This window comes from Salinicola halophyticus, from assembly GCF_003206695.1.
Classification (GTDB): Bacteria; Pseudomonadota; Gammaproteobacteria; order Pseudomonadales; family Halomonadaceae; genus Salinicola; species Salinicola halophyticus.
Map to the genome: position 1 here is coordinate 173,015 of NZ_PZJN01000004.1, position 57,671 is coordinate 230,685.

49 protein-coding genes and 2 tRNA genes (2 of these 51 running past the window's edge) are annotated in these 57,671 nt (G+C 61.9%); 16 read left to right on the top strand and 35 right to left on the bottom strand.

Features of this window, described 5'->3' with window-relative positions; translation table 11 throughout:
- The 3 genes in view from DOM58_RS06035 to DOM58_RS06045 are tightly spaced (at most 40 nt apart) and all read right to left on the bottom strand, a layout consistent with a single transcriptional unit that may run on beyond the window.
- Nucleotides 1-901: the 5' portion of an SIS domain-containing protein gene (locus tag DOM58_RS06035; protein ID WP_110692163.1), read on the bottom strand. Its footprint begins 119 nt before the window's first position; only the first 901 of its 1,020 coding nucleotides appear in the window; the start codon lies at nt 899-901; its stop codon lies off the left edge, out of view.
- On the bottom strand, nt 901-2,079 hold the full coding sequence (nagA, locus tag DOM58_RS06040) for an N-acetylglucosamine-6-phosphate deacetylase (RefSeq protein ID WP_110692164.1): 1,179 nt from the start codon (nt 2,077-2,079) through the stop codon (nt 901-903). The genes DOM58_RS06035 and nagA overlap by 1 nt, the downstream gene beginning before the upstream one ends.
- Before the next feature lie 40 nt (nt 2,080-2,119).
- On the bottom strand, nt 2,120-2,854 hold the full coding sequence (locus DOM58_RS06045) for a GntR family transcriptional regulator (protein WP_110692165.1): 735 nt from the start codon (nt 2,852-2,854) through the stop codon (nt 2,120-2,122).
- A 224-nt stretch (nt 2,855-3,078) separates the two neighbouring features.
- Here DOM58_RS06045 and DOM58_RS06050 point away from each other — a divergent pair, with 224 nt between their 5' ends.
- From DOM58_RS06050 to gpgF, 4 genes are all read left to right on the top strand, one after another.
- The gene (locus tag DOM58_RS06050) at nt 3,079-5,019 is read left to right on the top strand and encodes an exoribonuclease II (RefSeq protein ID WP_110692166.1); all 1,941 of its coding nucleotides are present in this window, start codon (nt 3,079-3,081) and stop codon (nt 5,017-5,019) included.
- A gap of 210 nt (nt 5,020-5,229) precedes the next feature.
- Nucleotides 5,230-6,363 carry an N-acetylglucosaminyl phosphatidylglycerol synthase gene (gpgS, locus tag DOM58_RS06055; protein WP_110692167.1) on the top strand — a complete coding sequence of 378 codons (1,134 nt, stop codon included), beginning with the start codon at nt 5,230-5,232 and terminating at the stop codon, nt 6,361-6,363.
- Nucleotides 6,356-7,171, top strand: a complete 816-nt coding sequence (gpgD, locus tag DOM58_RS06060) for an N-acetylglucosaminyl phosphatidylglycerol deacetylase (RefSeq protein WP_110692168.1) — start codon at nt 6,356-6,358, stop codon at nt 7,169-7,171. The genes gpgS and gpgD overlap by 8 nt, the downstream gene beginning before the upstream one ends.
- Entirely contained in the window at nt 7,168-8,166 is a 999-nt protein-coding gene (gene gpgF / locus DOM58_RS06065) for a glucosaminyl phosphatidylglycerol flippase (protein ID WP_110692169.1), read from the top strand. The genes gpgD and gpgF overlap by 4 nt, the downstream gene beginning before the upstream one ends.
- Before the next feature lie 251 nt (nt 8,167-8,417).
- On the opposite strand, the gene sucD is transcribed toward gpgF, so the two are convergent.
- The 9 genes from sucD to sdhC form a co-directional block, all read right to left on the bottom strand.
- On the bottom strand, nt 8,418-9,290 hold the full coding sequence (sucD, locus tag DOM58_RS06070; RefSeq protein WP_075562578.1) for a succinate--CoA ligase subunit alpha: 873 nt from the start codon (nt 9,288-9,290) through the stop codon (nt 8,418-8,420).
- On the bottom strand, nt 9,290-10,456 hold the full coding sequence (sucC, locus tag DOM58_RS06075) for an ADP-forming succinate--CoA ligase subunit beta (RefSeq protein ID WP_075562579.1): 1,167 nt from the start codon (nt 10,454-10,456) through the stop codon (nt 9,290-9,292). The genes sucD and sucC overlap by 1 nt, the downstream gene beginning before the upstream one ends.
- A gap of 116 nt (nt 10,457-10,572) precedes the next feature.
- Nucleotides 10,573-12,024, bottom strand: a complete 1,452-nt coding sequence (gene lpdA / locus DOM58_RS06080; protein WP_075562580.1) for a dihydrolipoyl dehydrogenase — start codon at nt 12,022-12,024, stop codon at nt 10,573-10,575.
- 81 nt (nt 12,025-12,105) lie between these two features.
- Nucleotides 12,106-13,716, bottom strand: a complete 1,611-nt coding sequence (gene odhB, locus DOM58_RS06085; RefSeq protein ID WP_110692170.1) for a 2-oxoglutarate dehydrogenase complex dihydrolipoyllysine-residue succinyltransferase — start codon at nt 13,714-13,716, stop codon at nt 12,106-12,108.
- Nucleotides 13,717-13,767: 51 nt separating this feature from the next.
- Nucleotides 13,768-16,599: a 2-oxoglutarate dehydrogenase E1 component gene (locus DOM58_RS06090; protein ID WP_110692171.1), complete on the bottom strand. Its 2,832-nt coding sequence runs from the start codon at nt 16,597-16,599 to the stop codon at nt 13,768-13,770.
- A 257-nt stretch (nt 16,600-16,856) separates the two neighbouring features.
- Nucleotides 16,857-17,567 carry a succinate dehydrogenase iron-sulfur subunit gene (locus DOM58_RS06095; protein WP_075562583.1) on the bottom strand — a complete coding sequence of 237 codons (711 nt, stop codon included), beginning with the start codon at nt 17,565-17,567 and terminating at the stop codon, nt 16,857-16,859.
- A 14-nt stretch (nt 17,568-17,581) separates the two neighbouring features.
- Nucleotides 17,582-19,354, bottom strand: a complete 1,773-nt coding sequence (gene sdhA, locus DOM58_RS06100; RefSeq protein WP_075562584.1) for a succinate dehydrogenase flavoprotein subunit — start codon at nt 19,352-19,354, stop codon at nt 17,582-17,584.
- Between the two features lie 3 nt (nt 19,355-19,357).
- The gene (gene sdhD, locus DOM58_RS06105) at nt 19,358-19,705 is read right to left on the bottom strand and encodes a succinate dehydrogenase, hydrophobic membrane anchor protein (protein WP_075562585.1); all 348 of its coding nucleotides are present in this window, start codon (nt 19,703-19,705) and stop codon (nt 19,358-19,360) included.
- Nucleotides 19,699-20,076, bottom strand: a complete 378-nt coding sequence (sdhC, locus tag DOM58_RS06110) for a succinate dehydrogenase, cytochrome b556 subunit (RefSeq protein ID WP_075562586.1) — start codon at nt 20,074-20,076, stop codon at nt 19,699-19,701. Before sdhC ends, sdhD begins: the two co-directional genes overlap by 7 nt.
- A 498-nt stretch (nt 20,077-20,574) precedes the next feature.
- Here sdhC and gltA point away from each other — a divergent pair, with 498 nt between their 5' ends.
- A complete protein-coding gene (gltA, locus tag DOM58_RS06115) occupies nt 20,575-21,864 on the top strand; it encodes a citrate synthase (protein ID WP_110692172.1) in 1,290 nt (429 codons plus the stop codon).
- Between the two features lie 407 nt (nt 21,865-22,271).
- Here gltA and DOM58_RS06120 read toward each other — a convergent pair.
- The 3 genes from DOM58_RS06120 to gltX form a co-directional block, all read right to left on the bottom strand.
- A tRNA-Glu gene (locus DOM58_RS06120) sits at nt 22,272-22,347 on the bottom strand.
- Nucleotides 22,348-22,374: 27 nt separating this feature from the next.
- Nucleotides 22,375-22,450, bottom strand: a tRNA-Ala gene (locus DOM58_RS06125).
- A gap of 98 nt (nt 22,451-22,548) precedes the next feature.
- Complete coding sequence (gene gltX / locus DOM58_RS06130) at nt 22,549-24,027, bottom strand: glutamate--tRNA ligase (RefSeq protein ID WP_110692173.1); 1,479 nt, start codon at nt 24,025-24,027, stop codon at nt 22,549-22,551.
- A 370-nt stretch (nt 24,028-24,397) separates the two neighbouring features.
- On the opposite strand from gltX, the gene DOM58_RS06135 reads away from it, so the two are divergent.
- Complete coding sequence (locus tag DOM58_RS06135; RefSeq protein ID WP_245392177.1) at nt 24,398-24,958, top strand: helix-turn-helix domain-containing protein; 561 nt, start codon at nt 24,398-24,400, stop codon at nt 24,956-24,958.
- 154 nt (nt 24,959-25,112) lie between these two features.
- Here DOM58_RS06135 and DOM58_RS06140 read toward each other — a convergent pair whose 3' ends face one another.
- Entirely contained in the window at nt 25,113-26,306 is a 1,194-nt protein-coding gene (locus DOM58_RS06140) for an MFS transporter (protein ID WP_245392178.1), read from the bottom strand.
- A gap of 424 nt (nt 26,307-26,730) precedes the next feature.
- On the opposite strand from DOM58_RS06140, the gene DOM58_RS06145 reads away from it, so the two are divergent.
- From DOM58_RS06145 to putP, 5 genes are all read left to right on the top strand, one after another.
- Nucleotides 26,731-27,744: a Bug family tripartite tricarboxylate transporter substrate binding protein gene (locus tag DOM58_RS06145; protein WP_110692176.1), complete on the top strand. Its 1,014-nt coding sequence runs from the start codon at nt 26,731-26,733 to the stop codon at nt 27,742-27,744.
- Between the two features lie 141 nt (nt 27,745-27,885).
- On the top strand, nt 27,886-28,257 hold the full coding sequence (locus tag DOM58_RS06150; RefSeq protein WP_075562592.1) for a hypothetical protein: 372 nt from the start codon (nt 27,886-27,888) through the stop codon (nt 28,255-28,257).
- 24 nt (nt 28,258-28,281) lie between these two features.
- Nucleotides 28,282-29,058 carry an AraC family transcriptional regulator gene (locus DOM58_RS06155; RefSeq protein ID WP_110692177.1) on the top strand — a complete coding sequence of 259 codons (777 nt, stop codon included), beginning with the start codon at nt 28,282-28,284 and terminating at the stop codon, nt 29,056-29,058.
- A 170-nt stretch (nt 29,059-29,228) separates the two neighbouring features.
- Complete coding sequence (gene putA / locus DOM58_RS06160; RefSeq protein ID WP_110692178.1) at nt 29,229-32,417, top strand: bifunctional proline dehydrogenase/L-glutamate gamma-semialdehyde dehydrogenase PutA; 3,189 nt, start codon at nt 29,229-29,231, stop codon at nt 32,415-32,417.
- Between the two features lie 186 nt (nt 32,418-32,603).
- On the top strand, nt 32,604-34,094 hold the full coding sequence (gene putP / locus DOM58_RS06165) for a sodium/proline symporter PutP (RefSeq protein ID WP_075562595.1): 1,491 nt from the start codon (nt 32,604-32,606) through the stop codon (nt 34,092-34,094).
- A gap of 225 nt (nt 34,095-34,319) precedes the next feature.
- On the opposite strand, the gene DOM58_RS06170 is transcribed toward putP, so the two are convergent.
- A complete protein-coding gene (locus DOM58_RS06170) occupies nt 34,320-34,712 on the bottom strand; it encodes a GtrA family protein (protein ID WP_075562596.1) in 393 nt (130 codons plus the stop codon).
- On the bottom strand, nt 34,709-35,767 hold the full coding sequence (locus DOM58_RS06175) for a glycosyltransferase family 2 protein (protein ID WP_245392179.1): 1,059 nt from the start codon (nt 35,765-35,767) through the stop codon (nt 34,709-34,711). The genes DOM58_RS06170 and DOM58_RS06175 overlap by 4 nt, the downstream gene beginning before the upstream one ends.
- Before the next feature lie 251 nt (nt 35,768-36,018).
- On the opposite strand from DOM58_RS06175, the gene DOM58_RS06180 reads away from it, so the two are divergent.
- Nucleotides 36,019-36,573 (top strand): OmpW/AlkL family protein, encoded by a 555-nt coding sequence (locus DOM58_RS06180; protein ID WP_075562597.1) that lies wholly within the window; start codon nt 36,019-36,021, stop codon nt 36,571-36,573.
- Between the two features lie 105 nt (nt 36,574-36,678).
- Here the strand turns inward: DOM58_RS06180 and DOM58_RS06185 are convergent, their stop codons facing one another.
- Nucleotides 36,679-37,044 carry a YqcC family protein gene (locus tag DOM58_RS06185; protein WP_110692180.1) on the bottom strand — a complete coding sequence of 122 codons (366 nt, stop codon included), beginning with the start codon at nt 37,042-37,044 and terminating at the stop codon, nt 36,679-36,681.
- A 259-nt stretch (nt 37,045-37,303) separates the two neighbouring features.
- Here DOM58_RS06185 and DOM58_RS06190 point away from each other — a divergent pair, with 259 nt between their 5' ends.
- From DOM58_RS06190 to DOM58_RS06205, 4 genes are all read left to right on the top strand, one after another.
- Nucleotides 37,304-38,359, top strand: coding sequence for a DUF3549 family protein (locus tag DOM58_RS06190; RefSeq protein WP_110692181.1), 1,056 nt, complete (start codon nt 37,304-37,306; stop codon nt 38,357-38,359).
- A 4-nt stretch (nt 38,360-38,363) separates the two neighbouring features.
- Nucleotides 38,364-38,801 carry an ATP-dependent zinc protease family protein gene (locus DOM58_RS06195; protein ID WP_075562600.1) on the top strand — a complete coding sequence of 146 codons (438 nt, stop codon included), beginning with the start codon at nt 38,364-38,366 and terminating at the stop codon, nt 38,799-38,801.
- A 49-nt stretch (nt 38,802-38,850) separates the two neighbouring features.
- Nucleotides 38,851-39,759, top strand: coding sequence for a 30S ribosomal protein S6--L-glutamate ligase (gene rimK / locus DOM58_RS06200; RefSeq protein ID WP_075562601.1), 909 nt, complete (start codon nt 38,851-38,853; stop codon nt 39,757-39,759).
- Nucleotides 39,760-39,870: 111 nt separating this feature from the next.
- Complete coding sequence (locus DOM58_RS06205; RefSeq protein ID WP_075562602.1) at nt 39,871-40,311, top strand: ferritin family protein; 441 nt, start codon at nt 39,871-39,873, stop codon at nt 40,309-40,311.
- Between the two features lie 49 nt (nt 40,312-40,360).
- Here DOM58_RS06205 and DOM58_RS06210 read toward each other — a convergent pair whose 3' ends face one another.
- The 16 genes from DOM58_RS06210 to DOM58_RS06285 all read right to left on the bottom strand — a co-directional run.
- Nucleotides 40,361-41,020, bottom strand: a complete 660-nt coding sequence (locus DOM58_RS06210) for a SanA/YdcF family protein (protein WP_110692182.1) — start codon at nt 41,018-41,020, stop codon at nt 40,361-40,363.
- 158 nt (nt 41,021-41,178) lie between these two features.
- Nucleotides 41,179-41,742, bottom strand: coding sequence for a putative Fe-S cluster assembly protein SufT (sufT, locus tag DOM58_RS06215; RefSeq protein WP_110692183.1), 564 nt, complete (start codon nt 41,740-41,742; stop codon nt 41,179-41,181).
- Between the two features lie 52 nt (nt 41,743-41,794).
- On the bottom strand, nt 41,795-43,036 hold the full coding sequence (locus tag DOM58_RS06220) for a cysteine desulfurase (RefSeq protein ID WP_110692184.1): 1,242 nt from the start codon (nt 43,034-43,036) through the stop codon (nt 41,795-41,797).
- Nucleotide 43,037: 1 nt separating this feature from the next.
- Nucleotides 43,038-44,375 carry a Fe-S cluster assembly protein SufD gene (gene sufD, locus DOM58_RS06225; protein ID WP_110692185.1) on the bottom strand — a complete coding sequence of 446 codons (1,338 nt, stop codon included), beginning with the start codon at nt 44,373-44,375 and terminating at the stop codon, nt 43,038-43,040.
- A complete protein-coding gene (gene sufC, locus DOM58_RS06230; protein ID WP_075562607.1) occupies nt 44,372-45,124 on the bottom strand; it encodes a Fe-S cluster assembly ATPase SufC in 753 nt (250 codons plus the stop codon). Before sufC ends, sufD begins: the two co-directional genes overlap by 4 nt.
- A 75-nt stretch (nt 45,125-45,199) precedes the next feature.
- A complete protein-coding gene (gene sufB / locus DOM58_RS06235) occupies nt 45,200-46,642 on the bottom strand; it encodes a Fe-S cluster assembly protein SufB (RefSeq protein WP_110692186.1) in 1,443 nt (480 codons plus the stop codon).
- A 106-nt stretch (nt 46,643-46,748) separates the two neighbouring features.
- Nucleotides 46,749-47,225 (bottom strand): SUF system Fe-S cluster assembly regulator, encoded by a 477-nt coding sequence (locus DOM58_RS06240; RefSeq protein WP_075562609.1) that lies wholly within the window; start codon nt 47,223-47,225, stop codon nt 46,749-46,751.
- Between the two features lie 196 nt (nt 47,226-47,421).
- The gene (locus DOM58_RS06245; RefSeq protein WP_075562610.1) at nt 47,422-48,714 is read right to left on the bottom strand and encodes an adenylosuccinate synthase; all 1,293 of its coding nucleotides are present in this window, start codon (nt 48,712-48,714) and stop codon (nt 47,422-47,424) included.
- Nucleotides 48,715-48,802: 88 nt separating this feature from the next.
- Entirely contained in the window at nt 48,803-49,984 is a 1,182-nt protein-coding gene (locus DOM58_RS06250) for an ATP phosphoribosyltransferase regulatory subunit (RefSeq protein ID WP_110692187.1), read from the bottom strand.
- A gap of 248 nt (nt 49,985-50,232) precedes the next feature.
- Complete coding sequence (gene hflC, locus DOM58_RS06255; RefSeq protein ID WP_110692188.1) at nt 50,233-51,198, bottom strand: protease modulator HflC; 966 nt, start codon at nt 51,196-51,198, stop codon at nt 50,233-50,235.
- The gene (gene hflK / locus DOM58_RS06260; protein WP_110692189.1) at nt 51,198-52,445 is read right to left on the bottom strand and encodes an FtsH protease activity modulator HflK; all 1,248 of its coding nucleotides are present in this window, start codon (nt 52,443-52,445) and stop codon (nt 51,198-51,200) included. The genes hflC and hflK overlap by 1 nt, the downstream gene beginning before the upstream one ends.
- 187 nt (nt 52,446-52,632) lie before the next feature.
- Nucleotides 52,633-53,955 (bottom strand): ribosome rescue GTPase HflX, encoded by a 1,323-nt coding sequence (hflX, locus tag DOM58_RS06265; RefSeq protein WP_075562614.1) that lies wholly within the window; start codon nt 53,953-53,955, stop codon nt 52,633-52,635.
- A gap of 14 nt (nt 53,956-53,969) precedes the next feature.
- Nucleotides 53,970-54,221, bottom strand: coding sequence for an RNA chaperone Hfq (gene hfq, locus DOM58_RS06270; RefSeq protein WP_075562615.1), 252 nt, complete (start codon nt 54,219-54,221; stop codon nt 53,970-53,972).
- A gap of 127 nt (nt 54,222-54,348) precedes the next feature.
- Nucleotides 54,349-55,329, bottom strand: coding sequence for a tRNA (adenosine(37)-N6)-dimethylallyltransferase MiaA (gene miaA, locus DOM58_RS06275; RefSeq protein WP_110692190.1), 981 nt, complete (start codon nt 55,327-55,329; stop codon nt 54,349-54,351).
- A gap of 33 nt (nt 55,330-55,362) precedes the next feature.
- Nucleotides 55,363-57,351 carry a DNA mismatch repair endonuclease MutL gene (gene mutL, locus DOM58_RS06280; RefSeq protein WP_110692191.1) on the bottom strand — a complete coding sequence of 663 codons (1,989 nt, stop codon included), beginning with the start codon at nt 57,349-57,351 and terminating at the stop codon, nt 55,363-55,365.
- Nucleotides 57,352-57,396: 45 nt separating this feature from the next.
- Nucleotides 57,397-57,671 carry the 3' portion of an N-acetylmuramoyl-L-alanine amidase gene (locus DOM58_RS06285; protein WP_110692343.1) on the bottom strand. It continues 1,147 nt past the right edge of the window, so the window shows 275 of its 1,422 coding nt (coding positions 1,148-1,422); its start codon lies beyond the right edge, outside the window; the stop codon is at nt 57,397-57,399.

Sequence of the window (57,671 nt, forward strand, 5' to 3'; positions counted from 1 at the left end):
CGTCGTGGCCGGCATCGATCAATGGCAGCTGGCGTGCGGGAACACGGTCATCGGCGGCCAGCAGCACCTTGGCACCGATGCTCTCCAACCATTCAGCCAGTTCCAGCAGCCCGGCCTGATCCGGTCCCGGCGGCGCCAGTACCAGCACCGGGTAGCCCGGTTCGATCAGCGCCATCGGCCCATGACGAACCTCAGCGGCACTGAATGGTTCGGCCTGGATGGCGCAGGTTTCCTTGAACTTGAGCGCGACTTCCTGGGCGATGGCGAGCCCGACGCCGCGCCCGATCACCAGCAGCCGATCGACGTCGACCAGCGCATCCACCGCCTGTTGCCACTCCTGCTGCGCTGCCGCCTCGAGTTTCGGCGGCAGCGCTTCCAGAGCGGCCAGCAGCGCTTCGTCTTCGGCCCAGGCACCGATCAGATGAGCGCAGGCGGCCAAGGTGGCAAGATAGCTCTTGGTCGCCGCGACGCTCTTCTCGACGCCGGCGTGCAGCGCGATCTCGCGCTCCGAGACGTGCCCCAGCGGTGAATCGGGCGTATTGACCAGCGCCACGCTGCGCGCCCCGCCGGCGGCCAGCGCCTTTTGCGTCGCCACCAGATCGGGGCTGGCGCCGGACTGCGAGATGGCCACCGTCAGCTGACCCCGAACCCGCCACGGCGTATCGGCAACGGTGGTCAATGACGGCGGCACCGAGGCCATCGGCAAGCCGAGATGTTTCATCCCCAGATAGGCGAAATAGGCCGCGGCATGGTCGGAGCTGCCGCGCGCCACCGTCAGTGCCCCGTGCAGGTCGGCCGCTCGCAGTGCCTTGCCGAACTCGGCCATCGCTTCCCGATTGGCTCGCCATTGCGTCCGCAGGCAGGCGGGCGCGCTCCGGGCTTCTTCCAGCATCAGTGACATCAGTGGGTCTCCCGCGGCGCGCCAGCCGCCTGTGGTGTCGTCCGTTGTTGCGCGGCCATCTGTCCCTGCCCAGCCGACGAGACGTGATGAGCCAGTTCGCCGCCCACGTAGACGGCATCGATCTCGAGTCTCTCATTCATCACCACGATGTCGGCCCGGCAGCCGATCTCGAGCCGACCAATGTCGCTCTCGCCGAGAAAATCGGCGGGATACTGCGATAGCCGCCGGCTGGCATCATCGAGATCGAGACCGATCCGGACCAGGTTACGCAGCGCCTGATCCATGGTAAGCGTACTGCCGGCCAGTGTGCCGTCTGCCAGCCGCACACCGCCCAGGCATTTGGTGACATGCTGCTCGCCGAGACGATACTCCCCGTCGGGCATGCCGGCGGCGGCGGTGGAATCGGTCACGCCATAGAGATGAGGAATGCAGCGCAGCGCCGTCAGAATGGCGCCGGGATGAACATGGAGCAGGTCGGGGATGATCTCGGCGTAGTCAGCATGCGCCAGCGCTGCGCCGACCATGCCCGGCTTGCGGTGGTGCAACCCTGTCATGGCGTTGAACAGATGGGTGAAGCCGTGGGCACCGTGTTCGAGCCCGGCCACGCCCTCTTCGTAGCTGCCCAGGGTATGGCCCATCTGCACCCGCACACCGCGCTCGCGCAGTTGGCTGATGAGCTCGGCATGTCCCGACAGCTCCGGTGCCAGCGTCAACAGCCGGATCGGGGCGAGCGCCAGCAGCGCATCGACCTCCTCGGCCACGCCGGGGCGAGCATGCGGCGGCTGGGCGCCCAGCTTGCCAGGGTTGAGATAAGGCCCTTCGAGATGCACGCCCAGCAGCCGCGATGCCTGAGGCAGCGGGACCTTCATCAACCGGGCGATATCCTGTAATGCCTGGCGAATGTCGGCCATGGGCGCCGTCATGGTGGTCACCAGCAGACTGGTGGTACCGAAACGCACGTGGGTTCGGGCCATGGTCGCGGCGGCGTCGCCCCCTTCCATGGCATCCGCCCCGCCGCCGCCATGCACGTGCAGATCGACGAAGCCCGGCAACAGCCGAGGATGATCGTTGGCATCGGGATCGACCGGCTCGCCCTCGATGGCGACGATTCGTCCGTCGCGCCATTCGAGCGTGCCAAGCCGCCAGCCCTCGGCAGTCAGAATATTGCCGTAAAGCATCTCGTCTCCTGCTTGAGCGATGGCAGTCAATTGCGCCTCATCATTGAGTCAGTTCCACCATGAAGTCGTAGTAGTCGGTGCGACAGTAAGTCACTGTGAGCTCCCCGGGGCGGCCGTCCGCGAGATAGCCGAGTCGGGTCATCATCAGCAGCGCCTGGGATTCCGGCACCTGCGCCAGCCGCGCCAGTTCGGCATCGGCATTGACCGCCGAGACATGCTGCAGGGCACGAACGATCGGCGTCCCCAGGCTTTCGAGGTGACGATAGAGCGAATGGGTAACGACTTCGGGATCAGGCAGGACGCGATGGGGCAGGCAGCTCTCCTCGACGGCGACCACCACGTCGTCGGCCAGCCGCAGCCGCTTGAGCCTCGAGACCTGATGGTCCGCGCTCACCCCGAGCCGCAGGCTCTCTTCCACCGTCGGCGTGCCGAGCTGGCGACTCAACCAGCGCGAACTGGGGCGATGGCCGCGCTGGACCAGCAACTCGGTGAAGCTGGTCAGCCGGGTCAGCGACTGATTGAGCCGCGGCGCGATAAAGGTACCGGAGCCGTGAGTGCGCTGAATCAGCCCCAGTGCCACCAGCCGGTCCAGCGCCTTGCGGGCGGTAATACGGGAAACATTGAGCGATTCCGCAAGCACCCGCTCCGAGGGCAGCGCCTCGCCGGTCTCCCAGTCACCCGCTTCGATCGCCTCGACCAGCTGTTGGGCCAACTGGCGATAGAGCGGTGTCGACTGGGCGGCATCGAGCTTGAGACGGGACAGCGTCGGTTGCATGGCAGATCCGTTTTAGGGGCATCGTGATGAATACCACTTCAATACCACCAACATAACCAGTCGCATACCAATCTGCCAGACTTTCAGCCGCCAACTTTGGTCGAATTCGGCGAACCTCTCGCTTGCCCGACGTCGGCGAGCGCCCCCGGCGGGGACGATTGGCGTGGCTCGGGAGGAATCCGTATAGTGTCGCTCTCGTCCACCGACCGATTCGATCCGATCCGATGCTGCAGAACAACTCTCTTCTAGCCCAGCTGAAGCAAAATATCCGGGCCAACACTCCCCGTGTCCAGGGCACCGTCAAGGCCACCGACAAGGGGTTCGGTTTCCTCGAAGCCGAAGATGGCACGTCCTATTTCATTCCGCCTCCCGCCATGAAGCAGGTCGTTCATGGTGATCGCATCGAAGCGGTGATCAAGGAGGATGGCGACAAGAAACAGGCCGATCCGGAAAGCTTGATCGAAGCCTCGCTGGACCGCTTCGTGGCACGCGTGCAGAAACGCGACGGCCGGCTGGCCGTGGTTCCCGATCATCCTTCGATCAATCTTTCACTCAAGGCGCGTCTCAAGCGCTCGCTGGAAGAGTCCGACATCGCCGACGGCGACTGGGTCGTCGCGCGGCTGATCCGCCACCCGCTGCGCCCGGACGATCGCGCGTTCTTTACCCAGATCGACGAGCTGGTGGTCAAGAGTGAGGATCCTTCCGTGCCCTGGCGGGTCACGCTGGCACGCCACGCGCTCGAACAGGAGTGCCCGCCGGCTGCCGACACCTGGCCGCTGCAGGAAGAAGGTCTGGTCCGCGAAGACCTCACCGCCGAGCCGTTCTTCACCATCGATGGCGAGAAGACTCGCGACATGGACGACGCGCTGCGCGTCGAAGCGACCGACGACGGCTGGACAATGACGGTGGCGATCGCCGATCCCACCGCCTACGTGGACGAGTCCCACCCGGCGGACAAGGAAGCCCGCACGCGCGCCTTCACGGTCTACCTGCCGGGCCAGAACATCACCATGCTGCCGGAAGCGTTGGCCGATGACCTGTGTTCGCTGAAACCGGACGTCGAGCGTCCGGTACTGGCCTGCCGGCTGCATGTCGGTCGCGACGGTACCCTGGGCGAGTATCGCTTCTTCGCCGCCACGATTCGCTCCCACGCGAGGCTGGTGTACGACGCGGTTTCCGACTGGATCGACGGCGAGCCGAACGCCGAAGCGCCGGCAGCACCGATCGCCGAGCAGTTGACGGCGCTGGCCGAGCTATCCCGCGCCCGCGCCGCCTGGCGCGAGGCCAACACGTTGGTGTTCAAGGATCGTCCGGATTACGCGTTCGATCTCGACGATGCCGGTAACGTGCTCGGTATCCGGGTCGAGGAGCGCCGCATCGCCCAGCGCATGATCGAAGAAGCGATGATCGTCGCCAACGCCTGCTGCGCCGATCTGCTGGCCAAGGAAGTCGGCCACGGCATCTTCAACGTGCATCACGCCTTCGAGCCGGAGAAAATCGACCAGGCACTGGAGTTTCTGGCCGCCCAGGAGATCCCGGCAGAGCGCGAGCAGCTTTCCGAACTCCCCCGCTATCGCGAATTTCGCCGGGCGCTGGATGCTCGCGAAGACGCCTGGCTGGACGTCCGCCTGCGCCGCTTCCAGGGCTACACCAACATGTCGGCTCGTCCCGGACCGCATTTCGGCCTGGGGTTGCCCGCCTACGCGACCTGGACATCACCGATCCGCAAGTACGGCGATATGGTCAACCATCGCCTGATCAAGCGCTTCCTGAAGTCGGAAGCGGCTCCCGCCGAGGCCAGCCAGCAACTGACCGAACAACTGACCGAGCGCCGCCGACTGAACCGAATGGCCGAACGCGACGTCAAAGATTGGCTTTACGTGCGCTATCTGGGCGCCACCCTCGAGCAGGGTGAGATTTTCGATGCCGACATCATCGACATCCGCCGTGGGGGCATGCGCGTTCGCCTGACGGCCAACGGTGCCACGGCGTTCGTGCCGGCGCCGATGATTCATAGCGACCGCACCCAGGTGGCCATCGACGACAAGGAAGGCCGTATCCAGATCGCCGGCGAGTTGCGCTACCAGCTAGGCGGCAGTACGCGCGTCAAGCTCGTCGAGGCCCGTGAGGCGACCCGCTCGCTGGTGGCAACGCCTGCCGATTGAGCGGTATGCAGGTCCGTCCGCATTGCCGACAGCCGCGCGGACGGACTACCACTATGGTGTGAACGCCCTGCGGCGGTAAGACGATATACTGCAATGTAGTCGGTCATGGATATCGTCGGTCATTGGTATCGCCGGTCATCGATTCAATCAGTCGTCGCCATTCTCCGAATGGGCCGTACCGACAGGGATGTTTTTAAGAGGAGCGGCGCGTTGCATATTGCCGACGTCACGATGTTCTATGCCCCCGCCAGTGGCGGGGTTCGTACCTATCTCGATGCCAAGCACCGGCGCCTTGCCAAGCTGCCCGGCGTCACCTGCAGCCTGCTGATTCCTGGCTCGCAGCTCTTCACCCATAACGGCATTCACGAAATTCCGTCACCGCCGCTGCCGTTCAGCCAGGGCTATCGGTTTCCGCTGCGCCGACGCGGCTGGGAGCGCGAGCTAGTTCGCCTGTCGCCGGATATCATCGAAGCGGGCGATCCCTACGTGACCGGCTGGGCGGCGCTGCGTGCCGGACGCAAGCTCGACGTACCGGTCGTCGGGTTCTATCACTCCGATCTGCCCAGGCTGATCAGCAATCGGCTGGGTAGCGGCACCGACAAACTGGTGGAGCGCTACGTCTATCAGCTCTACCGTCGCTTCGATCAGGTGCTGGCACCCAGCCGCGTGATGGCCGAGCGGCTGACACGGCTCGGAATCGAGCGAGTCGCCATCCAGCCGCTGGGCGTTGATCTGGAGACGTTCCACCCCAGTCGACAGAACGCCGCCATGCGCCAGCGACTGAATCTCGACGACGACACCAAACTGTTGATCTTCGTCGGCCGTGGCTCGCGCGAAAAGAATCTGCACGATCTGCTGGAAACCGCCCGCCTGCTCGGCAAGGGCTATCACCTGCTGCTGGTCGGCCCCAGCATGCCTACCCAGGTTCCCGACAACGTCAGCGTGATCGATCGCTATACGCCGACCGAGGAAGTCGCGAGCTGGCTGGCGTCCAGCGATGCGCTGGTTCACGCCGGCACCCAGGAGACCTTCGGCCTGGTCGCTCTGGAAGCCATGGCCAGCGGTATTCCCGTGGTCGCCGCCCGGGCGGGCGCGCTGGCCGAAAACGTGCCGCTGGGCTGTGGTCTGTTGAGCGAGCCGCACTCGCCGGCGGACATGGCGCGCGCCGTGAAAGAGCTGTTCGCCAATCACGACGCCCCGCAAGCCGGACGTCGCGCGCGCCGTTACGTCGAGCGCAACCACGACTGGGACGTCGTCATCGACGGGCTGCTTTCTCACTACCGCCGGCTGACCAGCGCCACCGAAGGTGCGGGGGAAACCCAGCAGGGCTCTCAGCATGGATAAACGGCATTTCTCGCTGGTGCTCCACGATATCGCCCCCGAAACCTGGCCGGACTATCGCGGCTTCGTCGAAGCGATCGACCGTCTGGGCGAACGACTGGGGCAACGCATCCCGATCACCTGGCTCGTCGTGCCCAATTTTCATGGCCGTGGCGAATGCCGGGAGAGCGATACCCTGCGCCGAGTGCTCGATACCCGCCTGGCGCTCGGCGACGAGCTGACGCTGCATGGCTATTACCACCGTGACGATGCGCCGGCGCCGCGTTCGCTGCGCGATTACTACATGCGCCGGATCTACACCTGGGAGGGCGAGTTCTACGCGCTCGACCGTGACCAGGCGGGCGCCCTGCTCGATGAGGGGTTGGCGCAGTTCGATGCCTGCGGCTGGCCCCATGGCGGCTTCGTGGCGCCCGCTTGGCTGATGAGCCAGGGCACGCGTCAAGCCCTGCAGGCTCGCCCGTTCAGCTACACCAGCGATCCGCAGCAGCTGTATCGCCTACCCGGCTTCGCCCCGCTGGAAGCGCCGAGCATCGTCTGGAGCGCGCGCAGCGCCTGGCGACGCGGCATGTCGCGTGTGGTCAGCGCCATTCAGTATCGTCGCTTCCAGCACACGCCGCTGCTGCGGCTGGCGCTGCATCCTGTCGACATGCGCTACAAGCCCTCCTACGACTACTGGCTGCAGCTGGTCGAGCACTTGCTGGAAAACGGTCGCCAACCGTTGACCAAACGGACCTGGCTCGATCATGAGGCGCCCGACCTCGCGACTGACGATCTCGCCAGACAAGCGAACAAGGATCGTCCAGCGGCATGAAACGTATTCTGTGGCTGCTGGCACTGGGTCTGGTAGCGGCGCTGGCGATCCCGATTCTGATCGGTGGCGGCGGCATCGTTGCCGAACTGCGAGGCTTCCCGACTTCGCAACTGCTGCTGATGATGGGCATGATCGTGGTCTGCTGGAATCTCAACGCGCTGCGTCTAAGACTGCTGTTGGCCGGACGGGCGGGGAAACTTTCCCAGATCCGTGCCTTTTCGATCGTGATGGCGACGGAATTCGCGATCTGCGCCACGCCTGGCGGCACCGGTGGCCCGTTGACCCTGCTGGGCCTGCTGGCCCGGCGCGGCATCAGACCGGCTCAGGCATCGGCCATTTTTGCCGTCGATCAGCTCACCGACCTGCTGTTCTTCCTGTCGGGCCTGATCGGCGTCGCACTCTACGTTCTGATCGAGGCCGTCGACTTGAAACTCGGCTGGCTGGTGGGTTTACCCACGCTGCTGCTGCTCAGCGCGCTCGTCGTATTATGGCTGACGCTGACCCATTACACCCGCGTCATGCATATCACCGGCCGCTGGCTGGAGAGACTCAACGTCAAGCGCCGATCGCGCTTCGGCTTCGCCCGCCGGCTTCTGCATTTTCGCAACTCGCTGATCGAAACCCTGCGGCTACCGCGCTGGCTGTTGCTGAGTGTATTCCTGCTCTGCTGCGCTCATTGGCTGATCCGCTACAGCATTCTCTACCTGGTCGTTCAGGGACTGGGGCAGCACATCGACTGGGCCTGGACCTTTCTGGTCCAGATGGTATCGATGGCCGCCGGGCAGCTGAGCTTTCTACCCGGGGGCGCCGGGGGCGCCGAGTTGACGTCATCCGCTCTACTGACGCCGCTGATCGGTGCACAAAGCGCCGCTGCCGCCGTGCTGATCTGGCGTTTCGTCACCTACTATTTCTACCTGCTGGCCGGCTTCCCGATCTTCCTCGCGACCGCCGGAAAGGCATTCCTGCGCATGATCAACAAGCGCAAACGCGCGTAGCCGGCGTACCTGGTCGTTGTTGCCAATAGCCCGTTGCCGATAGCCGGTTGCCGATAGCCAGGTGCAGACGGTCGACGCTTGGCCGTTTCCGGCACATCCCCTCCTTCATTCGAAGGTCACGAAATGACCGCCCGAAACGGCCGTCCAAAACGACACCTAAAACGCCGCCTATAACGACAACGGCCCGCCAGGAAAACCTGACGGGCCGTCGAAGAGACATGACGTCTCGCACTGCCTAGCGCATCACTGACTTACCAGCCGGTGGCAGCTTTCAGTGCATCGCCGATTTCGGCGAGTGAACGCACGGTCTTGACGCCGGCATCTTCCAGCGCCGCGAATTTCTCGTCCGCAGTGCCCTTGCCGCCGGAAATGATCGCACCGGCATGGCCCATGCGCTTGCCCGGAGGCGCCGTGACACCCGCGATGTAGGACACCACCGGCTTGGTCACGTTGGCCTTGATGTAGGCTGCCGCTTCCTCTTCGGCGGTACCGCCGATTTCACCGATCATCACGATCGCTTCGGTCTGCGGATCCTTTTCGAACATCTCGAGGATGTCGATGAACGTCGAGCCCGGGATCGGATCGCCGCCGATGCCCACGCAGGTGGACTGGCCGAAGCCATGATCGGTGGTCTGCTTGACCGCTTCATAGGTCAAAGTCCCCGAGCGCGAGACGATACCGACGCGGCCCGGCTTGTGTATATGACCCGGCATGATGCCGATCTTGGTCTCGCCCGGCGTGATCACGCCCGGGCAGTTCGGGCCGATCAGACGCACACCCAGCTCGTCGCACTTGACCTTGACGTCGAGCATGTCCAGCGTCGGAATGCCTTCGGTAATGCAGACGATCAGCTTGATGCCAGCATTGGCGGCTTCGAGGATCGAGTCCTTGCAGAACGGCGCCGGCACGTAGATGACGGACGCTTCGGCACCAGTCTTCTCGACCGCTTCCTTGACGGTGTTGAACACCGGCAGACCGAGATGTTCCTGGCCACCCTTGCCCGGCGTGACGCCACCGACCATGTTGGTGCCGTAGGCAATCGCCTGCTCGGAGTGGAAGGTGCCCTGGCCGCCAGTGAAACCCTGGCAAATGACCTTGGTGCTCTTGTCGATCAGGATACTCATTACTTGCCCTCCGCCGCTTTGACGACCTGCTGAGCCGCGTCAGTCAGGCTGGTAGCAGCGATGATGTTGAGTCCGCTGGAAGCCAGTTTCTCGGCGCCCAGCTCGGCGTTGTTACCTTCCAGACGCACCACGACCGGTACGTTGACGCCGACCTGCTCGACGGCACCGATGATGCCCTCGGCGATCATGTCGCAACGTACGATGCCGCCGAAGATATTGACCAGAACGGCCTTGACGTTGGTGTCGGAGAGAATGATCTTGAACGCTTCCGCCACGCGCTCCTTGGTCGCACCGCCACCGACATCGAGGAAGTTGGCCGGGCTGCCACCGTTGAGGTTGACGATATCCATGGTACCCATGGCCAGGCCTGCGCCGTTGACCATGCAACCGATGTTACCGTCGAGCGCAACGTAGTTGAGCTCCCATTCCTGGGCATGCGCTTCGCGCTCGTCTTCCTGCGACGGATCGCGCATCGCCTGCAGGTCGGGATGACGATACATGGCGTTGGCGTCGAGGTTGATCTTGGCGTCGAGGCAGTGAAGGTTGCCTTCGTCGGTGATCACCAGCGGGTTGACTTCCAGCAGCGCCAGGTCCTTGTCCAGGAACAGCTTGGAGAGGCCCAGGAAGATCTTGGTGAACTGCTTGATCTGATCCTTGTTCAGGCCCAGCTGAAACGCCAGTTCGCGCGCCTGGTACGGCTGTGCGCCGACCAGCGGATCGATCTCGGCCTTGAGGATCTTCTCGGGCGTTTCCTCGGCCACTTTCTCGATTTCGACACCACCTTCGGTGGAGGCCATGAACACGACGCGGCGTGTGGCGCGATCGACTACCGCGCCCAGATACAGCTCGCTGGCGATATCGGTGCAGTTCTCGACCAGAATCTTGGCAACCGGCTGACCTTTTTCGTCGGTCTGGTAGGTCACCAGATTCTTGCCCAGCCACTGCTCGGCGAACGCCTTGGCGGCTTCCGGACTTTCGACCAGCTTGACGCCACCGGCCTTGCCGCGACCGCCTGCGTGAACCTGTGCCTTGACGACCCACTTGTCGCCACCGATTTTCTTGCAGGCCTTTGCGGCTTCATCCGGCGTGTCGACGGCAAAGCCCTTGGACACTGGAAGACCGTAATCGGCAAACAGCTGTTTGCCCTGATACTCGTGAAGGTTCATCGATTCATGCCATTAGGTTGCATGTGACTCGAATGGCAACGAGCCGGAAGCCGGCTCGTCACCCCCGTGCCATCCCGGTGGAATGGCACCTAGTGCAAGAAGCGCGAGAGAACGACTTACTTTCGCTTCTTGCGATTGGCCATGTGGATGGCGTGCCCATCGACCGCCAGCGCCGCTTCGTGTACCGCTTCCGACAGCGTCGGATGCGCGAAGCAGGTCAGCGCCAGGTCTTCGGCACTGGAGCCGAATTCCATCGCGATCACGCCCTGGGCGATCAATTCGCCGGCGTGCTGACCCAGAATATGAACGCCGAGAACACGGTCGGTGTTGGCGTCGGCAATGACCTTAACCATACCTTCCGGCGCGTTGTTGGCGAGCGCGCGTCCACTGGCCGAGAACGGGAAAGCACCGGTCTTGACTTCGATGCCCTGTTCCTTGGCCTGCTGCTCGTTGATGCCGACCCACGCCACTTCCGGAGCCGTGTAGATCACGCTGGGAATGGCATCGTAGTTCATTTCCGGCTTCTGGCCAGCGATGATGTCGGCCACCATGACACCCTCTTCGGAGGCCTTGTGCGCCAGCATCGGCCCACGAACCACGTCGCCGATGGCGTAGACGCCCGAAACATTGGTACGGCACTGGTCGTCGACGAACACGAACCCGCGCTCATCGAGCTTGATGCCCGCCGACTCGTCGAGCAGCTTGTCGGTGTACGGCTTGCGCCCGACACAGACGATCAGCTTGTCGAAGGTCTGTTCCTGCTCGCCGTCGCCGTCGGTGTACTTGACCACGACTTCGCGCGACTTGCCCTTGCCCTTGATGTCGGAACCGGTCACCCGGGCGCCCATCTTGATGTCCAGACCCTGCTTCTTGAACAGCTTCTGGGCATCCTTGGCAACCGCCTGGTCGACCATCGGCAGGAACGTATCGAGCGCTTCGAGAACGGTAACTTCGCTGCCGAGACGGCTCCACACGCTGCCTAGCTCTAGCCCGATGACGCCGGCGCCGATCACGCCGAGACGCTTGGGCGCCTCGGTGAACTCCAGCGCACCGGCAGAGTCGACGATGACATCGTCGGTCATCGGTGCCGGCGGAATGTTCACCGGTACGGAACCGGAGGCGATGACGACGTTATCGGCTTCATAGGTTTCCGTCTTGCCGTCGTGGCCGGTCACTTCGACCTTCTTGCCATCGAGCAGCTTGCCGGTGCCTTCCAGAGCAGTGACGCCATTGGACTTGAACAGCATGCTGATACCGCCGGTGTTCTTGGCGATGACGCTGTTCTTGAACTCCATCATCTTGGTCACATCGGTCGAGACATCGCCGACGTTGATCCCGATCTCGGCATAGTGATCGCGCGTCTCGACGAACTTGTGCGAGGTTTCGAGCAATGCCTTGGAAGGGATGCAACCCACGTTCAGACAGGTGCCGCCGTGAACCGTTTTGCCTTCCTTGTTGACCCACTTCTCGACACAGGCCGTCTTGAGGCCCAGCTGAGCGGCGTGGATCGCGGCGACGTAGCCTCCAGGACCCGCACCAATGACGATTACATCGAATTTATCGGCCATGAAAAATATCCTGTTCGCTTCGTTTGCCATTCGCCGGGCGAGCCCGGCGAATCGACAGTCGGATGGTTGAGTCGAAGGCGCTTAGATGTCCAGCAGCAGACGCGCCGGATCTTCCAGCAACGACTTGATGGCCACCAGGAACTGGACCGCGTCCTTGCCATCGATCATGCGGTGATCGTAGGAGACGGCGAGATACATCATCGGACGGATCTCAACCTTGCCGTTCACTGCCATCGGACGTTCCTGGATCTTGTGCATGCCCAGGATCGCGGTCTGCGGCGGATTCAGGATCGGCGTCGACATCAGCGAACCGAAGATGCCGCCGTTGGTGATGGTAAACGTGCCACCCTGCATGTCTTCGATGCCGAGCTTGCCTTGCTTGCCACGCTGACCGAAATCGCCGATCGCCTTCTCGACATCGGCCAGCTTCATGCTGTCGGTGTCACGCAGCACCGGCACGACCAGACCTCGCGGCGTGGAAACGGCAACGCCGATATCCTGATAGCCGTGATAGACGATATCGGTGCCGTCGATGGAGGCGTTGACGTCCGGGAAGCGCTTGAGCGCCTCGGTCGCCGCCTTGACGAAAAAGCCCATGAAGCCGAGCTTGACGTCGTGCGCCTTGAGGAAGGTGTCCTTGTATTCGCTGCGCAGCGCCATCACCGCGCTCATGTCCACCTCGTTGTAGGTAGTGAGCATGGCGGCGGTCTGCTGAGCCTGGACCAGACGCTTGGCGATGGTCTGGCGCAGACGGCTCATCGGCACGCGCTGTTCGGGACGCTCGCCCTCGACCGCCGGCGCAGCCGCCGCTTTCGGAGCAGACGCTGCCGGCTTGGCGGATTTCTTCGCCGAGCCGTCGTCGATCGCCTTCTGCACGTCTTCCTTCAGCACGCGACCGCCCTTGCCGGTCCCCTCGAGCTTGCTGACGTCGAGATCGTTCTCGGCCGCCATCTTGCGCGCGGCCGGGGCCAGAATCTTGCCGTCGACCTTGGCGTCCTGCTCGCCTTCGGCGGCTGATGCCTGGTCCTGGTCGCCGGCGGATTCGGCGGAAGCACTGCTGTCGTTGTCACCACCGGCACCTTCTCCACCGGCACCTTCGGAGAACACGGCCAGCAGCGCTTCGGATTCGACGACCTCGCCTTCTTCGACCTTGATCTCGGCGAGCGCGCCGTCAGCCGGTGCAACGACTTCGAGCACGACCTTATCGGTCTCGATTTCGGCCAGCACTTCATCGCGCTTGACCGCTTCGCCGACCTTCTTGTTCCAGCTGGCGACGGTGCCTTCCTGAACGGATTCAGGGAAGCTCGGCGCCTTGACCTCATGACTCTTGCCGGAGGCCGCAGGCTTATCCTTGGCAGCCGGCTTCTCTTCATTCGCCGATTGGCCCTTGTCTTCCGACTCGGCTTCGCCCTTGGCATCGGCTGAGGGCTTGTCCTCGCTCTTGCCGCCTTCGGAAGCCGCGCCGAGGACGCCCAGCACCTGCTCGGACTCGCAGGTATTGCCTTCCTCGATCTTGATCTCGGAGAGCGTGCCCGCCTCGGGCGCCACCACTTCGAGAACGACCTTGTCGGTTTCGATCTCGACGATCAGTTCATCGCGCTCGACGCTATCACCCACTTTCTTGTGCCAGGTGGCGACCGTTCCCTCGGCAACGGATTCGGGAAAAGTCGGCGCTTTGATATCAGTAGCCATGTCGTATCCTTAGTCTCTTTTCTCTCGCGCCTGTCTCAGCGGCAAGGCGCCTTACGCGTTGAAAGCGTCGTCGACCAGTTGGCTCTGTTGGGCCACATGGACAGACATATAGCCTGCGGCCGGGGCGGCAGACGCCGGACGACCGGCGAACTTGAGGCCGTGATCCAGCCCCTCGCGCACCATGCTTGCCACCAGGCGCAGATGATGTTGGCTCTGATACCAGGCACCCTGGTTGAGCGGTTCTTCCTGACACCAGACGACCTGCTCCAGATTCGGATAGGTCTTCAGCGCTTCCAGCAGCTCGTCCTTGGGGAACGGGTAGAGCTGCTCGACACGAATGATCGCCGTATCGTCACGCTCGTTTTCGGAGCGGTACGTCGCGAGGTCATAGTAGACCTTGCCCGAACAGAGCACGGCCCGCTTGACCTGCTGGGGATCTCGCTCGCCGATATCGGGAATGACCATCTGGAAGCGTCCATCGGACAGCTCTTCCATGGTCGAAGTCGCATCCTTGTGACGCAGCAGACTCTTCGGCGACATCACGATCAACGGCTTGCGCAACGGACGAATCACCTGGCGGCGCAGCAAGTGGAAGATCTGCGCCGGCGTGGTGGGCACGCAGACCTGCATGTTGTGCTCGGCACAAAGCTGCAGGAAACGCTCGAGGCGAGCGGAGGAGTGCTCCGGCCCCTGCCCTTCGTAGCCGTGCGGCAACAGCAGGGTCAGACCGCAGAAGCGGGCCCACTTCGACTCACCCGATGAGATGAACTGATCGACCACGACCTGGGCACCGTTGAAGAAGTCACCGAACTGCGCTTCCCACACGATCAGCGAGTTGGGCGCCGTGGTGGCGTAGCCATATTCGAACGCTAGCACGGCCTCTTCCGACAGGAACGAGTCGTAGATGGCGAAAGCCGGCTGATCGTCCTTGATGTGCTGAAGCGGCACATAGGTCGACGCGTCGGCCTGATTGTGGACCACGGCGTGACGGTGCGAGAACGTGCCTCGGCCGGTGTCCTGGCCGGTCAGACGGACCGGATGACCGGCGTTGACCAGGGTGGCGTAGGCCAGCGTCTCGGCGAAGCCCCAGTTGAGCGGCTGGTTGCCGGCGAGCATCTTGCGACGCTCCTCGTAGACCCGAGATACCTGACGTTGAACGTCGATACCGTTGGGGATCTCGCTCATCTTCTGCGCCAGCTGCGTCAGATGTTCGAGGTCGCAGCTGGTATCGGTATCGCCGCTCCACTCGTGGCCGAGATAGGGCGTCCAGTCGACGAACAGTCCGGTATTGGGCTGTTTGACCAGCGCGTTGGCAACATGATTGCCGGCCAGCAGGTCGTCACGATACTGCTCGCCCAGCTGCTTGGCCTGGTCCTCGTCCAGCACGCCTTCCTTGATCAGCTGTTCGACGTAGAGCGTGCGCGTCGACTTGTGCGACTTGATCTTGGAGTACATCAGCGGCTGGGTGCCGGAGGGCTCATCCGCTTCGTTGTGGCCCCGACGGCGATAGCAGACCAGATCGATGACGACATCGCGCTGGAACTCCTTGCGATAGTCGACGGCAACCTGAGTTGCATGCAGCACCGCTTCCGGATCGTCGCCGTTGACGTGCAGAATCGGCGCCTGAACCATCTTGGCGATGTCGGTGCAGTACTCGGTCGAGCGCGCATCGTCGGCACGCGACGTGGTGAAACCGACCTGATTGTTGATCACGATGTGCAGCGTACCGCCGGTCTTGTAACCGCGAGTCTGCGACATCTGGAAGGTTTCCATCACCACGCCCTGACCGGCGAACGCCGCGTCGCCATGCACGACGACCGGCAGCACCTGTTTGCCGTCGTCATCCTGGCGGCGATCCTGGCGGGCGCGAACCGAACCCTCGACTACCGGCGAAACGATCTCCAGGTGCGAAGGGTTGAACGCCAGCGCCAGATGGACCTCGCCACCGGGCGTCATCACGTTGGAGCTGAAACCCTGGTGATACTTGACGTCGCCGGAACCGTGCTCGATCTGTTTCTTGCCGTCGAACTCGTCGATCAGCTCCGAAGGGCTCTTGCCGAGGATGTTGACCAGCAGGTTGAGACGCCCGCGGTGGGCCATGCCGATGACCACTTCCTTGACGCCATAGTTGCCGCTGCGCTGGATGATCTCGTCCATCATCGGAATGAACGACTCGCCGCCCTCCAGACCGAAACGCTTGGTGCCGGGGTACTTGGAGGCGAGATAGCTTTCCAGCCCCTCGGCCGCCGTCAGGCGTTCGAGCAGATGTTCACGCTCGCTCTGACTGTACTTCGGCTTGGAGCGCACCGATTCGAACCGCTGCTGCAGCCAGCGCTTCTCTTCGGTGTTGACGATGTGCATGAACTCGCAGCCGATCGAACGGCAGTAAGTCTGATCCAGTGCCTCGACGATCTCCTTGAGCGGTGCCTCTTCCTTGCCCAGAAAGAACGAGCCGGTCTGGAACGCGGTGTTCATGTCGGCCTGGGTCAGGTCGTGAAAGGAGAGGTCGAGATCGGGGACGGTGTCCGGCTTGCGCAGACCGAGCGGGTCGATTTCGGCGCGCTGATGGCCACGGAATCGATAGGCGTTGATCAGCTGAAGAACCTTGACCTGCTTACGGTTCTCGCTGCTGCCGGAGGCGGCCGTTGCGGCAGGACGCCGTTCGCGCGCCAGCTGGTAGAACTGCTCTCGAATGGGGCTGAGAGGAACATCTTGGGCGGGAGTGCCTTCCAGTCGCGGTAGCTGATCAAACGCTTGGCGCCACTCGTCGGGGACAGTCGCGGGGTCATTCAGATACTGCTCGTAGAGCGCTTCCACATAGTGAGCGTTGCCGCCGCTCATGTGAGAAGTGCGCCACATCAACTCCATTATGCCTTCTTGCATCTCTTGTTCACCCTACACTGATGGGGTGTTGTCGGCGCCGGTCGCGGTTGCGCCTCGGCGTCACTCCGGAACCGTCGCGAGACGGCCAACGAACATGCCTTCAGAGCTACGTCATGATCGTTAAAAGCCGATGCACAAGGCACCGGCCAACATCTTGAGCTGAATTCGACTGCGACATCGCGCCGCAGCCGACAGCGTGGCGACATGATAACAAGCCAAGCGCTACGATTTAAGTCGTAGATGCCGCCTTCGACGAGTTAGGTGGCGTTGGACAGCAACATTTCGCGAATCTTGCCGATCGCCCGAGTCGGGTTGAGCCCCTTCGGACACACCGCCACGCAATTCATGATGCCGCGGCACCGAAACAGGCTGAACGGATCTTCCAGTTCGGCCAGACGGGCCTGGGTCGCGTTGTCGCGAGAGTCTGCCAGGAAGCGATACGCCTGCAGCAGACCCGCAGGACCGACGAACTTGTCCGGATTCCACCAGAACGACGGGCAAGAGGTCGAGCAGCACGCGCACAGAATGCACTCGTACAGACCGTCGAGCTTGTCGCGCTCTTCCGGCGACTGCAGACGCTCGATCGCCGGTTCGGCGGTATCGTTCTGCAGATATGGCTGCATCCGCTCGTACTGCTTGTAGAACAGCCCCATGTCGACCACCAGGTCGCGCATGACCGGCAGCCCCGGCAACGGACGCAGCACCAGCTTGTTGTCCTTCACCACGCCGGATAGCGGCGTAATGCAGGCCAGACCGTTGGTACCGTTCATGTTCATGCCATCGGAGCCACAGACACCTTCGCGACAGCTGCGGCGAAACGCCATCGAGCTATCCTGATCCTTGATCATGGTCAGGATGTTGAGAACCATCAGATCGCGACCTTGAGTATCGATCTGGAACTCCTGCATGTACGGCGCGGAGTCGGTCTCAGGGTTGTAGCGATAGACGGAAACCTGAAGACTGGACATCGTTGACAACCCCCTTAGTAGGTACGGATCTTCGGCTCGAAAGTATCGACCGTCTTGGGCGTGAAGTTGACGTCACGCTGGGTGACGGTCTTGTTGCCCGGATTGAAGATCGAGTGCTTGAGCCAGTTGACGTCGTCGCGATCCGGATAGTCGTAGCGCGAGTGAGCGCCGCGGCTTTCCTTACGCTCCAGCGCCGCGATCGCGGTCGCTTCGGCGACTTCCAGCAGATTGTCGAGCTCGAGTGCTTCGACACGGGCGGTATTGAAGACGTCTGACTTGTCGCCAAGATGTGCCTGCGCGATACGCTCGCGCAGCTCGCCCAGCTTCTTGACGCCTTCCTGCATGTTGTCTTCCTGACGGAACACGCCGAAAGCATTCTGCATGGTGTTCTGCAGCTCGGTCTTGAGCTCCGAAACCGACTCGCCACCGCTGGACTCGTTCCAGCGCGCCAGACGGCTGGTGGCGCGCTCGATGTCGGAAGCGGACGCATCGAGATAGTCGATCCCTTCGCTCAGCGCCTTGTCGATGTAGATGCCGGCGGCACGACCGAAGACCACCAGGTCGAGCAGCGAGTTGCCGCCCAGACGGTTGGCGCCATGAACCGACACGCAGGCCGCCTCACCGCAGGCGAACAGGCCGTTGATGATGTGGTCGTTGCCATCGCTGTCCTGGGTGATGGCCTGGCCATGCACGTTGGTCGGAATACCGCCCATCATGTAGTGGCAGGTCGGCGTCACCGGGATCGGTTCCTTGACCGGATCCACGTGGGCGAAGGTCTTGGAGAGCTCGACGATACCCGGCAGGCGCTTCATCAGCACCTCTTCGCCGAGGTGGTCCAGCTTGAGCATCACGTGGTCGCCGTTCTCGCCGCAGCCGCGACCTTCCAGCACTTCCATGACCATCGAGCGGGCGACCACGTCGCGGCCGGCCAGATCCTTGGCGTTGGGCGCGTAGCGCTCCATGAAGCGTTCGCCATCCTTGTTGATCAGATAGCCGCCCTCGCCACGACAGCCTTCCGTCACCAGGGTACCCGCGCCATAGATCCCGGTCGGGTGGAACTGCCACATTTCCATATCCTGCATCGGGAAACCGGCACGCAGCGCCATGCCGATACCGTCGCCGGTATTGATCAGCGCGTTGGTGGTCGAGGCGAAGATACGTCCCGCCCCGCCGGTGGCCAGCACGGTCGCCTTGGAGGTGACGTGAACGATTTCACCAGTCTCGATGCACAGCGCAATGCAACCCACGACATCGCCATTGGCATTCTTCACCAGATCGATGGCGTACCACTCGTCCAGGAAGACGGTGTTGTTCTTCAGGTTATTCTGATAGAGCGTGTGCAGCAGCGCATGGCCGGTACGGTCAGCCGCGGCACAGGTACGCGCCGCCTGGCCGCCCTTGCCGAAGTCCTTGGACTGGCCGCCGAACGGACGCTGGTAGATACGGCCGTTGTCAAAACGCGAGAACGGCAACCCCATGTGCTCGAGCTCGAACACGGCCTTGGGGCCTTCGGAGCAGAGATACTCGGCGGCGTCCTGATCGGCGATATAGTCGCCGCCCTTGACGGTGTCGTACATGTGCCAACGCCAATCGTCATCGGGATCGGCGGAAGCGATGGCACAGGTGATGCCACCCTGAGCAGACACAGTATGGGAGCGGGTCGGGAAGACCTTGGACAGCACGGCGGTCTTCTTGCCGGACTTGGCCAGTTCGAGCGCCGCTCGCAGGCCGGAACCGCCACCACCGATGATGATGGCGTCGAATGACAGGTTACGCATGGTAGACATGAATCAGGCTCCCCAGAGGACTTGAACGCCCCACACCAGAAAAACGAAGATGGCAAGAATCACCACGGCCTGGAAACCGAAGCGAACACCGGTGTGTTTGAGATAGTCGGTGGAAACCGTCCACAGACCGACCCAGGCGTGAGCGGCCATGGATATGAAGGCCAGCAAGGAGAAGATGCGCATCCAGGTCTGGGCGAACAGGCCGCTCCAGGTGGCATAGTCCAGATTGGGATGGAACAGCAGATAGGCCACGACGAACAGCGCATAAAGCGCCAGAACGACGGCCGACACCCGCTGGATGAGCCAGTCGGAGAGCCCGCTGCGACCCAGATTCGTAATATTGGTTACCATACCCAGACTCCCGCCAGAACCACCAAGACAGCACTGATCACGACCGTGATCTGCGCCTTGCGATTGCCACCCTCGAGATCGACACCGTAGCCGGTATCCATGAGCAGGTGCTTGATCCCCGCGACAAAGTGAAAACCGAGTGCCGACAGCAGGCCCCAGGTAATCAGCTTCGCCAGCACATTGTGAGCCAGCGCATTACGCACCGATTCGAACCCCTCGGGCGAGGACAGTGACGCATCCAGTGCCCAGAAGCCGAAGATCAGGCCGACGAAGAGAATCACGCCGGTAATGCGATGTGCGATGGAAGTGAGTGCGGGAAGTGGAAAATGAATGGTGGATAGGTCGAGGTTTACTGGACGTTTGCTATTCACGGCGCTTAAACACTCTCTTAACCCTGACGGGTCATGCCCGTTCAGGGGCGGTGGTTTTTAGAAGCAGGATCACGGTCGCAAGAGCAGTTCCGATGCGGCCCAAACCGGCTGACGATGCCAAATCGTGCGGTAGCAGATTATAGGGTTTGGGTAGCGGTATGACAAATCGCCACATCGTTCCCTTGACGGCAAAACAGCGAAAAATTCCAGCTCCGGTGAAGACTTAAGGTTGTCGACACTCATTTCGAATTCTTTCGTTATTGTCAGCCCGCCCCCTTCAGTTGGTATGATGGTGCTCTGACCAGTACAGGAACGGGCACACTTCCAACCAGCCCGGCACCCGCCATCATCTCGCGCATGGGGACCGGCGCCGCAACCGCGGCGCCGGGGCCCCTCTGGCGAATTGACAATCCCCCGCGGAAACCTATAGTGGGCGAACGATTTTTCGCCCGCACGGCAGTAAAGACAAAGGCTTATGTCACGTTAAAGGAGGCCTACATGGCTGACAGAAAAGCGAAATTATCGGTCGATGGTGTCGACAATGCCATCGAACTGCCGGTCTACTCCGGCACCGTCGGCCCCGATGTCATCGACGTCCGCAGCCTGACCGCAGAAGGCCTGTTTACCTACGACCCTGGCTTCGTCGCTACTGCTTCGTGCGAATCTGGCATCACCTATATCGATGGCGCTGCCGGCACCCTGCTTCATCGCGGCTACCCCATCGAACAGCTGGCCGAGAACTCAGACTACGTCGAGCTCTCCTATCTGCTGATGTTCGGCGAACTCCCCTCTTCCGATGAATATGAAACGTTCAGAAGCACGATCGCTCGCCACACCATGGTTCACGAGCAGATCGTCAACTTCTACAAGGGCTTCCGCCGCGACGCCCACCCCATGGCAGTCCTCTGCGGTGTCGTTGGCGGTCTTGCCGCGTTCTATCATGACAACCTCGACATCACTCAGGCCGATCAGCGCCATGTCAGCGCCATACGCCTGATTGCCAAGATGCCGACCCTGGCGGCGATGTGTCACAAGTACAACATCGGCCAGCCGTTCATGTATCCGCGCAATGACCTCAACTACTCCGAAAATTTCCTGCACATGATGTTCGGCAATCCGTGCGAGAGCTATGAGGTCAATCCGGTCATCGCCAAGGCGATGGATCGCATCTTCATGCTGCATGCCGATCATGAGCAGAACGCCTCGACGTCCACCGTTCGTCTGGCGGGCTCGACCGGCGCCAACCCGTTCGCCTGCATCAGCGCCGGGATCGCAGCACTTTGGGGACCGGCACACGGCGGTGCCAATGAAGCGGTACTGGCCATGCTCGACGAGATCGGGGATGACTCGGAAGAGAACATCCAGCGCTTCATCGACAAGGCCAAGGACAAGGACGACCCGTTCAAGCTGATGGGCTTCGGTCATCGTGTGTATCGCAACTTCGATCCACGCGCCAAGGTGATGAAGGAAACCTGCGACGAGGTCCTGGGCGAACTGGGGGTCGGGGACGATGCCCAGCTGCAGATCGCCAAGCGCCTGGAACAGATCGCCCTCGAGGACGAGTACTTCATCGAGCGCAAGCTCTACCCCAACGTCGACTTCTACTCGGGGATCATTCTCAAGGCCATCGGCATTCCTACCAACATGTTTACCGTGATCTTCGCGATGGCGCGTACCGTTGGCTGGATTTCCCACTGGAACGAGATGATCACCAACGGCTATCGCATCAGCCGTCCTCGCCAGCTCTACACCGGATACGACAAGCGCGACTACCCGAACGACAAGTAAGATGATCCGGACAGCGAATAGCCAGCACCGTCAAAACCGCCGACCCTGGGTCGGCGGTTTTTTTATGCGGACGGGTCGCCCGGAAGATTTCCACACTTACTGTGGATAACCCTGTTAAAAACCACTCGATAATGTCACCAAACCGCCTCCAGAGGCGCCCCGCCAGCAAATTGAGTAATTTTTGACCAACAATAAGGCATTGATTTTAATAGCAAAAAATTCTTGCGCGTACTTTCAGCAAGTTAGCGGCGATGCAGGAGAGACAGGATCAAGCAGTGGAAAAGCCGACGCGATGTCAAGCCTGAAGATGACGAATCTGGAAGGGTTATCAACAGCCGCAAGAATCCGCGAACAGGGATATCAAAGACGACATACAGGGAAGAGAGGAGAGACTTCAGACGAGAAAGTGGCGTCCCATAGGGGGTTCGAACCCCTGTTACCGCCGTGAAAGGGCGGTGTCCTGGACCACTAGACGAATGGGACGCGGACAACGGCTGATGCCGGTTCTTGTGGTGGAGCCTAGCGGGATCGAACCGCTGACCTCAACACTGCCAGTGTTGCGCTCTCCCAGCTGAGCTAAGGCCCCGTCCCAAGAACGGGGCGAAATATACGTTCACACCACTGATAAGTCAACGTTTTATCGTGATAAAAATGACTTTCTCGATAACCCGGCACCCAGCCACGTCACACTTCGCGGAAGGTCTTTTCCAGCCGCTTCGCCTGCTTCTTGGAAATTCCGCCCAATACGTCGATGGCATGCCGCAGACGCGCGCGCGTCATGTCGGAGCCGAGAATCGCCATGGCGTCGAGCACCGAAGTCGAATGGGTACTGCCCGTTACGGCAACGAACACCGGCGCCAGGAACACCTTCATCTTCAACTCGAAGTAGGCGGCAAGGTGCTTGACCTCGCCGAGCAGCTCGTCTTTCTCCCAACGCGGCACGACTTCCAGCCGCCATACCAGGAACTGCAGCAGCGCCAGCAAGGTCTCCTTCTCGAGATCGACATCCTCGAAGCTGGACTCGTCGATATCAGGCAGACCGGCGAAGAAATGCCCGGCCAGCGGCATGGCATCCGATAGCGTCGAGATACGTGGACGGATCTGTGGCAGAATCTGACCGACATACGCTTCGTTGAACGCCCAGTCGCGTAGCGCCTGCAGCAAGGCTGCATCATCGAGATCTTCTCGAATATAGACGCCGTTGAGCCAGGTCAGCTTATCGAGATCGAACACCGGGCCACCGAGTGAAACGCGCTGGATATCGAAGTGAGCCATCATCTCATCGAGACTGAACTTTTCACGCTCATCCGGCATCGACCATCCCATTCGTCCGAGATAGTTGGTCACAGCCTGCGGCAGAAATCCCATGCGACGATAATAGTGGATCGAGGTCGGGTTCTTGCGCTTGGACAGCTTCGACTTGTCCGGATTGCGCAACAGCGGCATATGGCACAGCTCAGGCATCGGCCAGCCGAAATATTCATAGAGCAGCTTGTGCTTGGGCGCCGAATTGATCCACTCCTCGCCCCTCAGGACATGAGTGATCCCCATCAGATGGTCATCGACCACGTTGGCCAGATGGTAGGTCGGCATGCCATCCGATTTCATCAATATCTGGGCATCGACCTGCGCCCAGTCGACCTCGATCCGACCGCGCAGCATGTCATCGACCTCACATACCCCCTCGGAAGGCACGTTCATGCGGATGACGTACGGAAATCCTTCCGCCTCCCGCCGTCGCTGCTCTTCAGGGTCCAGGGCAAGGTCATGCGGTTTCAGGGCAAGATGTAGCCCCGCCGCCTTTCGTTCATCGCGCAGGGCATCGAGCTCTTCGCCGGTGCGATAGCATTTGAAGGCGTGCCCACGCTCGAGCAGCTCCTCGGCGTGCCGGGCGTAGATATCGCCGCGCTCGCTCTGCCGATAAGGGCCGTGGGGGCCGCCGACATCGGGCCCCTCGTCCCAATCCAGCCCCAACCAACGCAGCGAATCGAGAATCATCTGCTCCGATTCGGCAGTGGAGCGCTGACGGTCGGTGTCCTCGATGCGCAAAACGAACTGCCCGCCATGCTGACGAGCGAAGCAGAGATTGAAGAGAGCGATATAAGCCGTGCCGACGTGCGGGTCGCCGGTGGGCGAAGGCGCAATACGCGTGCGTACCGTCATGAAATCCATTCCGTTGATGAACGAGCCGCCAGATTATACGCCCCCATCGGGCGCGACTGCAGTGTCTCCTCATGTCCAAGTTTGGGCCTTCGAGGCTCCAGTGGGTCGCGCTGGCGCCCAGAACGTCGATAACGACCGTCAGCCCCGCCTGCACGGGACCACTGCTCCGGGGTTTTCGCTTGACAGCAGGCACCCCGAGGCCAAGGCTTTGGGCACGATAAAAAAATTTATCGCCATAACACTTCACAACTCTGTAACCCGAAACATACTTCGGCAATGAGTGGATATCCTCACAGCACCAATACGCAGGCGAGATTCATGGATGGACGGGTTAGGACCACGAATCAAACAGCTCCGCCTCCAGGCAGGCATGAGCAAGGCTGCACTGGCAAGACGGGTAGGCGTCTCTGATGTCACGATTTCCTATTGGGAGTCAGGCACCATCAAGCAGATCGGACACGAACGCCTGGTGGCACTCACTTCGGCGCTGAACTGTTCGATCAAGCAACTGCTCGACGATGACTCGTTGAACGCGATGGCAGCCACCTCCCGGACGTCGAGCGCGACCGTGTTCAGCTTGCAGGCCCATCTGGCAGCGCCGTGGGAGCGGCGGGATGGCGGCGCCGAGGAGATGTCCACGCTGCAGATGCTGACGCAGGATTGCCACCTGGTCACGCCCGCGGACAACGAGTCCTTCGATTTCCTGTTCGAGGGGGATATCGCCGCCATCGCACCTGGCGATAGATTCCAGCAGGACGGTCTCTATCTACTGGAGCGCGACGACAAGCTGCAGATTCAGTATCTGGAGCATCTCGCGTCCGGCAGAATGCGGGTCAGCGGCGAACAGCTGCACGGCGTGACCGTCGAGAGCGTTCGTCATCCACCGTTTCGCATCATCGGCTATCTCCGTGCCCGCTGGAGCCGTCAGTAGCCCGGAGCAGCCCGACCTGCGCTTTGCGGAGAGGCCGGCTCGGCGCTGCGCCGGAGGGAACGCGTCGCTTCTTCGAGCGCCCCGCTCGCGGGAACGAAGCACTTTGAATCACACCTTCCTACGAGCCTGACTCAGAACCTAAGCCTGCGTCCGCTCAACCGTGGCGTTGCTGCTGGCGATAGGCGAAGAAGAACACGACCAGCCCACCTACTGCCGTCGCCGCCCCGACGTAGCCGGTAGCGGTCCAGCCGAAACCCGCGCCAATCGCCACGCCACCCAGCCACGGGCCCAGGGCGTTGGCGACATTGAACGCCGCGTGATTGGACGCAGCCGCCAGTGTCTGGGCATCTGCCGCCACATCCATCAGGCGTGTCTGCAACGCCGGTGATAACGACACCATGGTGCCGATGGCCACGCAGATCAGCAGGATGGACCACAGCGACTGCGCCGCCAGCGGGAACAGCAGCAGGATCGCGATACACCACACCAGCAGCCAACCCACGCCCTTGAGTTGCATCCGATCGTAGAGTTTACCGCCGGCGATATTGCCGATAATCGCCCCGGCACCAAACGCCGCCTGCGCCACCGGTATCCAATGGGGCGACACTTGGGTCACGTTGATCAGCACCGGCGCCAGATAGCTGAAGACGCAGAACATGCCGGCAAAGCCGATCGCACCGATCCCCAACGTCAGCCAGACCTGAGGCCGCTTGAGCGCCGTCAGCTCCTGGGAGGGGCTGTTACGCACCTCCTGCCGATTGAGCGGTAGATAGAGAAACACCAGAATCACGGTAAGGACGGCAATGCCGCCGACCAGCACGAAAGCGAAGCGCCAGCTCAATAGCTGACTCAGCCAGGTCGCGAAGGGATTACCCACCAGCATCGCGATGGTCAGGCCCGACATGACTCGACTGACCGCCTGGGCACGCTTGTGCGAGGGAACCAACGAGGCCGCGACCAACGAGGCGACGCCGAAATAGGCCCCGTGAGGCAGTCCGGAAATGAATCGAAAGATCATCAGCGTAGGGTAATTGGGCGCCAGGGCACTGGCGATATTCCCGAGCGCGAAAAAGGCCATCAGCATGAGCAGCAGGTGGCGCCGATAGAAATGTGACCCCAGCACCGCGATCAGCGGCGCGCCCACCACCACGCCCAGGGCGTAAGCACTGATCACGTTGCCCACTTGCGGCTCCGTGATGTTCAGCGCCTCGGCGACGTTGGGCATCAGCCCCATGATCGTGAACTCGCCCACGCCGATGGCAAATCCGCCGACCGCCAACGCGAATTCGATCAATAACGTAAACCGCCGCGACGGTTTCGCGGCGCCGGTTTCAGCCGTGTGAGCCACAACACTCTCCAACTTTAGTCTAATTGCGTACGGCGCAATTATTCACAGCTTGTCGTCAAATGGAAACTGAAACAGTGTAATCCACAGCGATTCTCGGGGCCCTGCCTTGGCTCACGGCGCTATTTTCAGCCGTTGGGGATTTCGTCAAGGAACTTTTTTAACGATAGCCGCTCTGAGTAGCCAAGAGATTCATCACAGCTGTCGCTATGCGGTTTCTCGAGCTTACTGCAATGATCGTTATCGCCGCGCCCTGCGCGGCGTTTTTTTGCCTACGTCATGCCCATGAACAAGGCTTTCCCCTCACGTCACTGCCGGCCCGTATCTGCGCCAACCACCCGTTTCAACCTTGCCAAAGGGCAATAGCGAACTCACGGTCAATCCGCTACTGTCGCGCGGTCGCTCCCTCTATTACGGATTCATGACCATGAGTTTCTCTTCCGATCACTGCTCGCCGAAACGCCCCCTCAAGCGGCTCTGCCAGGCCCTGCCGTTGCTGGCGTTGATCCTTGCGGTTCCCGCCCATGCCGCGCCACAGGGCAAGGTCGACTGCATTGCACCGGCACAACCCGGCGGCGGCTGGGATTTCACCTGTCGCTCAGTGGCACGGGCGTTACAGGATCTGTCGATGATCCCTGCCGCCATGCAGACGATCAACGTTCCGGGCGCCAGCGGTGGCGTGGCTTTCAGCCATGTGCAGGCCAAGCGTGCCAGCGACGACGACCTGATCGTCGCGGCATCGACCGCCACCACGACTCAACTGGCGCTGGGCAACTACCCCGGCGGGCGTGCCGACCAGGTACGCTGGGTCGCGACGCTGGGCGCCGACTATGGCGTGATCGCCGTCGCCAATGACTCGCCTTATCAGTCACTGACGCAGCTGCTAGACGCCCTCAAGGCCGATGCGGGTAGCGTGACGTTCTCCGGCGGCGATGTGGCGGGCGGCTTCGACCACATCAAGGTGCTGATGGCGGCGCGCAAAGCCGGCGTCAAACCCATTCGCGATATCAAGTACCTCGCCTTCGATTCCGGCTCGGTGGCCATCAGCCAGCTGCTGGGCGGCCACATCGACGCGTTCACCGGTGATATCAGCGAAGCCAAGAGTTTCGTCGACAGCGGCGATCTGCGCATTCTGGCCGTGTTTTCCGATGAACGGCTGCCCGGGCAGTTCGCCGACATCCCCACGGCCAGGGAACAGGGCATCGACGTGGTTGCCCCCAACTGGCGGGGTTTCTACACCCCCGCCGGAGCCTCCGAAGAGAGCTATGCTTGGTGGAAAAAGACTCTGAACGGGCTCTACGACACCCCGCAGTGGCAACAGATCATGACCCAGAATGGACTCCTGCCATTCCACAAATCCGGTGACGAACTGAATCAGTTCGTTGCTAGACAGATCAGCGATATCCAGGAGATCGGCGCCGAACTGGGCATGACGCACTAGCCCTTACGGCGACGGGCGCCCGCCTATCCCGGCCGTCTTGTCCACCTATCCCGGCCGCCTTACCCCTTTCTCAACCGCTTGAGAGTCACGGCAACCGACATGGTAGACTGTGTCGGTTGCCGCGCGCCGGGGAGCCTTCCGATGTCACTCTTTCTTCTGGTTTTCGCCGTCTGTCTGCTGGTCAGTCTGGCGACCGTGACTGCGCTGATGCTGTCCCGCACCCCACGCTATCGTACCCAGGCGCAGGATCTGCTCGATCTGTTCGATGCCGTGCTGGAAAATCGCGCCAGTGAAGCGCGCTGGCATACGCTGATCGGCTATCCGATCCGCCACGACACCTATCTGGAAAATCTGCGCCGGCGCAGCCAGCATCTGATGGAAACCTACGGTCGACCGTGGCAGGCCGCCCAGGGAGGATCGCTCTTCTCACGCAGCGGTCGTGAAGAACTGGCCGCACTGCGCGATCATCTGGCAGCGCACCAGGCGCTTCAGGGAGGCGAATATCGTGCCTGATCCGGTTCCGCAGCGACGATCACCATGACGGGCATCATACGGCTCGCGCCGCTCGACAACGCGATTCAGCACCATCATCACGACTATCACCAGATCGTGATCGGGCTATCGGGTTACGCCGAGTTCGAAATTGCCGGCCAGGGCGGTGTCGTGGCACCGCTCTCCGGCTGTCTGGTACCGGCCAATATCGAGCATTATTACGAAGGTATCGGCGATAACCGCCAGCTGATCATCGACCTCCCGGACGATGCGGCCGCGTTGACCGGCACCCATCGCCAGCTGAGAGCCCTGTTCGATCGCCCCGGCTATTTCGCGATCGATGAATCTCTGCAGCACTATCTGCAGTTCCTGGTACAGGAAATGGCGCAGGCCCGCCACGCACCGGGCGACCTGCTGGTCACGACGCTGCTCAGTTCGCTTCACGCTCGTCTCGGGGCGACGCTCTGCCCTCCCCCGGTGACCAGACGCGCCAGCCGATCGCTGGACATTCAGCGCCTCGAACATTTCGTGCTGGCGCGGCTGGATCAACGCCTGAGCGTGTCGGATCTGGCCAATCTCGTCTGTCTCAGTGAGGCCCATTTCAGCGAGCGCTTTCGGGATCAAACCGGGATCACGCCCTATCAATTCGTGATGCGGTTGCGGCTGGCCACGGCCCGTGACCTCACGGATCTGACCGACCTGCCGCTTGCCGACATCGCGGAACGCACCGGATTCGCCAACCAGAGCGCCTTGAGCAACGCCTTTCGACGCCGCTACGGCCATTCTCCCGTGCAGCTACGCCGCCCTTCTTCAGCCAGATAATCCGGCTTTTCTTGCAAATCTCCCCGGATAATTGGCAAGAACCCGCGCCCTGTTTCACGCTAGAGTCAGCTACCACTTCCTTTTATCGGTGTCGCTGTGGCATCCCGTCGCGGAAGCCGTCCAAGCCAACGCTGATCACTATGATTCAATCATGCCGAAGGGGCTGAACGATGCTGAAAGCCGAACAAATGCTGGACGCTGCCACTTGGCGGACCTCGCTGGAAACCCTGTTTGCGAGGATAAGCGAACACTACATCGTCGATGAAGACGCCTACCTCGCCGAGCTATGCGAACTGCTGGGTGCGGGTGAGGCCGATTTCGCCCGCATCGGCGACAACACCGCGCAGCTGGTGCGCGACGTTCGCGCCATGGATACGGCTGTCGACTCCATCGATGAACTGCTTCAACAGTACAGCCTCGATACTCAGGAAGGCGTGCTGCTGATGTGTCTGGCGGAAGCGCTGCTGCGTATTCCCGACAAGACCACTGCCGACGCGCTGATCGAGGACAAGCTGGGCGTCGCAGACTGGAAGCGCTATCTGGGTCAGAGCGAATCCTGGTTCGTCAACGCCTCGACCTGGGGCCTGTTGATGACCGGCAACGTGATCCAGATGGACAAGCCCCGCGAAGGCAAACCGGCCAACTTCATCAACAAGATGGTCAATCGCATGGGCGAGCCGGTCATCCGCAGCGCGATGTACCAGGCGATGAAGGTCATGGGCCAGCAGTTCGTGCTGGGGCGCACGATCGACGAGGCGCTCAAGCGCTCGAAGCCGCTGTTCAACAAGGGCTATACCTACTCCTACGACATGCTGGGCGAAGCTGCTCGTACGCGTCAGGATGCACAGCGCTACTTCGACGACTACGCCTCGGCGATTCGCCAGGTGGGTGAGACCAGCGTCAAGCTCGATGCCAAGACCCCGGCCCCGTCGGTATCGATCAAGCTGTCGGCGCTGCACCCGCGCTACGAATTCGGTCGCCGCAGCCAGGTTCTCGAAGAGCTGGTCGGCACCGTCAAGCAGCTCGTCGAGCTGGCGCGAGAACGCCATGTTGCACTGACCATCGATGCCGAGGAAGTCGATCGTCTCGAACTCTCGCTCGAGGTCTTCCGGGCCGTCTTCGAGAGCGACGCCTGCCGCGGCTGGGGCCACTTTGGCCTGGTGGTACAGGCCTATGCCAAACGCGCCCTGCCGGTGCTTCACTACATCAACCGACTGGCCGATCAGCAGGGCGACGAAATTCCGCTGCGCCTGGTCAAGGGCGCCTACTGGGATACCGAAATCAAGGAATCCCAGAAACTCGGCGTCGACGGCTATCCGGTCTACACCCGCAAGGCGTGTACCGACGTTGCCTATTTGGTCTGCGCGCAGTTCCTGCTCTCCGAGAACACCCGCGGACGAATCTTTCCGCAGTTCGCGACCCACAATGCGCACACCATCACCAATATTCTCGAGCTGGCCAACCATGCAGATCGCGCTTTCGAATTCCAGCGCCTGCACGGCATGGGAGAAGCTCTCTATGATGCGGCACTGACGCGGGCCCCCCAGGGCACCTACTGTCGTATCTATGCGCCCGTGGGCGCGCACAAGGACCTGCTGCCCTATCTGGTCCGACGACTGCTGGAAAATGGCGCCAACTCATCGTTCGTCCATCAGCTGGTCGATCCCCGGGTCCCGGTGGAGTCGCTTTGCGTCCATCCGGTGGCCACGCTCAAGCCCTATCCGACCTTCGCCAATCCCCGGATTCCGCTACCCAAGGACATCTACGGTACGGCACGCAAGAACTCCCAAGGCGTCAACTTGAACATCAACAGTGAGTATCAGCCGCTCATCGATCGCATGGCGGCGTTCATGGATCGGGAATATCACGCCAAGCCGCTGCTGGGCGTCGATGTCGCCGATGACGACAGTCAGCGCCAGCGCGTCACCAGCCCCTATGACCGCCGCCTGCCCGTGGGTAGCGTGCAGTGGGCGACCCACGAGCAGGCCGAGCAGGCGGTGGACATCGCCTGGCAGGCCTTTCCGCGCTGGAACGAAACCCCGGTCGAAGAGCGCGCGGCCATCCTCGAGCGACACGCCGAGCTGATGGAAACGCACCTCGCCGAGCTGATGACGCTGTGCTCCCGCGAGGGCGGCAAGCTGCTCACCGACGGCGTCGATGAGATTCGCGAGGCGGTGGATTTCTGCCGCTACTATGCGGCGCGCGCTCGTGAGCTCTTCGCCGAGCCCATCGCCCTGCCGGGACCCACCGGCGAATCCAACGAGCTGGTGATGAGCGGCAAGGGCGTCTTCGCCGCAATCAGCCCGTGGAACTTCCCGGTCGCGATCTTCACCGGCCAGCTGGTCGCCGCTGCCGTGGCCGGCAACACCGTGCTCGCCAAGCCCGCCGAGCAGACCTCGCTGGTCGCCAACCGCGTCATCGAGCTGCTGTATGAAGCCGGCATGCCCCGGGATGTCGTACAGCTCTTGCCCGGCGACGGCCCGACCGTGGGTAGCGTACTGAGCAGCGATCCCCGGATTACCGGTGTCGTCTTCACCGGCTCCACCGATACCGCACAGATCATCAACCGGGCGCTGGCCGCCAGGGAGAACGCCGCCCTGCCGACGCTGATCGCCGAGACCGGCGGCATGAACGCGATGATCGTCGACTCCACCGCCCTGCCCGAGCAAGTCGTTGCCGACGTCGTCCACTCGGCCTTCCAGAGCGCCGGCCAGCGCTGTTCCGCCCTTCGCGTGCTCTATCTGCAGGAGGATATCGCCGAGCGCGTGATCGAGATCCTGCGCGGGGCGATGGACGAACTGCGTATTGGTGACCCGCGCGACCTGGGCACCGACGTCGGCCCGGTCATCGACGAAGAGGCACGCAAGGGGCTGCTCGAGCATATCGAAACCATGAAGGCCGAAGGCCGTTTGATCGCCGAGGCCAGACTCGATCCGGCCCAGACCGACAATGGCACCTTCGTCGCGCCGATGGCCTTCCGTATCGATGGCATCGAATCGATGCAGACCGAACAGTTCGGACCGCTGCTGCATATCGCGCGCTATCGAGCCGACCAGCTCGAAGACGTCATCGATTCCATCAATGCCAAGGGCTACGGCCTGACGTTCGGCGTCCACAGCCGCAACGAGAACTTCACCAATCATGTGGCCAGCCGCATTCGCGTCGGCAATGTCTACGTCAATCGCGACATCATCGGTGCGGTCGTCGGCGTGCAGCCGTTCGGTGGCCAAGGCTTCTCGGGCACGGGCCCGAAGGCGGGTGGACCGCATTATCTGTTACGCTTCGCCACCGAAAAAACGCGCACCGTCAATACGGCCGCGCTGGGCGGCAACGCTTCACTGCTCGCCATGGGCGACTAATGCACGACGCCTTATAGACGACCGCAGATCACGGGAGGCTCGCAATGGCCAATAACAATGCCGACATGGGCTTCCCGTTCGTACGCTTCCCGAGCGGGACACTCCTCGCCAGCGCTTGGGCTCGCGTGCGTAAAAGCTCGTCGGAGCAAACTCCGGCCTAATAACTAAGAAACAGGAGACGCCTCTATGGCTATCGGTGTTTGGATCAGTCTTTTCGCCTACTTCGTGCTCATGATCGCCATCGGCCTCTATGCCATGCGCACGTCCACCTCCACCTCCGAAGATTACATGTTGGGTGGCCGGACTCTCAGCCCGCAAGTGGCTGCCCTGTCGGCCGGTGCGTCGGACATGAGCGGCTGGCTGCTGCTGGGCCTGCCCGGGGCGATGTTCGTCTCCGGCCTGGGTTCGGCCTGGATCGGCATCGGCCTGTTCGTGGGTGCATTCTTCAACTGGGTGCTGGTCGCCCCACGCCTGCGGGAGCAGACGGTCCACTACGGCAATGCGATAACCATCCCCGCCTTTCTGGCAAACCGCTTTCCGACGCGGGCCCTGTCGCTGAGGACGATCTCCGCTATCGTCATCGTCGTCTTCTTCGCGATCTACACGGCCTCGGGCCTGGTAGCAGGCGGCAAGCTGTTCGAGAGCGCCTTTTCCGGCGTGATCAACATCGGTGGCCTGAGCGATTACGCCACCGGCATCATCATCACGCTGGGCGTGGTGCTGGTCTACACGGTGGTCGGCGGCTTCCTGGCCGTGAGCATGACGGACTTCGTGCAGGGCTGCATCATGATGCTGGCACTGGTGATCATGCCGGCAGTGGTGATCTTCGGCGAGGGCGGCGGCGGGTTTTCCCAGGCCTCGCAGACGCTCAATGAAGTCGACCCCACGCTGCTTTCCTGGACGGACGGGTTGACCTTCATCGGCTGGCTGTCCGCCGTGACCTGGGGGCTGGGCTATTTCGGCCAGCCGCACATCATCGTGCGCTTCATGGCCATTCGCTCGCTGAAGGACGTGCCCGTGGCCCGTAACATCGGCATGAGCTGGATGCTGATCTCGCTGATCGGCGCGGTCTCTCTGGGTATCTTCGGCCGGGCCTATGCGATCCGCAACGGATTGGATGTCGAGGATCCGGAGACGATCTTCATCATTCTGGCGAACCTGCTGTTCCACCCGCTGATCACCGGTTTCCTCTATGCGGCCCTGCTCGCCGCCATCATGAGCACTATCTCCAGTCAGCTGCTGGTGGCATCTTCCTCCCTGACCGAGGATTTCTATCGCCTGTTCCTGCGCAAGGAAGCGTCGGAAAAGGAAACCGTCGCCGTGGGCCGAATCAGTGTCGTGCTGGTGGGTCTGGTGGCAGCCGTCATCGCATCGGATCCGAACTCTCAGGTTCTGGGGCTGGTCAGTAACGCCTGGGCAGGCTTCGGGGCGGCGTTCGGCCCGCTGATCATTCTGTCGCTGATGTGGTCGCGCACCAACGGCGCTGGCGCCATTGCGGGCATGGTCGTAGGCGCTCTCACCGTCATCGTCTGGATCTCGTTGGGCTGGAGCAACGCGTTTCTGGGCGGACCGGGAGTCTACGAGATCATTCCCGGCTTCATCGCCTCCTTCATTGCCATCCTGGTGGTGAGCAGCATGACCAAGGACGCTGGCGAATATAAGCAGATTTCCAGCTAACGCGTCGGTGAAAGCGGGTCATCGATGCGCTACCGACACTCGACGCGAAACTGACAAAGGGCTCCTGCGGGAGCCCTTTTCCATGCATGCCAATCCACACTCGACCCCGGTCGAAGTTGCCCGCCACACCGAGCCGCACCACGCCAGGCACGCGCAACGCTAGTCAAACGCAACGCTAGTCAAACGTAAAGCCAGCCACGTGCGGTGCCCTCTACTGCCCGCTCGTCACCCCTGATGCTCTCGAAACGCCCACAGCCTCGAGCCGACGTAGGTAATCAGCGGTACCGTGAGCGTGGCAATGCCGATAGCCCAGAAACCAGAAATTTCTGTCGATGCCAGCAACGTGGCCAGCACCCCGTTATTGAGGGCAAACCCCAACAACGCCAGGGTGAAGAAGCGTCGGGCGCGCCCCTGACGACGAAACGTCAAGCGCCGGTGGCCGACGAGAGAAATCTGAAAGGCGACCAAAAAGCCGCAGAGATTGACGAAAAACTCGGACAGCGCCGGCCACAAGGCACTGAGAATGGCGGCGACCGACAGATGGGCCACCGTTGCAACGCCTCCTACCAGACCGAAACGGGCGGCAGTTTTCGCTTCGCGCTTGAGTCGACGTTTCATGAAATACCGGACGCTCCATCGAACCGGCCAGAGGTGGCCTCGGCCTTGCCTACGCCAGCGGCCTCACTCTTGAGGTTAAGGCCGCTTTCGGCACCCAGGCTCTCCTCGGTGATCAAGCTATCTTCGGCCACCAAGTACAGCGGCCGCCGCTTGGCTTCGATGAACAGGCGTCCGACGTACTCTCCCAGGATCCCGATGGAGAGCAGCTGCATGCCGCCAAAGAACAGGATCGCCGTCATCAGCGAGGCGTAGCCGGGCACGTCACTCCCCACCACGATGACCCGTCCGACGAGCAGCAGGATATAGAGAAACGCGAGCCCCGCAACGACGGCGCCAAAATACATCCAGATACGCAGAGGCCAGGTCGAGAAGCTGACCAGACCGTCGATGGCGAAATTCCACAGTTTCCAGAAACTGAACTTGCTGACGCCGCTCGTTCTGGCCGGCCGGTCATAGTGGACCCCGATGGAGCGATACCCTGGCCAGCTGAACAGCCCCTTCATGAACCGATTACGTTCGGGCAGTCGCTTGACCGCCTCGACGACTCGGCGATCCATCAACCGAAAGTCCCCTGCGTTGCTGGGGATCGGTGCTTCCGCCAGCCGGTTGAAGAGGCGATAGAAGAGCTCTGCGGAGGTACGCTTCGCCTGGGTATCGTCATCCCTGGAGCCACGAATGCCATAGACCATATCGTAGCCCTGGTCCTGCCACAGCCCAATGAACTCCAGGATCACCTCGGGTGGATCCTGCAAGTCGACATCCATGGGTACCACCGCGTCACCTCGAGCGTGGTCGAGGCCGGCGCTCATGGCGGCCTCCTTGCCAAAATTGCGGGTCAGCGACAGAACCCGAACCCGAAGATCCTCCGAAGCCCGTTGGCGAAGCTTGGCAAGCGTTGCATCGGTGGAGCCATCGTCTATGAACAGAATCTCGAGCCGCGGGACGCTGGCACCCAGCGCGCCATCGACCGCTTCGAGAAATCGGTCGATGGCGCTCTCCTCGTTCATTACCGGCACCACGAGCGATAACATCCACTCTGTTCGACGTCTGTCCACGAGCGCTCCTCGTACGAAATGAATCAAGGCCTTGCGATGTTGGCAACCTGGACGATCAATGACTACGGTAATCCTAGCGGGTCAGAGCGAAACGCGCACAAACAGACTTAACGTCTGGCCTGACGTAAAAAAACGCTGTTTCAAAATTTTACTGGACATAAAAAACACCGTTTCCTATCATAGGGACGTTGTCTCATAGAATGTGAAGACCGGTAACACGGCTTCATGATGAAAGAAAAGGAGTCCTTATCATGACCAAGACCAAACTGTTCTCTGCAATGGTAGTTGCCGGCACTTGCGCATTCGGAGCCCAAGCCGCATTCGCCTACGGCGCCGGTGATTTCTACGGCCGTCTGGGTGTTGCCAAGACCGACGTCGACACTGGTTACACCAGTGACAATGACAAGGGCGCCTACCTGGGCCTGGGTTACATGGTTCACGACAAGATCGGCGTCGAACTGAGCTCCATGACCGAAACCAAGGTTCATGCTGAAGGCGGTACCTTCAAGCAGGTTCCGATCAACCTGATGGCGCAGTACTACCCGCTCGGCGGCCTGGACTCCCGCGTTCAGCCTTACGCCGGTGTTGGTGTCAACTACACCACGTTCTCTGACGAGAGCGGCGTCGGCAGTGTCGACGAATCCTGGGGTGCTGCTGGCCAGCTGGGTGTTGATCTGAACGTTACCGACAACTTCGGTTTCAACGCCTTCGCACAGTACACCGACGTCAGCGCCGATATCAGCGGCGGCCGTGACATCGACCTCGACCCGGTCACCGTCGGTGCCGGCGTCACTGCCCGCTTCTAAGCGATCGCAGTCGATAGTCAAACCGGGCCTTCATGGCCCGGTTTTTTTGTGCCTGTGACTCGAGAATCCGATGGCGGAGCCGGGCATTGATTTGCCTAACGATGATTACGCTCGGGTCACGATCTGATCGACTTCGGCGAGCTTCTCGAGCAGCGGCGCCTTCCGCGCGGCAGGAACGTCCTTGAGCCATACCTCCATTGCCGGCGCGACGTCGCAACTAGCCGGCAGGGTCGCTCGGGCATCGACCAGTGCCCACAGACGAGCAATGAAGACGTAGCGCAACCACTGCGGCATCGACATCGTATCGACACAAAATGGCTGCTGACTCTCGAATGCCGAAGGCTCCGGCCAGGGTACCTCCCACAGCCCGGCGCTTGCCAGCTCGGCTTCCAGCTCGCGCAGTGCCCGCGCCAATCCATCGTGGCTAGCCTCTGGGCCCTTCGATGAGATCACTTCTCCCGTTACCGTCATGCTTTCTCCTGTTGCTTTCGTTCTTCGGTGCTGTCTTTCTTTAGTGCTGTCGTTCTTCGATGCTGCCAAAGCGCTTGAGCGCCGTCTTCGGGTTGCGCACAGAAAACTTGAAAGAGCCTGTGGATAAACTTGGGACACTTGTGCCAATCCGGCATGAGACATGCGATCGAAGAGGCTGTTCAATTTTTGGCCATACCCTATCCAGCGTCACCCCTGCACGTTACAGTGCGCGCCTCGATGGACATGACGGCTCTCTACCATGCAGACGCTGAGCGATTTTTTCACGACCAGTCGCGCCGAGCTTGCGCTGTCGGCCCTGGGCCGGCGTGTGACACCGATCAGCCGTGACACTTTCACCGCCTTCGAACAGGAACGCCAACCCTGGCCGTTACCCTGGAATGGCCATGCCCAGGTAGCCTGTGCCCTGCACTGGCCCGCGCTGCAAGGGGACCCGGCGATCTGGTTCCTGTCGCTGCCGCTGGACGAGCAAGGGCTGCTGGTGCCTGCTGCACGCGATGCGTTTCTCGATCGCCTGCTACTGACGCTGAGCACCCAACCGGGCTCCACCGATGTCCAGCCACCGGGCGATGTGACGCAAGGGATTCTGGCTCAGAGCAATCTGATGCAGGACAATCTCATGCAGGACAACCCGCTGGCGTTCGAGCCGGAACTGCATCAACGCGCGCTGCTGCATGCTCGCCTGTCTCGCCGGTTCGAGCAACCGTCGTCATCGCATTCGGACATGGCACGCCGTTATCTGATGGGAGACGACACGCTCAACTGGCAGATGCTCGGTCTTCAGGGGCTGGCCGATCAGGTCGTCGCCCAGGACCCGGCCGTTACCCGCGCGCTGATCTCGCGCCTGGACACACTGCCGAGAGAAGTCGTTCTCCCGCTGTGCTACCTGATGGAACATGGCGACACGCCCGCCGATCTCCTGCCGTCGTTATGTGAAGCGATGGGCGACGCAAGACAACGACAGGATATCGAAACGTTCTGCGCCTTGTTGAGAGCGATGCTGGGCAGCGACGATACCCGAGTCGGCGATTGGCTGGATCGCATTCTCGATGACGAGGATCTCATGGCGGCCGACTGTCTGGCGGCCATCGCCGCACGCGGCTGGCATCATCTCGAGCATGAATCCCGTCTCGCGCGGTTCCTCGAGCGGCTGGCGAACTGCCCGGATGCCAACTTTCGTCCTGTCGTGCACGATTTGGCATTGATCCCGCGCCTGCGGCTGCCCATATTGGTGATGTTGCGTCAGGCGCCTGCGGACTCCTCCCTGGGTCGGCTCGTCAGAGAAGGGAACATCTGAATCCATGAAAGCATTGCCGTACCAGGCCCAGGCGATCATCGGCCGACGCGAGATGGTCACGCTGCCGGATCTTCACATGACGCTCTGCTGCAAAGCGGACACCGGTGCTCGTACGTCCGCCCTGCATGCAGAGCAGATCGAACCCTACGAGGAAGGCGGTCATCCCTGGGTTCGCTTCATTACCCGCTCGAGCGGTCAGCCCATTGCGCAACACGAATGTCAGCTCCCGTTGCACGATCGCCGCCGAGTCAGAAGTTCCAACGGCCATCAGGAATGGCGGTACGTCATTCGCACGCGCCTTATACTGGGGGAGCTGGAATTTCCCATCGAACTGACTTTGACCGACCGCAGCGACATGCGTCACCCCATGCTGCTGGGCAGACGCGCCATGCGGCGGCTACTGGTTGCCCCGGGTGCCGCCTTCCTGCACGGTGACCCCTGACCGCCCCTTCCACTTCGCCCTCTCATCCACGCTACGGAGCCTTTCGCGCATGCACATCGGCATCTTGTCACGCAATCGCAACCTCTACTCGACGCGCCGTCTGATCGAGGCTGCCGAAGCGCGCGGACACACCGCCCGCGTGGTCGATACGCTGCGCTGCTACATGAATATCGCCTCACACCGGCCGTCGATTCACTACAAGGGCGAGGAAATCGAGCCGTTCGACGCCATCGTGCCGCGTATCGGCGCCTCCGTGACGTTCTACGGCTGCGCTGTACTGCGTCAGTTCGAGATGATGAGCACCTACGTGCTCAACGACTCGGTCGCCATTACTCGCTCTCGCGACAAGCTGCGCTCGCTGCAGCTGCTGTCGCGCAAGGGGCTGGGCCTCCCGATTACCGGCTTCGCCCATTCGCCTGACGACATTCCCGACCTGATCACCATGGTCAAGGGCGCGCCGCTGGTGATCAAGTTGCTGGAGGGCACGCAGGGTATCGGCGTGGTGCTGGCGGAAACCAATCAGGCCGCCGAGTCGGTGATCCAGGCGTTCATGGGAATGAAAGCCAACATCATGGTTCAGGAGTACATCAAGGAAGCTAAGGGGGCCGACATTCGCTGTTTCGTGATCGGTGACAAGGTCGTTGCCTCGATGAAGCGTCAGGCCGCCGAAGGTGAATTTCGTTCGAACCTGCACCGTGGCGGCACCGCCAGCGTCATTCGCATCACCCCCGAAGAGCGCTCTACCGCGATTCGCGCGGCCAAGGCGATGGGGCTGGGTGTCGCCGGCGTCGATCTGCTGCGTTCCAACCACGGCCCGGTGATCATGGAAGTCAATTCGTCGCCCGGCCTGCAGGGCATCGAATCGGCAACCGGCAAGGACATTGCGGGCCTGATCATCGAGCATCTGCAGAAAAATGCCAGCACGCCGCGCAAGGCGCCGCCGAAGCCCAAAGGCTAGATCGAGGAGAAATGGAACAAATAGCCGAAAATGCTAAATTTTCTGCTTTGAGGGGTAGCAAAACAGTGTTTCCGGCCGCACAATTTGTGTCACTTCAGGAGGTGGCCGCACATGTTTCTCGACAATCGCCAAGTGGCGATGGACAGCGTTCTCGAAGCGCTGGCCGACAGTCTCGATTATTTTCAGGACAATCTCGATCGCCTGCGACCGGCGTTGCGTAATGCCCTGAAACCCCATTACGAGGAACGTGGGGTCGCCATGCGCGAACTACAGCAGCTGGTTCGCGAACATCTCGATATCCTGCCCCGCGATGCCGACGTCGAACGCGATGACTATCTGTGGCTATGGAGCCGCATCAAGAGCTTCGTCGGCAACGACAGCGCCGTCCTGCTAGGAGAACTCCTCGAACAGGAACGTGTGTTGATGCAGGCGCTGGGCAACGCTTTCACCCATCCGCTACCGGAAGTGCTGGAGCCGACGCTGGAGCGCTGCTGGAAAAACTGCCGCGCATTGATTCGAGAGATCAACAAGCTGCAGCAGCGCCAACGCTGACAGGCGACCTGATCCGCCCGACCGATCAACAGGTGGACAAGACGAGGACCTAAGGCGGCGATAACCGGATCGGCTCCAGCGGCCCCAGGAAATACGGCTCCCTGCCCCAGATGTAGAGATCTCCAAAGGTGGCGGCACGCGCGAGCCACTCACGCACCCGTAGACGCCACTCGCCTTCGACCCCGTCGTCGGGTACTGCACAACCGGAAGCCTCGACTCCCAGGGCGTCGGCGATAAACAGGGCCCGCGGTAGATGCCAGTCCTGCGATATCAGCATCAGGCGACCCGCGCCAAATACTTCCTTGGCGCGCACCACGCTATCGAACGTACTGAAACCGGCATAGTCGAGCGTCATGTATTCATCGTCGACATTGCGATGACGCAGGGAGCGCCACATGTTGATGGGCTCGTTGTAATAACGCGTACGATTGTCGCCGGACAGCAGTAGATGCTGGATTCGATGGAGTCGCAGCAACTCCGCCGAGGTCTCGATCCGGGCCTTGAAGTAAGGGTTGGAACCGCCCTGCCGGAGCCACTGGGCGGTACCGAAGACCAGCCCGACCGGCTGCGCGGCACACAGCGGTACCTCATGCTCGATGCGAGCGTGGGTCTTCTGCAGGATCCACAGGTTGATGACCACCACCCCGACCGTTAGCAACAGCGCGCAGGCTGCCAAGGTCTTGAGTGGCCCCTTCAGTAACCGAAGCATGAATCAACGTGACGGTGATGAGCGGAAAGCGGCCGCTGAGGGCCGTCATCGGGAATCGAATAGCGTGTGGGGGTATCGATCAACATATTGCGTTCGTTGCTCTGCCAGAAACCGGCTCGTGCAGTTCGAGGGTCAGTCAGGCGCTTTTTGCCAGGCGCCTAGAACATGCCCAGCTCGAGGCGTGCCTCTTCGCTCATCATCTCACGGCTCCACGGCGGATCGAAAACGATTTCCACGTGAACCTTGGAGAACTGCGAGGCACCCAGTATCTTGCGCCGCGCATCCTCGGCGATGACGTCTCCCATCCCGCAGCCAGGCGCCGTCAGCGTCATGCGAATGGTGACCATGAGTTCACCGGTGAGCAGGCGCTCGAGACGGCAGCCGTAGACCAGACCCAGATCGACGATATTGACCGGTATCTCCGGATCGAAACAGGTCCGCAGCTGATCCCAGACGAAGCGCTCCATCTCCGCTTCCGTCGCCTCGGGATCCAGCGTCGGCCGCTCGAGTGACTCGAGCCCCAGCGCGTCGAAGTCATGCCCTTCGATCAGATAGAGACGCCCTTCGAAACTGACACTGATCGAGCTGCCCTTGGCCTGCATGACCACGACCGTACTGTCTTCAGACAGCGTGATGGTCTTGCCGAACGGGATCGAGATCACCTCGACGTCCCGCTGCAGCGGCATTTCCTGGCCCTTGTAGACCTCGTTTAGGGAATCCATCGTCGCTCCTGACAGAATGGCCGGCCCGGACACGCCCAGTACCGGGACCGGCTCAGCGCAGCATGCCCAGCACGCGCTGAAGCGCCTCGACGAAAGCATCGACTTCTTCGGGCGTGTTGTACACGGCCAGAGAAGCCCGGCAAGTCGCCTCGACACCGAAATGGTTCAATACCGGCTGGGCACAATGATGCCCGGTGCGAATCGCCACGCCCAACTGGTCGATCAGCAGCCCGATATCCTGAGAGTGGGCACCGTCGACGACGAACGAAATCACGCCGGCCTTGTTCGGCGCCGTGCCGATGATCCGCAGGCCATCGATCTGTTCGAGCTTCTGGGTGGCGTGATCCAGCAGCCAATGCTCCCACGCCGACAGCCGTTCGATACCGAGCGCGTTGACCCAGTCCAGCGCCGCACCCATGGCGATGACGTCGGCCACGGCCGGCGTACCCGCCTCGAAGCGGTTGGGAATGGCGGCAAATTCGGTGCCGCGATCGAAGGAGACGCGCGAGATCATCTCCCCGCCGCCCTGCCATGGCGGCATCGCCTCGAGTACGGACGCCTTGACGTATAGCGCCCCCGCGCCCATCGGCCCGTACACCTTGTGGCCCGAAAACGCGTAGAAATCGGCATCCAGGGCCTGCACATCGACTGCCTGATGCGGCACCGCCTGGGCGCCATCGACCAGGATCAATGCGCCGTTGGCATGCGCATCACGGGCGATGTCGGCGATCGGATTGATCGTCCCCAGGGCATTGGAGACATGATTGACGCAGACCAGCCGGGTTCGCTCGCCGAGCATTTCCCGATAGGCCTCGAGATCGAGGACGCCGCGTGAATCGACGGGGATGACTCTGATCACGATGCCCAGCTCACGCTCGAGCAACTGCCACGGCACGATGTTGGAGTGATGTTCCATCAACGAGACCATCACTTCGTCACCCGCCTTCAGGTTGGAGCGCCCCCAGCTGTTGGCCACCAGATTGATCGCTTCGGTGGTGCCTCGGGTAAACACGATCTCGCGCGGCTCGAACGCGTTGATATGCCGCTGGACAGTGGAACGCACGCCTTCATAGGCCGCAGTCGCCTCGTCGGCCAAGGTGTGCAGGCCGCGATGAATATTGGCGTTGTAACGGCGATAGTAGTCGCTGAGGCTGTCGATGACCGCCACCGGCGTCTGGCTGGTGGCCGCGTTATCGAGATAGATCAGCGGCTGGCCGTGGACCTCCCGTTCCAGGATCGGGAAATCCTGGCGAATCGCCGCCAGGTCCAGCGTCAAATCGGTGAGCGCCGTCATTTCAAGTCTCCTGAATGGCCTCGGCGGTCTCGACCAGCTCCGCCAGGTTGAAGCGCTCCGGCAGACGACCCGCGACAGCCCTCTCGACGCGTTCGGCAATGACGTTGAGGCCCACCTTGTCCATGACCTCGCCGACGAACGCCAGGGTCAGCAATGCCCGCGCCATCGGCTCGTCGATACCGCGACTACGCAGCGCATAGACGGCTTCCTCGTCGAGCTGACCGGTGGTGGCGCCGTGGGAGCACTTGACGTCGTCGGCATAGATCACCAGCTCCGGCTTGGTATCGATTTCGGCACGATCGGACAGCAACAGGTTGGCGTTGTTCTGATACGCCTCGATCTGCTGCGCGTCCTTCTTGACGAAGACCTTGCCGTTGAAGACACCTCGAGAGCGGTCGTCGAGCACGCCCTTGTAGTTCTCGTTGGAGAACGTGCGCGGCGCGTTATGATTGACCAGCGTGTGGTTATCAACGTGCTGACGGCCCTGGACGAAGAACAGCCCGTTGTAGGCCGCCTCGGCGCCCTCGGCGTTCAGATCCGTCACCAGATCCGTGCGCACCAGCGCACCACCGAGATTGAGATTGTACGAGTTGAAGTGGCTATCGCGACCTTGATCGACATGGATGCTGGCCACATGCAGATCCGTCAGCGCCGCTTCCTGCAGCTTGTAATGATCGATGATCGCGCCCCGATCGAGCAGCACCTCGGTCACCACATTGGTGAAATTCGCCGCTTCCGGCTCTCCCGAATAGTGCTCGATGACCGTTGCCTCGGCGCGCGCGCCGGCTTCGATCAGCACCCGCGGGTGGCTCATCACCGGCTCTGCGTCAGCGCGTGACAGCATCAACAGGTAGATCGGCTTGTCGACGACCGTGCCGGCAGCCAGGCGAATGACGGCGCCCTCGTCGGCAAACGCCGTGTTGAGCGCGGTAAAGGGCGAAAAATCGACCCCGGCAAGACGACCCAGCGAGCCGCCAACGGACTCGTGATTGGCTTCGAGCGCCTGCGACAGCGGCTCGACGGAAACCCCGGCAGGCAGTCCGTCGAGCTCGGAAAGCGCCGGGCTGAATCGGCCATCGACCAGAACCAGACGATAGGCGTCGATATCCAGGCGCTGCTCGTCGAAACGGGTGGTATCGAACGCGGCGTCCGTGGCCAGGGCGAAGTCGCCCTCGGCGATACGACGCACGTCGGTATATTTCCAGTGTTCGTCACGACGGGTCGGAAAGCCCATCGCCTCGAATCGCGCCGCGCCGGCCTGACGACGTGCCGCAACCCAGCTCGGATCGTCGGCACGGCGTGCGGTCAGACGCTGAAGAAAGCGTTCCGCTGCACTCATGCGACAGACTCCTCGAGGACCCAGTCATAGCCCCTATCTTCGAGTTCGAGCGCCAGCTCCTTGCCACCACTCTTGACGATGCGGCCGTCGACCAGCACGTGGACGTGATCCGGCACGATATGATTGAGCAGGCGCTGATAGTGGGTCACCAGCAGGATCGCGCGATCGGCGTTGCGCAGCGAGTTGACGCCATCGGCCACGACCTTCATCGCATCGATATCGAGCCCGGAGTCGATCTCGTCGAGCATCGCGAGCTTCGGCTGCAGAATCAGCATCTGCAGAATCTCGTTACGTTTTTTCTCGCCGCCGGAAAACCCTTCGTTGACCGCGCGCTGCAGGAAACTGGGATCCATCTTCATCTCGGCGCTCTTCTCGCGCACCAGCTTCATGAATTCCGGCGCCGGAATTTCGCCCTCACCCCGCGCGGCGCGCTGCGCATTGAGCGCGGCCTTGAGCAGGTAGATATTCTTGACCCCGGGGATCTCAATCGGGTACTGGAAGCCCAGTAACAGGCCGGCGCGAGCACGCTCCTCGATTTCCATCTCGAGCACATCCTGGCCTTCGAACAGGATCGTGCCCTGGGTAACCTCGTAACCGTCCTTGCCGGCGATCACGGCCGACAATGTCGACTTGCCCGCGCCGTTCGGGCCCATGATGGCGTGAACCTCACCCGCATTGATGGTCAGGTTCAGACCCTTGAGGATCACTTTGTCCTCGATGGTGACGTGAAGATCTTTGACTTCGAGCATGTGTAACCCTTGAAACAAGAGAGACCGCCGACGCAGCCTCCCGGATTGGCGTGTAAATTCGACAATGGCGGCGGATCAGCCTACCGAACCTTCCAGCGTCACGTTGAGCAGCGCTTCCGCTTCGACCGCAAACTCCATCGGCAACTCCTGGAAGACGTCCTTGCAGAAGCCGTTGACGATCATGCTGACGGCGTCTTCTTCACCGATGCCGCGCGCACGGCAGTAGAACAGCTGGTCGTCGGCGATCTTGGAGGTGGTCGCCTCGTGCTCGACGGTCGCGGTGCTATTGCCGATTTCCTGATAGGGAAACGTGTGCGCCCCGCACTGGTCGCCGATCAGCAACGAATCGCACTGGGTGTAGTTGCGCGCGCCCTTGGCTCGCGGACCGATCTTGACCAGACCGCGATAGGCCTGGTCGCTGCGGCCGGCGGCGATACCCTTGGCGACGATGGTCGAGCGGGTGTTCTCGCCGATATGGATCATCTTGGTGCCGGTATCGGCCTGCTGACGACCGTTGGTGACCGCGACCGAGTAGAACTCGCCGACGCTTTCCTTGCCGCGCAGCATGCAGGAAGGATATTTCCAGGTGATCGCCGAGCCGGTCTCGACCTGCGTCCAGCTGATCCGCGAGCGGTCACCACGGCAGTCGCCACGCTTGGTGACGAAGTTGTAGATGCCACCCTTGCCGTCTTCATCACCGGGGTACCAGTTCTGGACCGTCGAGTATTTGATGTAGGCGTCTTCCAACGCGACCAGCTCGACGACCGCCGCATGCAGCTGATTTTCATCGCGCTGCGGCGCGGTGCACCCCTCGAGATAGGAGACCTGGGCCCGCTTGTCGCAGATGACCAGCGTGCGCTCGAACTGCCCGGTGTTGGCAGCGTTGATTCGAAAATAGGTGGAGAGCTCCATCGGACATTTCACGCCTTCCGGCACGTAGACGAAGGAGCCGTCGGTGAACACTGCCGAGTTGAGGGCTGCGAAGTAGTTGTCCGCCTGCGGCACCACGGTGCCCAGATATTGACGGACCAGTTCCGGGTACTCGCGAATCGCCTCGGAAATGGAGCAGAAGATCACGCCCGCTTCGTGGAGCTTTTCCTTGAACGTCGTGGTCACGGAGACGGAGTCGAACACCGCATCAACCGCAACCCCTGCCAGCGCCGCCCGCTCGTGCAGCGGGATCCCCAGCTTTTCATAGGTTTCCAGCAGCTTGGGATCGACTTCGTCCAGGCTCTGTGGGCGATCCTCGGGCTTTTTCGGCGCGCTGAAATAGGAGATCGCCTGATAATCGATCGGGGGATACTCCAAATGCGCCCAGGAAGGCGGCGTCATCTTGAGCCATTGGTGGTAAGCCTCGAGACGCCATTCGAGCATCCACTCGGGCTCGCCTTTCTTCTGGGAAATGAAAGCGATCGTGCTTTCATCCAGGCCAGGCGGCACGGTATCGCTTTCAATGTCGGTCACGAATCCCTGCTTGTATTCGCGACGGACCAACTGCTCCATCTCTTCGCTAGCCATGGTCTCCACTCCTCTCCACCGAGAGTCTTATGACGAAGACGCGATCCCGGACACCGACACGATCAGGCAATCCACTGCCGTCGTTCGGCGCTCTCGCCACGCCCTCTTAATGTTCGCGTGATGCCACCGTCGATGGCAGCGTCACGCTCTGGATCGGTAGCTGCACGGGCAGCTTGAGCGGGTTGGACTGTGCAAGATGTGCCAACGTCACACAGTCCAGCAGCGTGCGTATCGCCTGCGATACCCGCTGCCAGTTGTCGGCAACGCCGCAAGTGTTCTGCAGCTCGCAGTCACCGTCGGCATGACTGCATTCGGTCATGCCGATCGGCCCCTCGATCGCGGCAATAATGTCGCTGGCCGTAATCTCCGCAGGAGACCGCGACAGCACATAACCGCCGTGAGAACCCCGACGGGACTCGAGCAACCCACTTCGGGAAAGCATCTTGAGCGTCTTGCCTACCGTCGGTTGGGGAAGGTTCACGCGCGCCGCCAGTTCGGAGGCGGTGTGTGCCTGCTCCGGGTCCCGCGCGATCTGGGCCATGATGACCGCCGCGTAATCCGTCATTTTCGATAGTTTCAGCACGCCGTGATGCCCTCTCGATCCTGACAGCCGCCATATAGGACCATTTTAGTCCTCTTTGCAGACGCTGTGAACCCTCGGCCGGGGCCGGAAGAGCGAACGGCACGCTCAACGACGGTGATCGAGACTCGGTGACAGGCGCCAAACAAGACGACCCGCTGCATGGGCAGCGGGTCGTCTGTTCGGGCACGGAGAACAATCAATCGAACGGATTGCGCAACACGATCGTTTCATTCCGGTCGGGGCCGGTAGAGATGATGTCGATGGGGGTCCCTACCTCCTCTTCCAGAAACGCAATATAGGCCCGTGCGTTGGCCGGTAGCCCGTCGATAGTCCGCACCCCGATGGTGGATTCGCTCCAGCCCGGCAGATCGTGATAGAGCGGCTCGATCACTTCGTAGCCTTCGGAGTCCACCGGGTTGTCGATGGTCTCCCCATCCTTGCTGCGATAGCCGACGCAGACACGGATGTTCTCGAGTCCGTCGAGCACGTCGAGCTTGGTCAGACAGATGCCGGAAACCGAGTTGATCTGCACGGCATGGCGAAGGGCCACGGCATCGAACCAGCCGCAGCGGCGAGCGCGACCGGTCGTGGCACCGAACTCATGGCCCTTTTCGGCCAGATGGCGCCCGAACTCGTCGAACAGCTCGGTGGGGAACGGACCAGAGCCGACGCGCGTGGTGTACGCCTTGGTGATACCCAGCACGTAATCGAGATAGAGCGGACCGACGCCTGAGCCGGTGGCCGTGCCGCCAGCCGTGGTATTGGAGCTGGTGACGTAGGGATAGGTACCGTGATCGATATCCAGCAACGAACCCTGGGCGCCTTCGAACAGGATGTTCTCGCCGGACTTGCGAATATCGTGAACCAGCGAGACCGTATCGCAGACCATCGGCCGCAGCTCTTCGGCAAACGCCATCGCCTGGTCGAGCACTTCCTGGAAGTCGACGGCCGGCTCACCGTGATAGCGGGTCAGCACAAAGTTGTGATAATCGAGCACTTCCCCCAGCTTTGACGCGAAGCGCTCGCGGTGCAGCATGTCGCCCAGGCGCAGACCCCGACGCGCGACCTTGTCCTCATAGGCAGGGCCGATCCCGCGACCGGTCGTACCGATCTTGGCGACGCCTCGCGCCTTCTCGCGCGCCTGATCGAGACGCACGTGGTAAGGCAGGATCAATGGACAAGCCGGCGACAGCCGCAGGCGCTCGCGCACCGGCACGCCCTTGGCCTCGAGCTCCTTGATCTCCTCCATCAGCGCTTCCGGCGACAGCACCACGCCATTGCCGATCACGCAGATATTGTCATCGCGCAACACGCCGGAGGGAATCAGGTGCAGGACGGTCTTGTGGCCGTCGATCACCAGGGTATGACCGGCGTTGTGCCCGCCCTGGAATCGCACCACGGCGCTGGCAGACTCGGTCAGCAGATCGACGACCTTGCCCTTGCCTTCGTCGCCCCACTGAGTACCCAATACGACTACGTTCTTGCCCATTGCTCTCGTCTCTCGATCAACCCGTCGCGAACTCGTCATGCCTCGCGATCCGTTTTCGGTACCGGCATCGGCCTCTGCCGACGTCAGCCTAGTTCAGCGGCGCCACACGCCATTCGTCCGCTTGGCGCACCAAGTGACGATTGCAGCGATGTGACTCCGGACCCGTGCGCTGACCGGGCAGCGCCTGGATGACCCGCTCGCCCTGGGCCCGCAGGCGGCTGACCGCGTCATTGAGCGCGGCGTCCTGCTCACTGGGCGCCCAGATACCATCCGTCGGCGGCTCCCGTTCGGCCAGCGTCGCCAGCTGCTTGAGGTCCATGGAGAACCCGGTGGCCGGTCGGGCCCGGCCGAAAGCCTGGCCGGTATCGTCATAGCGACCGCCCTTGCTCAAGGCCTGACCGTAACCCGGCACGTAAGCGGCGAACACCATTCCGGTGTGATACTGATAGCCTCTGAGCTCGGCCAGATCGAAGTAGAGCGACACCTCTGGATGCTCGGCGGCGACACCGCGATGCAACCGTACCAGCTGCTCCAGCGCCTCCTGCACGGCACTCGGCGCTTCGGCCAGTACCACGCGGGCGTGCTCGAGGATTTCCGCTCCGCCGTGAAGACGCGGCAGCTCGCTAAGCATGCGCGCCAGATTGGCATCCTCGACGTTGGCCGCCACCAGCTCGTCGACGACGGTGAACGCCTTGCGCTCGATGGCGTCGAACAGCGCCCGCTCGACGTCGGCACGCCAGTCGGCGGCCCGCACCAGCTCGCGATAGATCGCGATATGGCTCAGCGCCAGATGAACCTTGCTGGCGCCCGCCGCCTCGAGACTCGACAGCGCCAGCCGCAGCACTTCGATATCGGCTTCCAGCCCGGCGTGTCCGAACAGTTCGACACCGACCTGCATCGGACTCCGACCGCCCTGATGCTTGTCGGCCTGAGCCCGCAATACCGTCGTGCAGTAGCACAGACGTACCGGCCCCTGACGCTTCAGCGAGTGCGCGTCCATCCGCGCGACCTGAGGGGTCACGTCGGCACTGGCGCCCATCATTCGGCCGGTGAGCTGATCGGTCAGCTTGAATGTCTGCAAGTCGAGATCGGTGCCGGTACCGGTCAGCAGCGAGTCGAGGAACTCGACCGGCGGCGGCATGACCAGGTCATAGCCCCAGCGGTCGTAAAGGTCGAGCAGCGTCCGACGCAACTCCTCCATCCGGGTCGCCTGCGGCGGCAGGACTTCATCCATGCCGTCGGGCAGCAACCAGCGGTCAGCGATCGTCATGAGCCTATCCTGCCCAGCTAATTCGGGGATGACTGGACGGTGAATAGCCGTCCCGCCATGCCATGATAGTCGCGGCACAAGCTCTCGCGCGGCCTGCTCCCGACCGGAAAAAGAGGCCGTCAGGAGCGCGCCGTGCCGATGCATGCCGCACAAAAAAGCCGGGCAAAACCCGGCTATATCATGATATCACGAAACGCCCGCGGGGAAATCCCGCGGGCGTTCGATTTCCTACACTCTGAATTCCTCGCTCAAGGCGAAGTCGAGGCCGCAGGTGTAGGGTCTTTCAGATACCGGAAGAAGTCATTGCTCTCCGGGCTCAGCACTAGCAGGTCCTTGCCTTCGCCGCTGAAGCTGTCGCGATAGGCCTGCATGGAGCGATAGAACGAGAAGAAGTCCGGAGCCTGCTGATAGGCACTGGCGTAGATCTTCGCCGCCTGTGCATCGCCTTCACCGCGGGTGGTTTCAGCCTGCTGACGACCGTCGGCCAGAATTTCCTGGCGCTGGCGATCGGCATCGGCACGAATCGCCTCGGCCTGCTGGGACCCTTCCGCACGATAGGTTCGCGCTGCCTGTTCACGCTCGGAGTTCATCCGCTCGTAGACAGCCTGGGTCACCTCGGGCGGGAGCTCGATGCGCTTGACGCGGATGTCGAGGATATGGACCCCCAACTCGTCACGCATCGCCTGATCGAGCTGCTGCACCGGCTCGACCATCAGCTCTTCCCGGGCGCCCTCGACGGTGTCGGGGCCCTTGTCCTTGCCCGGCAGTTCCTTGTCGTCGCTCTCGGCGGCGATTCGCTCCTGAATGATCGAGGACATTTCGGTCTGACCGAACTTGTTACGCAACGCTTCGTCGGTTCGCGGCGCGATCAGGTTCTCGGCCACCTGAATATCCCCCCGCGTCGCTTCGTAGAATTGCTGCGGATCGGCGATCTTCCACTTCACGAATGAGTCGACGATGACCGCCTTGGAGTCCGCCGTCAGATACCGTGTCGCGCTGGAGTCGACTGTCTGCACGCGCACATCGAAGATCCGCACGGTGTTGAACACCGGCAGCTTGAAGTGCAGGCCGGGGCCGATATCGTTCTCGATCACTTCGCCGAAACGCAGTTTGATGGCACGCTCGGTTTCGTTGACGACGTAGAAGCTGGCACTGGCAAACCATGCCAGCAGTGCCAGAACGATGACCCCAATCAGGGCGCGATTGTTAAACATTAGCGACCCTCCCGCAGGCTGGAACTACGCGTCGGCTGCTGCGAGCCACTATTCATGTGATCGACTACCTGTCGTGATATCTGTTCGAGCTGTTGCATATTCATCGACGAGGAATCGCTCTTGCTGCTGTTGCCACCGGCCTGCATCTGGTTGAGCGGCAGCACGGTCACCCCGTTGGCGTCGCCGAGATCGACGAGCGCCTTGGGTGTCTTGCTGAGTACCTGGCTCATGGTTTCGAGATAGAGACGCTCACGCGTCACATCCGGCGCCTGCTGATACTCGCCCAGCAATGAGTTGAAGCGATTGGTCTGACCCGTGGCATCGGAGACCGAAGCCGCCTTGTAACCGTCGGCTTCCTCGATCAGACGCCGCTGCTGACCCTTGGCCTCGAGCACCACCGCCTGACTGTAGGCGTTGGCCTGGTTGATCGAGCGCTGGCGCTCTTCCCGGGCACGAATGACATCGTCGAAAGCGTTCTGAACCTGATCCGGCGGCGCGGTCGACTCGACGTTGACCGTCTGCAGTCTCAGGCCGGTACCGTAGGCTTCCATATAGGCCGTCAAGCGCTCGAAGACCCGCTGCCCCAGGCGATCACGACCCGTGGTCAGGATCTCCTGAAGATGCATGTTGCCGACTTCCTGGCGCAACGCGGAATCCATGGCATTCTGCAGCGTCATCTCCGGCTCGTTGACGTTGACCAGAAACGCATGCGAATCGCTGACCACGTATTGCGCGGAGACACTGACGTGAACGATGTTCTCATCGCTGGTCAGCATCGAATCCGTCTGCGTTGCCGAGCGAATGCTGGTCACGTTGACGTTGTCCACGCGATCGATGATCGGCGGATTCCAGTGCAGCCCCGGATTCAGAGTGTCGGTGTACTTGCCGAGCCGGAATACCACACCGCGCTCGGACTGGTCGATCAGATGGAAGCCGGATCCGGCCCAGATCACCAGCGCAACGATCAGCACTAGAATCGGCAGTATGAAAGGGTTGCGCTTGCTGCCATCGGACCCGTCGCCGCCGGAACCACCGCCCGAACCGGAACGCTTGCCGCGGCCGCCCAGCAGGCGGTTGATCTTGTCCTGAAATTTTTTCAGGGCCTCATCGAGGTCCGGCGGACCCTGGTTTCTTCCGCCGTTGTTGCCACCGCCATTTTTGCCATCATTACCACTCGGGCGCCGGCCCCCACCGCCACCCCAGGGGTCCTGTTGGTTGTTGCCACCACCAGGCTCATTCCAAGCCATACCTAGTCTCCAATGATGCAGTCAAAGCGTTGCGTCAGGCCAAAGCGTTACGCATGGCATCGGGAGCCGCCGTGGCGGTGCACTGGCGTGCAAAAGGTCAGTTCGAACTGATGTCGAATCGCTCTTGGCCTGCATCTTCGGGCCTGATCGTCAGACCACGAAGCTCCCCCGCGTAGTTTTCCTCGCCTCAGACCTGTTCCCAATCGGCAACCGGCGTTTTTTCCGAGGCGGGCAAGTAATCATCGGCGCGTTCATCCAAGCGAGCCATCATCTGCATAAACTCCCGCCGGGGCAAGCGAATCTCCAGATTCGAGCGGCCGTGCTCGTCGAACGTTTCGTTTTGTACGGCTTGCGATTCGTGCAGCGCCGCTCGTAGTCGACCTTGCTCGGGCGTCAGCGTCAAGCGGATATCGAGAATATCCTCGGCCAGCCATTCGCCGAGCGCCTCGCGCAGCAGGTCGAGGCCCTCACCGTCGCGCGCCGACAGCCAGACCACCTGCGGAAATCCGTGATCGTCGCGCTCGATCCGCGGCGAAGAGCCCAGCCGATCGATCTTGTTCATCACCAGCAGCCGCGGTACGTCGTCGGCGTCGATTTCGGACAGCACGCTGTCGACCTGGGCGACATTGAGCTCACGGTCGGGATCGGCGGCATCGATCACATGCACGATCAGGCTGGCCTCGGTGGCCTCCTGCAGCGTGGCGCGGAAGGCCTCGACCAGCTTGTGCGGCAGATGGCGAATGAACCCCACCGTATCCGCCAGCACGACATCGCCGACATCCGGCACGTCCAGGCGCCGCAGCGTGGGATCGAGCGTCGCGAACAGCTGATCGGCGGCGTAGACCTCCGCCGAGGTGATCGCATTGAACAGGGTCGATTTGCCAGCGTTGGTATAACCGACCAGCGATACGCTGGGTATTTCGGCCCGAGCCCGGGCACGCCGATTCTGATCGCGCTGCTTGCGAACCTTCTCGAGACGCTTGTTGATCGACTTGATCCGGCCGCGCAGCAGCCGGCGGTCAGTCTCGAGCTGGGTTTCACCGGGGCCGCGCAGGCCGATACCGCCCTTCTGACGCTCGAGGTGAGTCCAGCCGCGCACCAGCCGCGTGGACATGTATTCGAGCTGGGCCAGTTCGACCTGAAGCTTGCCTTCATGGGTACGCGCACGTTGCGCGAAGATATCGAGAATCAGCCCCGTTCGATCGAGCACGCGACATTCGAGCGTGCGCTCGATATTACGCTGCTGGGAGGGAGACAGGGCATGATTGAAAATGACCAGTTCGGCCTGGTGAGTCTTGAGGGCGGTCTTGACCTCCTCAAGCTTGCCACTGCCGATGAAATAACGAGGGTCGGGGCGGCGCCGACTCCCCTGAATCAGGGAAGCCGACTCCGCCCCGGCAGAGCGCACCAACTCGAGGAGTTCACCCGAGTCTTCGCGTTCCTGCTCGTCCTGGAAGTCCACATGGACCAGAATCGCCGTTTCGCCGGCGTCGGGACGTTCGAAAAACAATCACTACCTCTCGATTAGCTATCGAGTCCGGGCGCAGCGGCGGGATCCTGCGGCGGCAACCGGACATTGCGGGACGGTACGACCGTCGAAATGGCGTGCTTGTAAACCATCTGACTGACGGTGTTGCGCAACAGGATGACAAACTGATCGAAAGACTCGATCTGCCCCTGCAACTTGATGCCGTTGACCAGAAAAATGGACACCGGGATGCGCTCCTTGCGCAGAATATTCAGGTACGGATCCTGAAGGGACTGTCCTTTGGACATGTTGCTCTCCCTAATGCTGTTATGAGTGGTGCTGTTTTAGTTGCGCGGCGCTTCGTTCTGACTCGGCATCACGCCGGGCGCATTGCATGCTTCCGGCATCCGTCTCGACGAAGCCAGCCATTTTACGCTAACTGCCTTGGTCACGCACGATTTTCGCAATCTGCTCACCCACGTCCGACGCGCAGCTGTCGACCCAGTGCAGCTCTGGCCAGCGCCGCAACCAGGTCAGTTGCCGCTTGGCCAGCTGACGAGTGGCGGCGATTCCCTGCTCTCGCAGCGTGTCCCGATCATGAACACCTTCCAGATACTGCCAGGCCTGACGATAACCGACGCTGCGCATCGAGGGTAAATCGGCGTGAAGATCGCCCCGCTGCTTCAATGTAGCCACTTCCTCGAGAAAACCATCGGCGAGCATGGCATCGAAGCGCGCCGCGATACGCTCATGCAGTACGTGACGCTCGGCCGGTGCGAGAGCTATGGACAACAGACGCCAGGGAAAGTTTTCGCGCTGCTGACGCTGCCAGTGCTCGGACAGCGTCACGCCGCTGACGAGATAGACTTCCAGCGCCCGGATCAGGCGCTGACGATTGCGCGGGTGGATGGCCTGCGCCGCCTGGGGATCGACCCGGGAAAGCTCTTCATGGAGGGCCTCGAAGCCCTCGTGCTCGCCGCGCTGGTGCAACTGCTCGCGCAACGCCGGATCTGCACCCGGCATGGCGGCGACGCCCTCGATCAGGCGCTTGGCGTACATCATCGTCCCGCCCACCAGCAGCGGCATTTTGCCGCAGGCGGTTATCGCCTCCATTTCACGCAAGGCATCGACACGGAAATCCGCAGCCGTGTAGATCTCGGCAGGATCGCGAATATCGATCAGCCGATGTGGCGCTCGTGCCAGCTCGTCGGCGGAAGGCTTGGCCGTACCGATATCCATGCCGCGATAGACCATCGCCGAGTCGACGCTAATCAGCTCGGCGCCGAAGCGCTGATGCAGCGCGATCGCGTTATCGGTCTTGCCGGAGGCCGTGGGGCCGAGCAGCAGAATCGCCGGCGGCCGATTATCGCGTCCCGAGCCGGTTGGCGCCGAATTATCAGGGGTCTCGTCGTTCACGCGATCACCATCCTCGTGCACGGGCGCCTTAGATCACTGGCCACGGAGAAACAGCTTGTCGAGCTGCGTCATCGACATCTCGGTCCAGGTGGGCCGGCCATGATTGCACTGACCGCTGCGCTCAGTGCGCTCCATGTCGCGCAGCAGCGCGTTCATTTCGGGCAGCGTCAGCAGTCGATTGGCGCGGACGCTGCCGTGGCAGGCCATGGTACTGAGCAGCTCGTTGATGCGCGTCTCGAGCCGGTCAGAGCGGCCATAGCGCTCGAGATCGCCGAGCATGTCGCGGATCAGCGGTTCGATATCGGCGTCTGCCAGCAGCGCCGGCACCTGGCGGATCAACAGCGTCTCGGGGCCGGCGGCATCGAGCGACACTCCCAGCCGGGCAAACGCCTCGCGTTCCTGTTCGGCGACTTCGGCCTCGCCGGCACTGACCGCCATCGATACCGGCACCAGCAGCGGTTGCGCGTCGAGTGCACCGGCGTGAATCTGTTGTTTCATGCGTTCGTAGACGATGCGCTCGTGGGCGGCGTGCATATCGACGATCACCATGCCCCGCTCGGTCTGCGCCAGAATGTACACGCCGTGCAGCTGAGCCACCGCGTAGCCCAGCGGGGGTGCCTGGGTATCATCGGTTTGCGCAAGCGTCGTCACCGCCGCTGCCGGCCGCTCCCCGAGCGCCACATCGGCGGCCTCACCGCCGGGCGCACCTGCACCATCGGCACGTGGAGTGAGCAACGACGACTCGTGATCCGGATGCAGCGCGTGGTAGCCGGCCATGAATTCGCGGATTCGCTGGGCGGCAGGACGATCCGCCCGCTGCGCCTCCGAGCCGGACGAATACGACCCTCCCGCCCCTTCTCGGTGTTGCCCGGCCAGGGACATGCGTTGCTGCTGCCAGTCCGAACTGCCTTGGGTAGCGCCATCCGGGCCGACCAGCGGGCTATTCGCCTGCCCTTGGTCGACGCTCGCCGACTCGTCGCCGGCGCCCGCCTCGCTGTCGTTGGGCTTCACCGAAGCCAAGGCGCGATGCAGGCTCGAAAACAGGAAGTCGTGAACCAGACGGCCATCGCGAAAGCGCACTTCATGCTTGGTCGGATGCACGTTGACGTCCACCACCCGCGGATCGAGCTCCAGATACAGCACGAACACCGGGTGGCGCCCATGAAACATCACGTCACGATAGGCCTGACGAATGGCGTGTGCGACCAGGCGGTCCCTGACGATACGGCCGTTGACGAAGAAGTACTGCTGATCGGCCTGCGCCCGCGAATAGGTCGGCTGGCCAACCCAGCCCCACAGCCGGAGCCCCGTCGCTTCCAGGTCGACGAACAACGCTTCGTTCAGAAAGCGTTTGCCCAGCATCGCGCTGATGCGACGCTCGCGTCCGGCCTGATCCACCGCCACGCCGGGCAGCTGATGCACCACTTTCTGGTTGTGACGCAGCAGCCAGGTGATGTCGAAGCGCGATAGCGCCAGGCGCCGAAAGGCCTCCTCGACGTGGCCGAATTCGGTCTTTTCGGTACGCAGGAACTTGCGCCGTGCCGGCGTATTGAAAAACAGGTCGCGAATCAGTACCGAGGTGCCGCGGGGATGCGGCGCCGGCGTGACCCGGGGCTCCATCTGCCGGCCTTCGGCGACGACACGCCAGCCTCCCGACGGATCATCGGCAGCATTGGAGATCAACTCCAGACGCGATACCGAGCTGATCGATGCCAGCGCTTCGCCGCGAAAGCCCAGGCTGGACACATCCTCCAGATCGTCGAGCGAGGCGATCTTGCTGGTGGCATGGCGGGATAGCGCCAGTGGCAGATCGTCCGCGCCGATGCCGATGCCGTCGTCGCGCACCCGGATCAATCGCGAACCGCCCGCCTCGAGCTCGACCTCGATGCGTCGGCTGCCGGCGTCGATGGCGTTCTCGACGATCTCCTTGACCACCGAGGCCGGCCGCTCGACCACCTCCCCGGCGGCAATCTGGTTGGCCAGCCGGGGATCGAGAATGCGGATGCGTGATGACTCAGCCATCGGCGAACTCCCGTGCGTTGCTACGCTCCCGAGCAGAACTCGGCCTCATGGAATGGTCAACACCTGACCCACCCGAAGAATATCGCTGTCCAGCCCGTTGGCCTGCTTCAGCGCCTTCATGCTGATGCGATGACTGGACGCCACCTGGGACAGCGTGTCGCCGCCCTTGACGCGATACTCGTTACTGGCGCTGCCGCGACCCTGATCGCGCTGCCACGCCAGCAGGCTCGAGGGCGGCGGATGCTGCTTGAAGTGCGCGACGATACCCTCGTAGATGGCCTGGGCCAGCTTGGCCTGGTGCGCCGACGACTTGAGCTGTG

Excerpts from the sequence above, each read along its gene's own strand:
- DOM58_RS06205 (WP_075562602.1), top strand. The coding sequence starts at position 39,871 with ATGTTTCTCGACAATCGCCAAGTGGCGATGGACAGCGTTCTCGAAGCG.
- sufD (WP_110692185.1), bottom strand. The coding sequence starts at position 44,375 with ATGAGTGCAGCGGAACGCTTTCTTCAGCGTCTGACCGCACGCCGTGCC.
- sufT (WP_110692183.1), bottom strand. The coding sequence starts at position 41,742 with ATGGATTCCCTAAACGAGGTCTACAAGGGCCAGGAAATGCCGCTGCAG.
- DOM58_RS06210 (WP_110692182.1), bottom strand. The coding sequence starts at position 41,020 with ATGCTTCGGTTACTGAAGGGGCCACTCAAGACCTTGGCAGCCTGCGCG.
- lpdA (WP_075562580.1), bottom strand. The coding sequence starts at position 12,024 with ATGGCCGATAAATTCGATGTAATCGTCATTGGTGCGGGTCCTGGAGGC.
- gltX (WP_110692173.1), bottom strand. The coding sequence starts at position 24,027 with ATGACGGTACGCACGCGTATTGCGCCTTCGCCCACCGGCGACCCGCAC.
- mutL (WP_110692191.1), bottom strand. The coding sequence starts at position 57,351 with ATGGCTGAGTCATCACGCATCCGCATTCTCGATCCCCGGCTGGCCAAC.
- putP (WP_075562595.1), top strand. The coding sequence starts at position 32,604 with ATGGCTATCGGTGTTTGGATCAGTCTTTTCGCCTACTTCGTGCTCATG.
- DOM58_RS06195 (WP_075562600.1), top strand. The coding sequence starts at position 38,364 with ATGAAAGCATTGCCGTACCAGGCCCAGGCGATCATCGGCCGACGCGAG.
- DOM58_RS06090 (WP_110692171.1), bottom strand. The coding sequence starts at position 16,599 with ATGCAAGAAGGCATAATGGAGTTGATGTGGCGCACTTCTCACATGAGC.
- hflC (WP_110692188.1), bottom strand. The coding sequence starts at position 51,198 with ATGTTTAACAATCGCGCCCTGATTGGGGTCATCGTTCTGGCACTGCTG.
- nagA (WP_110692164.1), bottom strand. The coding sequence starts at position 2,079 with ATGCTTTACGGCAATATTCTGACTGCCGAGGGCTGGCGGCTTGGCACG.
- DOM58_RS06045 (WP_110692165.1), bottom strand. The coding sequence starts at position 2,854 with ATGCAACCGACGCTGTCCCGTCTCAAGCTCGATGCCGCCCAGTCGACA.
- DOM58_RS06095 (WP_075562583.1), bottom strand. The coding sequence starts at position 17,567 with ATGTCCAGTCTTCAGGTTTCCGTCTATCGCTACAACCCTGAGACCGAC.
- DOM58_RS06250 (WP_110692187.1), bottom strand. The coding sequence starts at position 49,984 with ATGACGATCGCTGACCGCTGGTTGCTGCCCGACGGCATGGATGAAGTC.
- DOM58_RS06050 (WP_110692166.1), top strand. The coding sequence starts at position 3,079 with ATGCTGCAGAACAACTCTCTTCTAGCCCAGCTGAAGCAAAATATCCGG.
- sucD (WP_075562578.1), bottom strand. The coding sequence starts at position 9,290 with ATGAGTATCCTGATCGACAAGAGCACCAAGGTCATTTGCCAGGGTTTC.
- gpgD (WP_110692168.1), top strand. The coding sequence starts at position 6,356 with ATGGATAAACGGCATTTCTCGCTGGTGCTCCACGATATCGCCCCCGAA.
- hfq (WP_075562615.1), bottom strand. The coding sequence starts at position 54,221 with ATGTCCAAAGGACAGTCCCTTCAGGATCCGTACCTGAATATTCTGCGC.
- gltA (WP_110692172.1), top strand. The coding sequence starts at position 20,575 with ATGGCTGACAGAAAAGCGAAATTATCGGTCGATGGTGTCGACAATGCC.
- sufC (WP_075562607.1), bottom strand. The coding sequence starts at position 45,124 with ATGCTCGAAGTCAAAGATCTTCACGTCACCATCGAGGACAAAGTGATC.
- DOM58_RS06135 (WP_245392177.1), top strand. The coding sequence starts at position 24,398 with ATGAGCAAGGCTGCACTGGCAAGACGGGTAGGCGTCTCTGATGTCACG.
- sdhA (WP_075562584.1), bottom strand. The coding sequence starts at position 19,354 with ATGTCTACCATGCGTAACCTGTCATTCGACGCCATCATCATCGGTGGT.
- DOM58_RS06190 (WP_110692181.1), top strand. The coding sequence starts at position 37,304 with ATGCAGACGCTGAGCGATTTTTTCACGACCAGTCGCGCCGAGCTTGCG.
- sufB (WP_110692186.1), bottom strand. The coding sequence starts at position 46,642 with ATGGCTAGCGAAGAGATGGAGCAGTTGGTCCGTCGCGAATACAAGCAG.
- putA (WP_110692178.1), top strand. The coding sequence starts at position 29,229 with ATGCTGAAAGCCGAACAAATGCTGGACGCTGCCACTTGGCGGACCTCG.
- sdhD (WP_075562585.1), bottom strand. The coding sequence starts at position 19,705 with ATGGTAACCAATATTACGAATCTGGGTCGCAGCGGGCTCTCCGACTGG.
- DOM58_RS06185 (WP_110692180.1), bottom strand. The coding sequence starts at position 37,044 with ATGACGGTAACGGGAGAAGTGATCTCATCGAAGGGCCCAGAGGCTAGC.
- DOM58_RS06170 (WP_075562596.1), bottom strand. The coding sequence starts at position 34,712 with ATGAAACGTCGACTCAAGCGCGAAGCGAAAACTGCCGCCCGTTTCGGT.
- sucC (WP_075562579.1), bottom strand. The coding sequence starts at position 10,456 with ATGAACCTTCACGAGTATCAGGGCAAACAGCTGTTTGCCGATTACGGT.
- DOM58_RS06145 (WP_110692176.1), top strand. The coding sequence starts at position 26,731 with ATGAGTTTCTCTTCCGATCACTGCTCGCCGAAACGCCCCCTCAAGCGG.
- DOM58_RS06150 (WP_075562592.1), top strand. The coding sequence starts at position 27,886 with ATGTCACTCTTTCTTCTGGTTTTCGCCGTCTGTCTGCTGGTCAGTCTG.
- DOM58_RS06180 (WP_075562597.1), top strand. The coding sequence starts at position 36,019 with ATGACCAAGACCAAACTGTTCTCTGCAATGGTAGTTGCCGGCACTTGC.
- DOM58_RS06245 (WP_075562610.1), bottom strand. The coding sequence starts at position 48,714 with ATGGGCAAGAACGTAGTCGTATTGGGTACTCAGTGGGGCGACGAAGGC.
- rimK (WP_075562601.1), top strand. The coding sequence starts at position 38,851 with ATGCACATCGGCATCTTGTCACGCAATCGCAACCTCTACTCGACGCGC.
- odhB (WP_110692170.1), bottom strand. The coding sequence starts at position 13,716 with ATGGCTACTGATATCAAAGCGCCGACTTTTCCCGAATCCGTTGCCGAG.
- hflK (WP_110692189.1), bottom strand. The coding sequence starts at position 52,445 with ATGGCTTGGAATGAGCCTGGTGGTGGCAACAACCAACAGGACCCCTGG.
- DOM58_RS06220 (WP_110692184.1), bottom strand. The coding sequence starts at position 43,036 with ATGACGGCGCTCACCGATTTGACGCTGGACCTGGCGGCGATTCGCCAG.
- DOM58_RS06155 (WP_110692177.1), top strand. The coding sequence starts at position 28,282 with ATGACGGGCATCATACGGCTCGCGCCGCTCGACAACGCGATTCAGCAC.
- gpgF (WP_110692169.1), top strand. The coding sequence starts at position 7,168 with ATGAAACGTATTCTGTGGCTGCTGGCACTGGGTCTGGTAGCGGCGCTG.